General features: G+C 45.5%; 58 protein-coding genes and 1 tRNA gene (2 of these 59 running past the window's edge). 17 read left to right on the top strand and 42 right to left on the bottom strand.

Going from position 1 to position 57671, the window contains the following annotated elements; all coding sequences use genetic code 11:
- The 4 genes from F0265_RS13885 to htpX all read right to left on the bottom strand — a co-directional run.
- Nucleotides 1–958, bottom strand: the 5' portion of a protein-coding gene (locus tag F0265_RS13885; RefSeq protein ID WP_171749329.1) for an NAD(P)/FAD-dependent oxidoreductase. It extends 323 nt beyond the left edge of the window; the window shows 958 of its 1281 coding nt (coding positions 1–958); its start codon is at nucleotides 956–958; its stop codon lies beyond the left edge, outside the window.
- Nucleotides 959–970: 12 nt separating this feature from the next.
- Nucleotides 971–1696, bottom strand: coding sequence for an SDR family NAD(P)-dependent oxidoreductase (locus tag F0265_RS13880; RefSeq protein ID WP_171749328.1), 726 nt, complete (start codon nucleotides 1694–1696; stop codon nucleotides 971–973).
- Nucleotides 1693–2112 (bottom strand): nuclear transport factor 2 family protein, encoded by a 420-nt coding sequence (locus F0265_RS13875; RefSeq protein ID WP_171749327.1) that lies wholly within the window; start codon nucleotides 2110–2112, stop codon nucleotides 1693–1695. Before F0265_RS13875 ends, F0265_RS13880 begins: the two co-directional genes overlap by 4 nt.
- A gap of 184 nt (nucleotides 2113–2296) precedes the next feature.
- Nucleotides 2297–3157, bottom strand: coding sequence for a protease HtpX (gene htpX, locus F0265_RS13870; protein ID WP_171749326.1), 861 nt, complete (start codon nucleotides 3155–3157; stop codon nucleotides 2297–2299).
- Nucleotides 3158–3465: 308 nt separating this feature from the next.
- Between htpX and F0265_RS13865 the strand changes: the two genes are divergently transcribed.
- Entirely contained in the window at nucleotides 3466–3633 is a 168-nt protein-coding gene (locus F0265_RS13865; RefSeq protein WP_006962802.1) for a hypothetical protein, read from the top strand.
- A 68-nt stretch (nucleotides 3634–3701) separates the two neighbouring features.
- On the opposite strand, the gene bioD is transcribed toward F0265_RS13865, so the two are convergent.
- Genes bioD through bioB form a run of 4 tightly spaced genes read right to left on the bottom strand, consistent with a single transcriptional unit; the run spans nucleotide 3702 to nucleotide 7369 of the window.
- On the bottom strand, nucleotides 3702–4385 hold the full coding sequence (bioD, locus tag F0265_RS13860; RefSeq protein ID WP_171749325.1) for a dethiobiotin synthase: 684 nt from the start codon (nucleotides 4383–4385) through the stop codon (nucleotides 3702–3704).
- Nucleotides 4382–5185 (bottom strand): malonyl-ACP O-methyltransferase BioC, encoded by an 804-nt coding sequence (bioC, locus tag F0265_RS13855; RefSeq protein ID WP_171749324.1) that lies wholly within the window; start codon nucleotides 5183–5185, stop codon nucleotides 4382–4384. Before bioC ends, bioD begins: the two co-directional genes overlap by 4 nt.
- The gene (bioF, locus tag F0265_RS13850; RefSeq protein WP_171749323.1) at nucleotides 5185–6330 is read right to left on the bottom strand and encodes an 8-amino-7-oxononanoate synthase; all 1146 of its coding nucleotides are present in this window, start codon (nucleotides 6328–6330) and stop codon (nucleotides 5185–5187) included. The genes bioC and bioF overlap by 1 nt, the downstream gene beginning before the upstream one ends.
- The gene (gene bioB, locus F0265_RS13845) at nucleotides 6317–7369 is read right to left on the bottom strand and encodes a biotin synthase BioB (protein WP_171749322.1); all 1053 of its coding nucleotides are present in this window, start codon (nucleotides 7367–7369) and stop codon (nucleotides 6317–6319) included. Before bioB ends, bioF begins: the two co-directional genes overlap by 14 nt.
- A gap of 133 nt (nucleotides 7370–7502) precedes the next feature.
- On the opposite strand from bioB, the gene bioA reads away from it, so the two are divergent.
- Nucleotides 7503–8780 carry an adenosylmethionine--8-amino-7-oxononanoate transaminase gene (gene bioA, locus F0265_RS13840; RefSeq protein ID WP_171749321.1) on the top strand — a complete coding sequence of 426 codons (1278 nt, stop codon included), beginning with the start codon at nucleotides 7503–7505 and terminating at the stop codon, nucleotides 8778–8780.
- A 45-nt stretch (nucleotides 8781–8825) separates the two neighbouring features.
- Here the strand turns inward: bioA and F0265_RS13835 are convergent, their stop codons facing one another.
- Nucleotides 8826–9461 carry a DUF2057 family protein gene (locus tag F0265_RS13835; protein WP_171749320.1) on the bottom strand — a complete coding sequence of 212 codons (636 nt, stop codon included), beginning with the start codon at nucleotides 9459–9461 and terminating at the stop codon, nucleotides 8826–8828.
- Between the two features lie 75 nt (nucleotides 9462–9536).
- Nucleotides 9537–10580 (bottom strand): porin, encoded by a 1044-nt coding sequence (locus F0265_RS13830; RefSeq protein ID WP_171749319.1) that lies wholly within the window; start codon nucleotides 10578–10580, stop codon nucleotides 9537–9539.
- A gap of 517 nt (nucleotides 10581–11097) precedes the next feature.
- Here F0265_RS13830 and dinG point away from each other — a divergent pair.
- Genes dinG through F0265_RS13805 form a run of 5 tightly spaced genes read left to right on the top strand, consistent with a single transcriptional unit; the run spans nucleotide 11098 to nucleotide 15813 of the window.
- Nucleotides 11098–13170, top strand: coding sequence for an ATP-dependent DNA helicase DinG (dinG, locus tag F0265_RS13825; RefSeq protein ID WP_171749318.1), 2073 nt, complete (start codon nucleotides 11098–11100; stop codon nucleotides 13168–13170).
- Nucleotides 13171–13189: 19 nt separating this feature from the next.
- Nucleotides 13190–13969, top strand: a complete 780-nt coding sequence (locus tag F0265_RS13820) for a TSUP family transporter (RefSeq protein ID WP_021455028.1) — start codon at nucleotides 13190–13192, stop codon at nucleotides 13967–13969.
- A complete protein-coding gene (locus tag F0265_RS13815) occupies nucleotides 13966–14514 on the top strand; it encodes a primosomal replication protein (protein ID WP_171749317.1) in 549 nt (182 codons plus the stop codon). The genes F0265_RS13820 and F0265_RS13815 overlap by 4 nt, the downstream gene beginning before the upstream one ends.
- Before the next feature lies 1 nt (nucleotide 14515).
- Nucleotides 14516–14680, top strand: a complete 165-nt coding sequence (rsmS, locus tag F0265_RS13810) for a pleiotropic regulatory protein RsmS (protein ID WP_171749316.1) — start codon at nucleotides 14516–14518, stop codon at nucleotides 14678–14680.
- Nucleotides 14677–15813, top strand: a complete 1137-nt coding sequence (locus tag F0265_RS13805) for a cupin domain-containing protein (protein WP_171749315.1) — start codon at nucleotides 14677–14679, stop codon at nucleotides 15811–15813. Before rsmS ends, F0265_RS13805 begins: the two co-directional genes overlap by 4 nt.
- A 35-nt stretch (nucleotides 15814–15848) precedes the next feature.
- On the opposite strand, the gene F0265_RS13800 is transcribed toward F0265_RS13805, so the two are convergent.
- A complete protein-coding gene (locus F0265_RS13800; protein ID WP_171749314.1) occupies nucleotides 15849–17966 on the bottom strand; it encodes a methyl-accepting chemotaxis protein in 2118 nt (705 codons plus the stop codon).
- Nucleotides 17967–18188: 222 nt separating this feature from the next.
- On the opposite strand from F0265_RS13800, the gene xthA reads away from it, so the two are divergent.
- Nucleotides 18189–18995: an exodeoxyribonuclease III gene (gene xthA, locus F0265_RS13795; RefSeq protein WP_171749313.1), complete on the top strand. Its 807-nt coding sequence runs from the start codon at nucleotides 18189–18191 to the stop codon at nucleotides 18993–18995.
- Nucleotides 18996–19050: 55 nt separating this feature from the next.
- Here xthA and fabV read toward each other — a convergent pair whose 3' ends face one another.
- The 6 genes from fabV to F0265_RS13765 form a co-directional block, all read right to left on the bottom strand.
- Nucleotides 19051–20253, bottom strand: coding sequence for an enoyl-ACP reductase FabV (gene fabV / locus F0265_RS13790; RefSeq protein ID WP_171749312.1), 1203 nt, complete (start codon nucleotides 20251–20253; stop codon nucleotides 19051–19053).
- A 179-nt stretch (nucleotides 20254–20432) separates the two neighbouring features.
- Nucleotides 20433–22718 carry an acyl-CoA dehydrogenase gene (locus tag F0265_RS13785; protein ID WP_171749311.1) on the bottom strand — a complete coding sequence of 762 codons (2286 nt, stop codon included), beginning with the start codon at nucleotides 22716–22718 and terminating at the stop codon, nucleotides 20433–20435.
- Between the two features lie 65 nt (nucleotides 22719–22783).
- Nucleotides 22784–23410, bottom strand: coding sequence for a TetR/AcrR family transcriptional regulator (locus tag F0265_RS13780; protein WP_031342166.1), 627 nt, complete (start codon nucleotides 23408–23410; stop codon nucleotides 22784–22786).
- A gap of 336 nt (nucleotides 23411–23746) precedes the next feature.
- On the bottom strand, nucleotides 23747–24157 hold the full coding sequence (locus F0265_RS13775) for a GtrA family protein (protein WP_038510567.1): 411 nt from the start codon (nucleotides 24155–24157) through the stop codon (nucleotides 23747–23749).
- The gene (locus F0265_RS13770; protein ID WP_171749310.1) at nucleotides 24154–25557 is read right to left on the bottom strand and encodes a phospholipid carrier-dependent glycosyltransferase; all 1404 of its coding nucleotides are present in this window, start codon (nucleotides 25555–25557) and stop codon (nucleotides 24154–24156) included. The genes F0265_RS13775 and F0265_RS13770 overlap by 4 nt, the downstream gene beginning before the upstream one ends.
- Nucleotides 25554–26555, bottom strand: coding sequence for a glycosyltransferase family 2 protein (locus tag F0265_RS13765; RefSeq protein ID WP_171749309.1), 1002 nt, complete (start codon nucleotides 26553–26555; stop codon nucleotides 25554–25556). The genes F0265_RS13770 and F0265_RS13765 overlap by 4 nt, the downstream gene beginning before the upstream one ends.
- A 214-nt stretch (nucleotides 26556–26769) precedes the next feature.
- Between F0265_RS13765 and F0265_RS13760 the strand changes: the two genes are divergently transcribed.
- The 4 genes from F0265_RS13760 to F0265_RS13745 all read left to right on the top strand — a co-directional run bounded on the left by F0265_RS13760 (nucleotide 26770) and on the right by F0265_RS13745 (nucleotide 30067).
- Nucleotides 26770–27444: a response regulator transcription factor gene (locus tag F0265_RS13760; protein ID WP_171749308.1), complete on the top strand. Its 675-nt coding sequence runs from the start codon at nucleotides 26770–26772 to the stop codon at nucleotides 27442–27444.
- A gap of 1 nt (nucleotide 27445) precedes the next feature.
- A complete protein-coding gene (locus F0265_RS13755) occupies nucleotides 27446–28705 on the top strand; it encodes a histidine kinase dimerization/phospho-acceptor domain-containing protein (protein WP_171749307.1) in 1260 nt (419 codons plus the stop codon).
- A gap of 67 nt (nucleotides 28706–28772) precedes the next feature.
- Nucleotides 28773–29666: a 1-aminocyclopropane-1-carboxylate deaminase/D-cysteine desulfhydrase gene (locus tag F0265_RS13750; protein ID WP_171749306.1), complete on the top strand. Its 894-nt coding sequence runs from the start codon at nucleotides 28773–28775 to the stop codon at nucleotides 29664–29666.
- A 95-nt stretch (nucleotides 29667–29761) separates the two neighbouring features.
- Nucleotides 29762–30067 (top strand): DUF1496 domain-containing protein, encoded by a 306-nt coding sequence (locus F0265_RS13745; RefSeq protein ID WP_171749305.1) that lies wholly within the window; start codon nucleotides 29762–29764, stop codon nucleotides 30065–30067.
- A gap of 8 nt (nucleotides 30068–30075) precedes the next feature.
- Here the strand turns inward: F0265_RS13745 and F0265_RS13740 are convergent, their stop codons facing one another.
- On the bottom strand, nucleotides 30076–30975 hold the full coding sequence (locus F0265_RS13740; protein ID WP_171749304.1) for an ROK family protein: 900 nt from the start codon (nucleotides 30973–30975) through the stop codon (nucleotides 30076–30078).
- 165 nt (nucleotides 30976–31140) lie between these two features.
- On the opposite strand from F0265_RS13740, the gene manA reads away from it, so the two are divergent.
- The gene (gene manA, locus F0265_RS13735) at nucleotides 31141–32325 is read left to right on the top strand and encodes a mannose-6-phosphate isomerase, class I (protein ID WP_171749303.1); all 1185 of its coding nucleotides are present in this window, start codon (nucleotides 31141–31143) and stop codon (nucleotides 32323–32325) included.
- Nucleotides 32326–32413: 88 nt separating this feature from the next.
- A complete protein-coding gene (locus F0265_RS13730) occupies nucleotides 32414–32812 on the top strand; it encodes a DUF296 domain-containing protein (RefSeq protein ID WP_171749302.1) in 399 nt (132 codons plus the stop codon).
- Between the two features lie 61 nt (nucleotides 32813–32873).
- On the opposite strand, the gene F0265_RS13725 is transcribed toward F0265_RS13730, so the two are convergent.
- The 3 genes from F0265_RS13725 to F0265_RS13715 all read right to left on the bottom strand — a co-directional run bounded on the left by F0265_RS13725 (nucleotide 32874) and on the right by F0265_RS13715 (nucleotide 36211).
- Nucleotides 32874–32961: transfer RNA gene (locus F0265_RS13725), tRNA-Ser, on the bottom strand.
- A gap of 146 nt (nucleotides 32962–33107) precedes the next feature.
- Complete coding sequence (locus F0265_RS13720; RefSeq protein WP_006962833.1) at nucleotides 33108–33557, bottom strand: L-alanine exporter AlaE; 450 nt, start codon at nucleotides 33555–33557, stop codon at nucleotides 33108–33110.
- A 224-nt stretch (nucleotides 33558–33781) separates the two neighbouring features.
- A complete protein-coding gene (locus F0265_RS13715) occupies nucleotides 33782–36211 on the bottom strand; it encodes a hybrid sensor histidine kinase/response regulator (RefSeq protein ID WP_171749301.1) in 2430 nt (809 codons plus the stop codon).
- Nucleotides 36212–36334: 123 nt separating this feature from the next.
- Between F0265_RS13715 and F0265_RS13710 the strand changes: the two genes are divergently transcribed.
- Entirely contained in the window at nucleotides 36335–36904 is a 570-nt protein-coding gene (locus F0265_RS13710) for a UPF0149 family protein (protein ID WP_171749300.1), read from the top strand.
- Between the two features lie 36 nt (nucleotides 36905–36940).
- Here F0265_RS13710 and F0265_RS13705 read toward each other — a convergent pair whose 3' ends face one another.
- The 3 genes from F0265_RS13705 to F0265_RS13695 all read right to left on the bottom strand — a co-directional run bounded on the left by F0265_RS13705 (nucleotide 36941) and on the right by F0265_RS13695 (nucleotide 39730).
- Nucleotides 36941–37300 (bottom strand): hypothetical protein, encoded by a 360-nt coding sequence (locus F0265_RS13705; RefSeq protein ID WP_171749299.1) that lies wholly within the window; start codon nucleotides 37298–37300, stop codon nucleotides 36941–36943.
- A complete protein-coding gene (locus F0265_RS13700; protein WP_171749298.1) occupies nucleotides 37293–38522 on the bottom strand; it encodes a serine protease in 1230 nt (409 codons plus the stop codon). Before F0265_RS13700 ends, F0265_RS13705 begins: the two co-directional genes overlap by 8 nt.
- Before the next feature lie 170 nt (nucleotides 38523–38692).
- Nucleotides 38693–39730: a potassium channel family protein gene (locus F0265_RS13695; RefSeq protein WP_171749297.1), complete on the bottom strand. Its 1038-nt coding sequence runs from the start codon at nucleotides 39728–39730 to the stop codon at nucleotides 38693–38695.
- Nucleotides 39731–40020: 290 nt separating this feature from the next.
- On the opposite strand from F0265_RS13695, the gene F0265_RS13690 reads away from it, so the two are divergent.
- Together F0265_RS13690 and F0265_RS13685 are read left to right on the top strand one after the other, a co-directional pair.
- Entirely contained in the window at nucleotides 40021–40176 is a 156-nt protein-coding gene (locus F0265_RS13690; protein ID WP_045984937.1) for a DUF5993 family protein, read from the top strand.
- A 12-nt stretch (nucleotides 40177–40188) separates the two neighbouring features.
- The gene (locus F0265_RS13685; protein WP_171749296.1) at nucleotides 40189–40728 is read left to right on the top strand and encodes a disulfide bond formation protein B; all 540 of its coding nucleotides are present in this window, start codon (nucleotides 40189–40191) and stop codon (nucleotides 40726–40728) included.
- Nucleotides 40729–40796: 68 nt separating this feature from the next.
- Here F0265_RS13685 and nadA read toward each other — a convergent pair whose 3' ends face one another.
- The 18 genes from nadA to F0265_RS13595 form a co-directional block, all read right to left on the bottom strand.
- Entirely contained in the window at nucleotides 40797–41858 is a 1062-nt protein-coding gene (nadA, locus tag F0265_RS13680; protein WP_171749295.1) for a quinolinate synthase NadA, read from the bottom strand.
- 156 nt (nucleotides 41859–42014) lie between these two features.
- Nucleotides 42015–42791: a tol-pal system protein YbgF gene (gene ybgF, locus F0265_RS13675; RefSeq protein ID WP_171749294.1), complete on the bottom strand. Its 777-nt coding sequence runs from the start codon at nucleotides 42789–42791 to the stop codon at nucleotides 42015–42017.
- Nucleotides 42792–42806: 15 nt separating this feature from the next.
- A complete protein-coding gene (pal, locus tag F0265_RS13670; protein WP_006962841.1) occupies nucleotides 42807–43346 on the bottom strand; it encodes a peptidoglycan-associated lipoprotein Pal in 540 nt (179 codons plus the stop codon).
- Between the two features lie 37 nt (nucleotides 43347–43383).
- Nucleotides 43384–44736, bottom strand: a complete 1353-nt coding sequence (gene tolB / locus F0265_RS13665) for a Tol-Pal system beta propeller repeat protein TolB (protein ID WP_171749293.1) — start codon at nucleotides 44734–44736, stop codon at nucleotides 43384–43386.
- 10 nt (nucleotides 44737–44746) lie between these two features.
- Nucleotides 44747–45820 carry a cell envelope integrity protein TolA gene (tolA, locus tag F0265_RS13660; RefSeq protein WP_171749292.1) on the bottom strand — a complete coding sequence of 358 codons (1074 nt, stop codon included), beginning with the start codon at nucleotides 45818–45820 and terminating at the stop codon, nucleotides 44747–44749.
- 13 nt (nucleotides 45821–45833) lie between these two features.
- Nucleotides 45834–46277: an ExbD/TolR family protein gene (locus F0265_RS13655; protein WP_006962844.1), complete on the bottom strand. Its 444-nt coding sequence runs from the start codon at nucleotides 46275–46277 to the stop codon at nucleotides 45834–45836.
- Nucleotides 46278–46282: 5 nt separating this feature from the next.
- Nucleotides 46283–46981 carry a protein TolQ gene (gene tolQ / locus F0265_RS13650; RefSeq protein ID WP_019275754.1) on the bottom strand — a complete coding sequence of 233 codons (699 nt, stop codon included), beginning with the start codon at nucleotides 46979–46981 and terminating at the stop codon, nucleotides 46283–46285.
- Nucleotides 46971–47390, bottom strand: coding sequence for a tol-pal system-associated acyl-CoA thioesterase (gene ybgC / locus F0265_RS13645; protein WP_006962846.1), 420 nt, complete (start codon nucleotides 47388–47390; stop codon nucleotides 46971–46973). The genes tolQ and ybgC overlap by 11 nt, the downstream gene beginning before the upstream one ends.
- Before the next feature lie 165 nt (nucleotides 47391–47555).
- Complete coding sequence (gene ybgE / locus F0265_RS13640; RefSeq protein ID WP_019275755.1) at nucleotides 47556–47858, bottom strand: cyd operon protein YbgE; 303 nt, start codon at nucleotides 47856–47858, stop codon at nucleotides 47556–47558.
- Complete coding sequence (gene cydX, locus F0265_RS13635) at nucleotides 47851–47958, bottom strand: cytochrome bd-I oxidase subunit CydX (RefSeq protein WP_000270284.1); 108 nt, start codon at nucleotides 47956–47958, stop codon at nucleotides 47851–47853. Before cydX ends, ybgE begins: the two co-directional genes overlap by 8 nt.
- Before the next feature lie 12 nt (nucleotides 47959–47970).
- Nucleotides 47971–49107: a cytochrome d ubiquinol oxidase subunit II gene (gene cydB / locus F0265_RS13630; RefSeq protein WP_038156013.1), complete on the bottom strand. Its 1137-nt coding sequence runs from the start codon at nucleotides 49105–49107 to the stop codon at nucleotides 47971–47973.
- A gap of 15 nt (nucleotides 49108–49122) precedes the next feature.
- Nucleotides 49123–50709, bottom strand: coding sequence for a cytochrome ubiquinol oxidase subunit I (gene cydA / locus F0265_RS13625; RefSeq protein ID WP_019275757.1), 1587 nt, complete (start codon nucleotides 50707–50709; stop codon nucleotides 49123–49125).
- A gap of 459 nt (nucleotides 50710–51168) precedes the next feature.
- Nucleotides 51169–52173, bottom strand: coding sequence for a Holliday junction branch migration DNA helicase RuvB (ruvB, locus tag F0265_RS13620; protein ID WP_006962850.1), 1005 nt, complete (start codon nucleotides 52171–52173; stop codon nucleotides 51169–51171).
- Nucleotides 52174–52193: 20 nt separating this feature from the next.
- Nucleotides 52194–52811: a Holliday junction branch migration protein RuvA gene (gene ruvA / locus F0265_RS13615; RefSeq protein ID WP_029236098.1), complete on the bottom strand. Its 618-nt coding sequence runs from the start codon at nucleotides 52809–52811 to the stop codon at nucleotides 52194–52196.
- A gap of 78 nt (nucleotides 52812–52889) precedes the next feature.
- Nucleotides 52890–54341, bottom strand: coding sequence for a methyl-accepting chemotaxis protein (locus tag F0265_RS13610; RefSeq protein WP_171749291.1), 1452 nt, complete (start codon nucleotides 54339–54341; stop codon nucleotides 52890–52892).
- Nucleotides 54342–54464: 123 nt separating this feature from the next.
- Nucleotides 54465–54986 carry a crossover junction endodeoxyribonuclease RuvC gene (gene ruvC, locus F0265_RS13605; protein ID WP_006962853.1) on the bottom strand — a complete coding sequence of 174 codons (522 nt, stop codon included), beginning with the start codon at nucleotides 54984–54986 and terminating at the stop codon, nucleotides 54465–54467.
- 68 nt (nucleotides 54987–55054) lie between these two features.
- Nucleotides 55055–56794 (bottom strand): alpha-galactosidase, encoded by a 1740-nt coding sequence (locus tag F0265_RS13600; RefSeq protein WP_171749290.1) that lies wholly within the window; start codon nucleotides 56792–56794, stop codon nucleotides 55055–55057.
- 379 nt (nucleotides 56795–57173) lie between these two features.
- Nucleotides 57174–57671, bottom strand: the 3' portion of a protein-coding gene (locus tag F0265_RS13595) for a porin (protein WP_171749289.1). 474 nt of this gene lie beyond the right edge of the window; the window shows 498 of its 972 coding nt (coding positions 475–972); its start codon lies off the right edge, out of view — the gene reads right to left on this strand; the stop codon is at nucleotides 57174–57176.

Raw genomic sequence — 57671 nt, 5'->3', positions numbered from 1 at the left:
CGCTCTCACCTTGCGCTCCATCTAACCAATAATTCCAAGACGCCCAAGCTGACTTTCTCTTAGGAAGTAAGCTCTCATCAGTATGAAGTGTTACCTCATTCGCTTGATACTCCAACTGACCCAAGACTTCACTTTCAATGCTATTAGCATCGCTAAGCAGAGCTAGCGCCTGATCGCTGTGACACGCGAAAATCACTTGGTCAAAACGTTCGGTTCGATCGTCGAGTTCAATTCGCACGCCAAGTTGCTCTCGACGGACAGACTTCACGGGTGTAGACAGCTTTATGTTATCGGCGAAATCTCTTGTTAGCGGCTCAACATAAGCATTTGAACCTCCTTTAACTACATACCACTGTGGTCTGTTCAGTACGTCTAGTAATCCATGATTTAGGAAGAAACGAGCGAAAAACTGAAGAGGGAAAGCGCGCATGTCTGCAAGTGTGGAAGACCATATGGCAGCCCCCATGGGTAAGATATAATTATCACAAAAGTAGTCGCTAAACTTCTCTTCTGATAAAAAGTCTCCCAGCGTTTTTTCGGACTCTTGAGATTGTTCAACTAACCTTTTTACTTGCTTGTTAAAGCGTAAGATCTCGAATATGAAAGCGTAAAACCTAGGATTGAACCAATTTCTTTTTTGCGCAAAAAGCGTAGATAACGTGTGGCCGTTGTACTCCAATCCGCAATCGTCATTCCGCACACTGAAGCTCATCTGCGTCGGTATACCTTCCACACCAATCTCTTCCATCATGGCAATAAAGTTCGGATAAGTTCTGTCGTTATACACAATGAAACCGGTGTCTACTGCATAGCTCCCGCCTTCAACCTCAACATTGACCGTCGCAGTATGCCCACCGATGTAGTCGTTTGCTTCAAAAAGAGTAACATCATGTTGCTCTTTGAGATGGTAAGCACATGTCAACCCAGAAATACCCGTCCCGATTATGGCTATTTTCATTTTGGAATCCTCTTACTCTGAGATCAATTTAGTGGTTATTCGCTTTTGCCAGCTGTAAGGCATGGCACCGATGAAACGCAATAGCGTTGTGAATCTTCGAGGGAAGTAAATATATTGTTTTCGAGCAGCAAGCCCCTTGCGTATGGCTCGCGATGCCTGTTGTACACTTACCAACATCGGCATAGGAAATGTGTTTTTATCTGTCAAAGGCGTTTTCACGAAACCAGGAAATATTACTGATACACAGATGTTCTTACTGCCTAAATCGAGCTGAAGCGTTCTGCCCAGATAACTCACAGCAGCTTTGGATGCGCCATAGGCCTCTGCTCTAGGCAATGCCACTTCGCTGGCGATAGAACCCACCAAAGCCACCGTGTGACCAGCTTGAAAATAGTGTTGGCTTGCTTCTATGGCATTGGCAAGACCAACGACGTTGATATCAAACACGCGCTTCACAAGCTGAGCGTCTACAACGCCATCATTTATGTACTCACAATCACCAGCATTGAATATCCAAATATTCGGCGTGACAGCCAAATTCTCTAACACCTGTTTTGTTATGGATAAGTCCGTTAAATCGAACTGAAGCGAAGTAATTAAGGTGGAGGATGATTCAAGCTCTTCAAGAGCTTGTTTGTTTCTTCCGCAAGCAACAACTTCGTAGCCTTCTCTGGCGTAATCCTCGGCCAGTTGTTTGCCGATGCCAGACGTAGCGCCTGTGATTAAAACGCAAGTCATTGGCCTAGCCTCTGCTTAATCGTCTTTATAACCGACCCAAGCAGTGGAAGATTCTCGTAAAGCATTTCGCCAAGGTCGAAGTAATCTCTGTGATATATGACTTTGCCATCTTTAAACTTCAGGTGACTAACACCGTTAACTACAACCGTTTTACCTTTTCGTAGCTTGGGGTGCTCTAGAGACATTGACCAAGTCAAGAAGCCACTGTCGCCCGATTGCTGGTGCTCTTTGATGTCAAAGTCACAGCGCCTGACGTTGGTGTAAAGGCTATCGAAATAGCTTTGCAAAGCTTGCCAGCCTTGAAGACGATGTGCTGAATCTTCAAAGACAACATCTTGATGATAGACATCATCTAAAAGATAGAGGTTGTTCTTGCTTAGTTGCTGATATATGTGACCAACCGACTCGACGTTCATGTCCTCTCCAACTAGTTATACAAAATATTTTCATGTACAAGACATAATGAGATTAGGCAACTTTTATGAGTTGTACAAATATAAATTTTGTAAAAGTTTAATTTGCAGAGTTGTACGGCGGTTAAATTAGAAGGGATCAAAAAAGGCTTGATATTTAATCAAGCCTTTTAGTTAAATCGTGAGCTTATGAGTTACGTAGGGCTGAAATACGCTTATCTAATGGAGGATGGCTCATCAGCAATTCAGTCATTGAACGCTTACCATTAATACCAAATGCCATCATTGAACCTTCTAACTGAGATTCATGACTCACTTTTAAGCGCTCCAAAGCTGCAATCATTTTGTGCTTACCTACCAACTGCGCCGCACCTGCATCAGCATGGAATTCGCGGTGGCGGCTGTACCACATAGTAATGAAGCTTGCTAGGAAGCCAAATACAAGTTCAAGAACGATGGATACGCCAAAGTACACCATCATATTGCTGCCACCTTCTTCTTCATCATTAGATGAAACGATATTCGCAATGAAGCGTGATAGGAAGATGACGAACGTATTCACAACACCTTGCATTAGCGTCATCGTGACCATGTCACCATTTGCAATATGGCTCACTTCGTGAGCTAGCACTGCTTCGGCTTCATCTCGAGTCATATTGTGCAAAAGCCCCGTTGAGACCGCGACCAAAGAATCGTTACGCTTAGCGCCCGTCGCAAATGCGTTGATATCAGCAGAGTCATAAATGGCTACGGTTGGCATACCAATACCCACTTGCTCAGACTGACGACGAACCGTTTCCAGTAACCAATGCTCCGTCTCATTGCGAGGACTTTCGATCACCATGCCACCTACAGAACGCAGCGCCATGCCTTTCGACATCATCAATGAAATGAATGAGCCACCAAAACCGAACACTGCGGCCATGATAAGCAGACCAGACAGACTGCCAGGCTGCATACCTGTGACAGCATAAACAATATTTAGAACAACACTTAGGACCAGAACAACGGCTAAGTTGGTTGCCAAAAATAACATTACTCGCTTCATTACTTTTCTCCGAAACAGGAAGCTTAATTATTTGCCTTGGCAATACGAATTTTGCACTGAGGCTTTATATCTAACTCATAGATATAGTCTATCCCTTTTAAATACAAGGGATAGATGCAAATTGAAACATTTGTTTTCTTAACTGCAAAAATTGTGAAAACTTTCAGTAAGAATTCACACCAAAAATGCAGAATGTCCGATATATTAATCAACAGTAGTAGCATTAGACTTTGGTCTTATTGTACCTAGACTAAAGCGTGCTAGATTGTACTCAGATTAAAATATCCATGTGTGAAAAGGACAAAATCATGGTTGAAACTAACAACTATCAAATGGCTATTGACCTACTATGCTGCCACCTTGGTATTTCAGAGGAAGAAGCAAAGCAGCAACTTGGTATTTCTTCAGAGCAACAAGCACAAAAACGTATCTCTGATACCCAGCAAGCGCTCATGGGTCTAAACCAAGATAAGTAAGTGTCAGATTATAAATACAATAAAGGCTGCCATATGGCAGCCTTTCTGTTTTAGGTCACGAGGAAAAATCAGCTTTCAATTAACGTGGACACATCAATATATTTCGCTAGATCTTTTTGTTTAACGCTTGGCACGTAAGGAATTTCACCCAGCTTTGGCGCGCCAATTTTCTGTTCCAGCATTTCAATGATTTCTGCGTAATGCTCTGTGCCAGGGTTGACTCTGTTCGCAACCCAACCAATCACTTCCAACCCATCCGCCTTAATCGCATCGACAGTCAACATAGCATGGCTTAAGCACCCCAATTTGATGCCAACAACTAGCACCACAGGCAATTTCTCTTGCTGTACCCAGCTAGACAAACATTGAGAATCCGTGACAGGCACTCGCCAACCGCCAGCCCCTTCAACCAGAACCACATCCGCTTTATCTTTATGCTCTGCCAATTTTTCACTCAACACTGAGTACTGAATTTCAATACCTTCACGCTGAGCGGCTATATGCGGTGAAGCAGGCAACTCCAAAGCGTATGGATTGACCTCATCATAGTCGACGTCAAGTGTGGAGGCTTTTTGCAGATACAGAGCATCTGAGTTTCGGTAGCCTTCGCTTGTTTTCTCGCTACCCGCTGCAACGGGCTTGTAGCCAATTGTTTTTAAGTCCTTTAACGCGAGTGCGTTAAGAATTGCTTTTGAAGCAACTGTTTTACCAACATCGGTATCCGTACCAGCAATAAAAAATGCATCAATCATAGATGAATAACCCCTAAACAAACCTGATAAGTTGCAGGTAGAAGACCTTGATGGTTTTTAAACGTTTGATACGCACGCTCAACCTCGAGTAATGTGCGACGACTCGTTAACCCATGCGAACGGCCGCTTACATGGTTGGCTCCGATGCCTTTCAAGTCGCGCATCAAAGAAAATGCGGTATCGTACCAAACCTTTATGGTAGGCAAGTCTAGATGATGACTCTGACAACCGGATTGCGCTAACGCAATTTTTACCTGATTAGCGCCGATAAAATCGTTGACGTGTTGATATGCGTCAATTTGGCGCCAAGCACATTTCAGCTCTTCCAATGACCCCTCAAGCAAGGTAGAAAAATACACTTTGCCCGCTGGTTTAACAACTCTACGCATTTCTCTCAAGGGACTTGACAAGTCTTCACACCACTGCAACGCTAAAGTTGAGAATACATAGTCAATAGAAGCGTTTGGAAACGGCAAAGCTTCAGCATCTCCAAGCTGATACTGCATACCTGCAGAGCCGCACCTTTCCTCGGCCTTCTTCAACATCTGCTGTGAAAGATCGCAGCAAATAACCAACGCGCCACGCTGGCGCAGTTTTTCGGAAAAAAAACCTGTCCCACAACCAAGATCGAGGACTGTTTTATTGCTTAAATCTTCAGGTAACTGATTCAGTAATCGCTCCCCAACCATTCTTTGAAAGGCCGCATGGGAATCATAAGTATTGGCTGCTTTACCAAACGCTTCTGCAATGGCGGTTTTATCTTGAGGCCAAGACTCATGCATCAAAATAGCGTGTTCCATCAATGCACCTTTTCCATTGAAATTTCTATGCTTTTTGCGAGTTCTTTAATTTGCATCACCGAATGATTCGCCGAGAGCGTCACTCTTAACCTTGCTGAGTTACTAGGAACCGTTGGAGGTCGAATAGCCGTCAGCCAAAAACCCGCCCCCTTTAAGTCATTCGCGACTTCCAATGCAGCGCCACTTTTCCCAATCAACAAGGGTTTAATAGGTGTTGAGGTCTCTACATAACCGTCAAACGAAGAAAAGTGCTGGGCGTATTCACCCTGCAGCTCCGAAAGCTTTTCTCGTCGCCAATGCTGAGTTTGAACCATAGTGATCGCATGAGTTAATGCATAAGCTTGTGAAGGCGGCATAGCCGTAGAGTAAACGTGATGTCTAGCAAACTGCGTTAAATACTCACCCAATGTTTTGCTGCACATAATCGCCGCTCCTGACAAACCCAGAGCTTTGCCGAACGTCACTATCAGCACATCAGGTTGAACGTTCGCTACGTCACAACTTCCTCGACCATCGCTGCCCAGAACGCCAATGCCATGCGCGTCATCAACGGTAAGCCAAGACTTGTTTTCCGTGACCGCATGAATATCGGCTAACGGTGCGAGATCACCATCCATGCTGAATACCCCTTCTGTCACAACTAACGCGCTTTGCTTCATGATTGTCTTCAAATGCTTAGCATCGTTGTGGTGAAAGCGTTTCATCGTCGCAGGAGAAAGCATGCCAGCTTCCATTAAAGAGGCATGATTTAATTTATCCTGGATAAGCAGGTCATCTTTTTCCAACAAGCTGAAAAGCAGCGCTTGATTGGCCGAAAACCCGGAGCTAAACAATATCGCTCGCTCAAAGCCAAGCCACTCGCATAACGCGGCTTCTAGATCTGAGTGCGCTTTGGAATGCCCTGTAACCAGAGGAGATGCACCACTTCCGTTGCCATACAGATTCAAACCCTTCTGCCAAGCATTTGATAGCTCTTTGTCTGTTGCCAGACCTAAGTAATCGTTGCTGGAGAAGTTGGTATACAGGCTGTCTCCATACGTTAACGTCGTGCTATTACCTGAGCCAACCGTGCGCATACTGCGCTCAAGCCCTTGACGTTTTCTTTCGTCCAGGAATTGAGCAATGCGTTCACTAAACACTGGCATCGTAAAACAGGTCATCCTTGGCTGGACGTGCAGCAACACGCTCTACCACACGATCAAGCAGATCATTTTCCTCAATTTCATCTGGTCGCTGGGACACTTCTTGGCTATTGATACCCAGCTTATTAAACAACTGCATATCTTTGTCTTCGGAAGGGTTAGGTGTAGTCAGCAATTTGCATCCGTAGAACACTGAGTTAGCACCGGCCATAAAACACAGCGCCTGCATCTGCTCGTTCATATCTTCACGGCCAGCAGATAGGCGTACTGCGGACTTAGGCATCAAAATACGTGCGATAGCAATAAGACGAATAAAGTCGAATGGCTCAACATCATCGACTTCTTCAAGTGGTGTCCCTTTGACTTTCACTAACATGTTGATAGGCACGCTCTCAGGGTGAGTCGGTAAGTTTGCTAGCTCAACTAACAGACCAGCACGATCATTGGCACTCTCCCCCATACCAATGATCCCGCCAGAACAGATTTTCATACCGGCATCACGTACGTGAGATAAAGTATCTAGACGGTCTTGGTATGTACGTGTGGTAATAATACTGCCGTAAAACTCAGGAGAAGTATCAAGGTTATGGTTGTAATAATCCAAGCCTGCATTAGCCAGTTCAGCGGCCTGTTCAGGTGTGAGCATGCCGAGAGTCATGCAGGTCTCAAGCCCCATCCCCTTCACGCCCTTAATCATTTCTGTCAGGTGCGGCATGTCACGAGCCTTAGGATTCTTCCAAGCGGCTCCCATACAAAAACGTGTAGACCCAGCACTTTTGGCTTTTTGGGCGGCATCAAGCACACGTTCTACTTCCATCAAACGCTCTTTTTCGACATCTGTCTGATAACGAGCGCTCTGCGGACAATACTTACAATCTTCAGGGCAGGCGCCAGTTTTAATTGAGAGCAATGTACTGACTTGTACGTGGTTGTGGTGCTGATATTGGCGATGAACTAGCTGCGCTTCAAAAAGAAGATCCATAAACGGCTTTGCCATTAACTCGCGCACTTCGGCTACCGTCCAGTTGTGACGTACTTCCACGTGTATTCCTTACTATTATTGTTAGTTTCTTGACTTGGCTAGTCTACTGACGCGATGTAAACTGTCAACACTATTAAATTTCAAAAGTTTACATATGGTTATCATATAACCACCTGTCATTAAGGAAATATTGATGGATCTCGACTTTGACCGCCGCCATATCTGGCATCCCTATACATCAACGCTAACACCTCTGACCTGCTATCCAGTCACCTCGGCGAATGGTGTTTATATACAGCTTGAAGGTGGAAAAGAGCTGATAGACGGTATGTCTTCTTGGTGGTCAGCGATTCACGGCTACAACCACCCTACCTTGAATAACGCGGCTCAAGATCAAATAGGCAAGATGTCCCATGTCATGTTTGGCGGCATAACTCACGAGCCTGCGATTAATTTATGCAAGAAGCTGCTTTCTCTCGCGCCCGGTAATCTCGAACATGTATTCTTAGCTGACTCAGGTTCAGTGGCCGTCGAAGTAAGCCTAAAAATGGCACTTCAGTACTGGCATGCGAAAGGTGAGAAACGCCCTAAGTTCTTAACTCTAAGGGACGGCTATCATGGTGATACCTTCGCTGCAATGTCAGTGACGGACCCAGACAACTCAATGCATTCGCTATACAAAGGCTTTCTTCCGGAACACATATTCGCTGACTCTCCAAAAATCGGTTTTCATCAGGAGTGGGATGGAGCTGATCTGGATGATTTCAAATCTAAACTGGAAACTCATCACAACGAGGTCGCGGCCGTCATCTTAGAACCCATTGTCCAAGGTGCTGGTGGCATGCGGATATACCATCCGAGCTTCCTAAAAGGTGTAAGGAAATTATGCGACCAATTTGGTGTTCTGTTGATTCTTGATGAAATCGCGACGGGTTTTGGCCGCACAGGGAAAATGTTTGCTTGTGAGCACTCAGATGTAGAACCCGATATTCTTTGCGTAGGTAAAGCGCTGACAGGCGGGTACATGACACTGTCAGCCACTCTCGCATCAAAAGACGTCGCTGACACTGTATGTGGAGGCGAAGCAGGCTGTTTTATGCATGGTCCCACGTTTATGGGTAATCCGCTAGCTTGCGCAGTGGCAACAGCCAGTTTAGAGCTATTAGAGATCGGAGACTGGCAACATCAAACACTTCAGATTGAAACTGCATTTTCAGAGTTGCTGCCTAGATTAAAGCAATATGACTTAGTCGCCGATGTGAGATGGTTAGGCGCAATTGGAGTCGTTGAAACAACCAAACCAGTCAATATGGAAAAGATACAACAACTATTTGTTGAGCAAGGGGTATGGATCAGGCCCTTCGGCAAACTCATCTATATGATGCCACCGTTAATTAGCGAACCCGAACATATAGAAAAGCTTGTTGGAGCAATTGAAGATGCCTTATTGGAACCGACTTGCTTCAATTGAATACGTATTGAAAAGGCTTCCTATAAGAAGCCTTTTCAAATCAAATTAGTCTTGCTCAATCATCCAGCGTTTGAATTCTTTCTTTTCTTCCTTGGATGCTTTTGAATACCATATTTTCAACTGCAAGCTCGTTTCAGATTCTTGAATTGTATGCTGATCTTGATCTATTGACACAGTTTGAACAATAGCCAATTCCTTCTTCAAAGAGCGAATTTTACCGGAATCAAAAACTAATCCCTGCTCTTGGTTATAGTTTTTTACTAACTCAGGAATATCGCCATAAGGAAAAACTCCCTCAGCAGGAGGTAAAACTTGTTGCTTAAGTTCGGTTACATTTCCATCGATGCTAGCAGAAAATATTGGTTTCTTCTTATCTACGTAAGACTTTATCTCACTGAATTTCTTGGATATAAGCTTAATTTCTAATTCCGATTTGGCAGGAACATCAACTACTAATATGTAAGGAATGGAGCTAAAAAACTCACGTTTACCTCTTTCACTTAAATAGCCTGTATATTCAACAACCAATTGGTTTTGGCCAGTTATAAATTCTACTTCCTCTATTTTCCCAACAGATTCACCATTAAGAACTTCTAGACTAATTCCCGAGTCAAGATTAATACTTGCTATCACAGAGTGAGATATAAGTAGACTCAAGGCACCAAGTAAATATCGGTTCATTTAGCGTTTCCTTTTATTAAAAATAAAAGAGCCAGCATTATGCTGGCTCTTAATCGACCATATTAGCTTATGGGATTAGAAAGTGTAGTAAACACCTGCTGTAACACCATCAGCTTCATATTTTGACGCCGTTGTTACATCTTGCTCGGCTGTTTGGTATTCAGCGAATAGTAGAACATTCTCCATAAACGCGTAATCAACACCAAGAACTAAGTTATTACCATCTAGATCCGCGATAGAAGTTACTGTGTTAGCAGTTTGTAGCTCATCTGTAGTGTAAGTTGCATAGGTAGTGTATAGACGCACTTTGTCAATAGTGTATGCAGCAGCAACACCAATTGTATCACCATTAGCATAAGTAGATGCCGTTTGACTTAGATCTTTAAGATCCCAGTAACCATAGCCTTGGTTGCCTTCGTACTTAGCATAAGTAGCCGCTAGGAATAAACCACCAAACTCAGCAGACGCAGAGATACCAGCAACACGGTAATCAACATCCAATGCAGCATCACCAGTTACAAGAGAAGCACCGACAGTGAAGTTGTCAATTGAGTAATCTAGAGACACACCGTAAGTGTTATCAACATTTTCAGTTGAGTCTGTCATCACGTCAGCTACAAGAGTTAAACCCTCAACAAACTGACCTTTAAACACAGCACCGTGGCCAGACGACTCTTTGTGGTGACCACCAGTAGAACCCATGTAGTTACCTTCGTTAGTGATGTCATCCTTTTGGATTGCATCCATAGAGTCAGCTAGATCACCAACCTCACCAAATGCCATACCCCAAGTGTCTGTTTTAAATCCAGCTAGAACATCATCAAACACTGCGTTGTTGTCTACGCCAGTTGTGTTCTTAGTTTCAACTTCAAAAGAACCAAACACTGTGTATTTGTCATTTACTTTGTGTTCAGCATCAACTTGGATTTTGGCCCACGTTGAGATATCAGCTTCTTTTTTCTCTGTTGCTGTAGCAGAAGTATCTTTCTCTGACTCAGTAAGGTAGATATCAATCTCACCTTTTAGAGAAACACTAGATGTGTCTGAACCGTAAATTTCAGCTGCATTTACGTTTGCTGCTGCCGCTAGAACTGAAAGAGCTACTAGAGTCTTTTTCATAATAATCCACTGCCTTTTCTATAGAATGGGGAAATCCTTATCCGGTTCCCTTTATGTTTTTTGATGACAACTCTGAGCTCTAACTGGTCAGATGTTGTCGCCACTAAAATTCGGGGTCTAGATTGCAAAAGATTCAGCTACCTGTCAAATGACCTAAATAAAACAAATCAAAAAACATAAAACACTTTAAATACATACAGTTACATATAAACGAAGCATTTTTTCGAGCAAGTTCTAATCAAATTAAGTAAATTATCATCAAAAAGTAAAATGCAGTTTTGCAATATTTTAAACCAATCAAAGTAAACACATGGTTAACAGACAGAATTTTCATCTACATAAAAAACACTTATGAAGAGATATATTTTTAAATCTAAAAATATGCTCTAAGTTTATGAAGGTTCAGTTTTTTTTTGTGAAGGAGATCTAGATTTGATATGAAATACTCTCATTTCGTGAACTACTTATCATTTAAAAAAATGTGGTAACATCGCCTTCCCTAATTAAAGGCACCAGTATGACCACCAGTAAAATCCAGCAATCCATACGTACCAGTTATCAAAATTTACAATCTCAGCTGGATAACTTTGTACCTCGCAGAGCTCAAAACTATTTAGTCGCTGAAATCACCAAATCTCTATGCGGTGAGTATCACAAATCAACACGAATGATTGTCGCGGAAGCAGGGACTGGCATCGGTAAGTCACTCTCTTATTTGATGGCAGCGATCCCAGTGGCTTTGTTCAATAACCGTAAGGTTGTGATCTCGACGGCGACGGTCGCGCTGCAAGAGCAGTTGATCAATAAAGACCTCCCTTTATACAGAAGACTGATTGACAGAGAATTTTCTTTCATACTGGCCAAAGGCAGACAACGCTATTGTTGCGCAGAAAAACTCGCCGCTGCATGTGGAGCAGATGGTGGTCAAATGGCGATGTTTGACAGCAAACCAAAGCGTAAAGATGTCGAGCAGCTTGAGCTGATGTATAAAAAGTTCGCGCAAAACAAATGGGATGGTGACAGGGATTCTTGGCCAAAGCCGATCTCCGATGAAATTTGGCAGTCCATTGTCAGCGACAAACACAGCTGTAACAACAGCATGCCCGTTCACCGTGACTGCCCTTTCCAAAAAGCGCGTTCAGAACTCGATAAAACCGATGTGATCATTGCCAACCATAGCTTAGTTATGGCCGATGCCGACCTTGGGGGCGGCGTCATTCTTCCTGAGCCAGAGAATACAATTTACGTATTTGATGAGGCTCATCACCTTCCTCATGTCGCACGAGACCACTCGTCAGCCGCAGCAAGTTTAAAAGGCGCGGCAAGTTGGCTCGAGCGTTTGAATCAGTCTGTAACTAAGTTTGCCAACCTTGCAGATGAAAAACGCGTAGGCCGCTTTCGCAATGATCTGCAAGATGCAGTACAACAATTGATTCCTTCACTGACTCAACTTGCGAGTCGTTTTAATGGTGACCAATTTGAGGATGGCTGTTATCGATTTGAGAATGGTGAGTTACCCACATGGTTAGAGGAAGAGTCTAAACAGTTAAAGATTGTCACCCAAAAAGGAGCACAGTCTGTCGCAAAGATTGCAGATCTTATTGCTGAGCGAGTGAAAGATGGCGAGCTTGCTAACCGACTTGCCGAACCTGCTTTAGCCGAGCTTGGTTTTTACATTCAACGCATGGATAACCTTGCTCAAGTCTGGAACTTAATGGCTGAGCCTCAACGAGAGAAAGGCGCCCCTCTGGCAAGGTGGCTGGAAGTCGCACCTGAACGTGAAGGCGACTTTGTTGTTAATGTGTCACCGTTGGAAGTTGGGTGGCAATTAGATCAACAGCTTTGGAGCCGCTGTATTGGCGCGGTGCTTGTCTCAGCAACCATGCGAGCGCTTAACTCGTTTAGCTTCTTCTGTCGACAAGCTGGGATAAGTGAGAAGCCAGAAGACGGCGTGAGATTCTTAGCTTTAGCTTCTCCGTTCGATTATCAAAACCAAGCGGAGCTTAGAGTGCCTAAAATGGCTTATGAACCTCAAGCTCCTCAGTTTACCGATAGCTTAATTGAACGACTACCAGAATTGATTGAAGAGAACAAAGCTAACTTAGTGCTCTTTTCATCCTATTGGCAAATGAATCAAGTCACGGACGCGTTATCGTCATATTTTGTAAAAAAAGGTTGGTCACTACAGGTTCAAGGTAAAGAGTCACGCTCAGAGATTCTAAAAAAACATAAAACCTTAGTGCAGTGCCAGAAAACCAGCATCTTGTTTGGCACCGGAAGTTTCTCAGAAGGTCTTGATCTACCAGGAGATTTACTTGAAAACTTGATCATTACCAAGATACCTTTTGCCGTTCCCACTTCACCAGTAGAACAAGCTCACGCAGAGTATATTGAAAGCAAAGGTGGAAACCCATTTATGCAGATAACGGTACCTGAAGCGAGCAAAAAAATGATTCAATCCGTTGGTCGTCTACTGCGAAAAGAGCGAGATTCTGGTACAGTCATCATCCTTGATCGTCGCATCGTTACTAAGCGATATGGCAAAGCTCTACTCGACTCACTGCCACCATTTAAACGTGTCATCGAATAACTAGAATATAAGAAACTGTATGGAACTTTTTGAACCAACAATGTTGTTGGTGTTAGCGCTGGTTGCTTTTGTCGCAGGCTTTATCGATGCCGTTGCTGGTGGTGGCGGTATGCTTACCGTACCAGCTCTGCTTTCTCTTGGCTTACCGCCTCATATCGCGCTGGGTACCAATAAGCTGGCAGCTACTTTTGCATCGTCTACAGCGGCGTTTACTTATTATAAGAAACGCTTGTTCAAACCTCATTGCTGGGGGCGAGCATTCGTCGCGACTTTAATTGGCGCAACACTCGGGACCCTAGTTGTCGACCTAATTAGTACCGAATGGCTGGAGAAGATCCTCCCTATCATCATTCTACTGGCTGCGATTTACACCATTTGGCATAAAACTCCGCAATCAAACAGTAATGAGATGCCACAACCTTGCCCTAAGTTTAATAAAAAACAATATATACAAGGGTTCAGTATCGGCTTCTATGATGGTGTTGCAGGCCCAGGAACAGGCGCGTTTTGGACTGTCAGCTCAATGGCACTGTATCGATTGAACATTTTGCTGGCGTCTGGATTGGCAAAAGCGATGAACTTTACCAGTAACTTCACTTCGCTGATTACTTTCGCCATCCTAGGTCACATTGATTGGGTGCTGGGGCTGACTATGGGTGTTTGCCTAATGGCAGGTGCATTTGTTGGCGCACACTCAGCAATACGATTCGGCGCTAAGTTTATCCGTCCTGTTTTTGTTACGGTTGTAAGTATCCTTGCAGTGAAACTTGCTTATGAAGCGTGGTTTGTGAATCTATGAAGCAATTTGGCCAGCTATCATCGCTATTAGAACAGTTGGAGCAAGAAGCCACTTTGTTGGATAACCAAAGAGGCGAACATCACCAAGCTCTCTTCGATCAAAACCTATTTCGATGCCAATCCAAGCTGCTGACACCCTATGCTTACGAAGCGCATGAAACACTCGACAAAATTCTCTGCGAGCAGTCAGCAGCAACGCTATCAGCTGAACAAGCCGAGTTTTTGTCTGAAAAACTCTTGTGCCAGATTAGCGCAATTAAACGAGAATTAGCGACAACGGTTCTCAGGCAGAGCGAGCCAACTGGCAAGTCATTCAGTCAACGCAACCTTAACGAACTTTACCAAAGTTTGGCTCAGCACCAACAATGGGAACAACGGCTCAAAGCGTTGGTGAAAAGCAAAGAGCAAGAACATAAGCTCGCCACGCCAAGAGATAAGTCTCTCGCCGCGCAAACTTTGCAGTCTGCTCAGCGTCGTTTGCAACGATGCCAGCACGCTAAAATCAAAATTGAAAAGCAAATTAGTTACAAAGAGCGAAACCAGTAATATGTCCTCAAACTCGTCCGAACTGGATCAAGCGCCTGATGAAATAAAACTCGCAGTGGATCTCATCTATTTAATTGAAAGCAATGAGATAGATCCCGAAGTAGCATTGGCGGCCATCAACATTGTTAAATCTGATTTGGAAAACAAATTGGAGAAGAAGTCATGAGCTATCCACTGAGTTTTGACATGGCTGAGTTTCTTGCTCAATACTGGCACAAGAAACCGACTGTGATTAAAGGCGGATTCAATGATTTCATTGACCCGATTTCTCCAGACGAGTTGGCAGGGCTTGCTATGGAGGAAGAAGTAGATTCGCGCTACATTTCTAACATTGAAGGTAAGTGGTCAGCGCAACACGGCCCTTTTGACGATTCTCTGTTTGAAAACCTGCCTGAGTCCCATTGGCAATTAGTGGTACAAGCTTGCAACCATTGGCACCTAGGCGCAGCCGAATTAATAGAGCCATTCAAACAGCTGCCTAACTGGTTATTTGACGACTTAATGGTGTGTTTTTCTGCCCCTGAAGGTGGCGTTGGCCCTCACATCGACCAATATGATGTTTTCATTATCCAAGGCAGTGGTAAACGCCGCTGGCGTGTTGGCGATCTAGATAAAGGTCAGTATAAAGAGTCAATTCAGGCCGGCGCTTTGCGTCAGATTGAAGGCTTTGATGCCATCATTGATGAAGTATTGGAGCCCGGCGACATACTGTACATCCCGCCAGGATTCCCCCACGAGGGGAATACACTAAAGCCGAGCATGAGTTACTCAATGGGCTTTCGCTCCCCTAAGGAGCAAGAACTGCTCAGTAATTTCGCTGACTATGTGCTAGCGAATGAAAAAGGCGATGTTCACCTGCATAACCCAGAAATGACTGCTCAGCATCAATACGGCGAGATACTCAACGCTGACTTAGATAAGCTGACAACCATGCTTCGATCTGCCCTGCAATCAGAATCCGATATCCGTGAATTTATGGGGGGTATGCTAAGCCAGTCTCGCCACCAGCTGGATATTGTTGAACCTGAAGAGCCGAGCGATGCTCTGGAAATCTACCACCACCTAGAATCACTAGGCAGTTTACGCAAAGTTTCTGGTTTACGTGCGCTGTACCATGAGAATGAATCTGCACATGTTTACATTAACGGTGATGCTTACCCAGCTGAGTCACCGCACCTCGTCCACCTACTGTGTAATCAAGAATCGATTGAGATCGAACACATCGACGGCAAGTTATCTGACTCACAAATGCAGCTGCTAACAACACTGGTTAACCTTGGTTACTGGTATCTAGATTAGATAGCAAAAGGGCCTCATCAAGAGGCCCTTTACTTTTATACTTTAAACTGACTCACTAGTTGTTGCTGTCTTTCTGAGAGATTTCCGATTTGCGTGCTGACGGTTTCAGACTCTTCTGCTTGAGATAAAATCTGCGCGCTCAAGTCACGGATGTTGCTGACGCTCTGATTTACTTCCGCAGATACCGATTGCTGCTCTTCAGCGGCTTTCACGATCTGCGAGTTCATATCATTGATGGAAGCAATCGCATCAAATATGTTATTGAGCTGAGAAACCGCTCTTTCAACTTGTTGAGCGGAATCATTTGCCAAGTCGTTACCATCTTGAATCGCGTTGACCACATCCTGCGTCCCTTTCTGTACATCTTCGATCACCTGACGAATTTCACCAACTGACGATTGGGTGCGACTGGCTAAACTGCGAACTTCATCGGCAACTACCGCAAAACCACGGCCTTGGTCACCCGCCCGCGCGGCTTCAATAGCAGCGTTCAAGGCCAGTAGATTCGTTTGCTCTGAAATACCTTCAATAACCGTCAATATCTCGGTTATGTTGGCGTTGTTTTTCGCTAGCTCTTCAACGACAGGAACCGCTGCCGTCATTCTCTCTACTAATCGAACCATTTCGTCTTGAGACTGCTCGATAACCTTCTTACCGGAATCTGCAGCGACGTTAGCTTTTTCAGCTTCGCTCACTGCGACTTCTGCGTTTTGAACCACCAGACCTGCTGTTTGAGTCATTTCCTCAGAGGCTGTTGCCACCAAATCCACTTCTTTAAACTGAGAATCACTGCTTGAGCGAGTTTGTTGAGCCGCAATTCGAGACTGTTCTGTTGTCGTACCGATCTGCAACGTCGTTTCTACAACATCACTAATAATTGATTGAAGCTTATCAAGGAATTTATTGAACCCTGTGGCAAGCTGACCAATCTCATCTTGAGATTTCACATCCAAGCGCTGAGTTAAATCCCCTTCGCCAGATGCAATATCATCCAACCTCGCAACCACTTCACGAATTGGTTTAACCAAACGAGAAGCCATCACCGCGATGGTCACTAAACCGAAAATAACCAAAATCGAGCCAGCAAGTACTTCGGTTTTCACGCTCGACTCCACTTGATGGCTGATGGTTTGATCGAGCATTTCTGCATCTGCCAACACGCTGCTTCTTGGCATATCAAATAAAACACCCCAAGTCTGATTGGCAACCATAATAGGGGCAAATACGCTCAGCCATTCACCATCACTACTCCATTGGGTTTGAACTTCCTGCCCAAACAGAAGATCAGTCAGTTGATCACTGGAAAGTGTTTTGCTGTCGAACGATTGTCCAATGGCACGAGAGGAGTCATCACTGGCAATCAATGAACCATCTAGGCTGATGATATTGACATTACCACTGCCGTTGAAGAGTTGGCTGTCTGACTCGACAACAATACCCGACATCGCATCAAGTCGAAGATCAATACCAAAGAAGCCAATCACAGTATCATCGATCATAATAGGAACGGATATTGAGGTAGCGAGAACCTGTCCACCAGCTTGGTTAATGAGTCTTGGAGTGCTGACACATGAATCGCCACTGGAAAGGGGACAAAAGAATCGCTCGCTGTTTTGAGTATCTTCCAGCGCCGCTTCACTCAGCACATTAGACACGACATTCTCACCGTTTTGAGCGGTTACCCAGTAAGGTGCAAACTGCCCTCTTTCGTTCGAGCCTACATACTCCGCATCCACATAGTTGCTGTCTTCACCATCTAGCATGTTAGGCCTGAATACAAGATAAGCACCCTGAATCGAATCAAAGCTCAGTACCGACTTGCGAACCATTTCATCCAAAGCCGTACGCAATTCCTCGCTGTCACCAAAATTTTCTTCCGTATTGGTTTTCAAAAACAGCGCATTGGACGCCAGCATTTCCGCTCGATATAAGGCTTCATTAAGATATTCAGCTACTTCAGTGGCATTCAGTAGTGCTCGTGTTTCAAGCAGTTGCTCAGACTTGTTGATCACAGACTCAGCACTTTGTGCCTTAATCTGTTGTTGGTTAGTCACTGCGTTGTAAACAGAAAATCCGATCAGGGATAAAGAAGTAATGAGCAGGCAGCAGCCTGCAAGAAGGGTAATTTTCCATTGAACGGAAAGGGTTCGCATAGTACATCCTTATGAGCAAACTCATTCATATCGCATGAGAACGAAAGCTAAATTCTACATTTCGAGACCAATTACAACATATTGCAATCAATTATCAATCGAAAGTTTACATATATGTTAATACAAATACACCAACTGTTAACTTTAGGCGGTTACTAAAGAAAGTGGTAATATCTGAAGAAATTTCGATTCGTTGAATTATTTCAATAACAAGGAATAAAAATGAAAGTTATCAGCTTTAATATCAATGGTCTTCGCGCACGCTTGCATCAATTGCAAGCTGTCATCGACAAACATCAGCCAGACGTGATCGGCCTTCAAGAGATCAAAGTGCATGATGAAGCCTTCCCTATCGAAGACGTTGAAGCTATGGGCTACAAAGTCTACTTCCATGGTCAGAAAGCACACTACGGTGTTGCTATGCTATGTAAGAAAGAACCGCTTTCTGTTCAGAAAGGCTTTCCAACCGATAATGAAGATCATCAGAAACGCATGATCATGGCGACGTTTGAAGACGACAATGGCGAGAAAGTCACCGTACTCAACGGCTACTTCCCACAGGGCGATAACATCAGCCACGAAACCAAGTACCCGTACAAACGCCAGTTCTACAAAGACTTGATGACTTACCTTCATGATCATCACAACAGCGACGAACAACTTATCGTTATGGGTGACATCAATATCAGCCCGATTGATGCCGATATCGGTATCGGTGAACCTAACCGTAAGCGCTGGTTAAAGACGGGTAAATGTTCTTTCCAACCAGAAGAGCGTGAATGGTTGAAAACATTAATGGACTGGGGATTCGTAGATACCTTCCGTCAGCTCCACCCTAAGGTAGAGGATCGTTTCTCGTGGTTTGATTACCGCTCACGTGGTTTCGATGACAACCGTGGCCTGCGAATTGACGTTGTACTCGCGACACCAAAGCTCGCCGAGAAATGTATCGAGTCAGATATCGATTACGAACTGCGCGGTATCGAGAAACCATCAGATCACGCCCCGATTTGGTCAACGTTTAAGTAAAACAAAAAATCCGGAGCCTAGGCTCCGGATTTTGTTTCTAACGCAGTGCAATCAATTAGATAGCAATAAAGTCTGCTTTGTAGTCTGGGTTAACATCAGCATCGTAATCAACGCCTTCTGCACCAAAACCAAATAGCTTCAAGAACTCTTCTTTGTACTCTACGTAGTCAGTCAGCTCTTTTAGGTTCTCAGACGTGATTTGTGGCCACAGGTTACGACAGTGCTGTTGAATATCGTCACGCAGTTCCCAGTCATCCAGACGTAAGCGGTTCTTGTCATCAACTTCAGGTGCAGAACCATCTTCTTTGTATAGACGCTGGCTGAACATGCGGAAGATTTGTTCCATACAACCTTCGTGTACGCCTTCTTCACGCATTTTCTTAAATACCATTGCGATGTACAGTGGCATAACAGGAATCGCTGAACTTGCTTGAGTCACGACAGACTTCAATACCGCTACGTTTGCTGTTCCGCCTGTTGCTGAAAACTTCTCGTTTAGAGCAGTCGCCGCGCGGTCTAGGTCCATCTTAGCTTTACCTAATGCACCATCCCAGTAGATAGGCCAAGTAAGCTCAGTGCCGATGTAGCTGTATGCCACTGTCTTACAACCTTCAGCTAGAACGCCAGCTTCAGAAAGCGCGTTGATCCAAAGTTCCCAATCTTCACCGCCCATTACTGTGACAGTGTCTTTGATTTCTTCTTCCGTTGCAGGCTCAACGCTTGCTTCGATGATGACATCTTTGTTGGTGTCTACGGCTGTTGAAGTGTAAGTCTCACCGATTGGCTTTAGAGACGAACGAATCACTTCACCTGTTTCTGGCATTTTACGTACTGGAGAAGCCAGTGAGTAAACCACCATATCGATTTGGCCTAGATCTTCTTTAATTAGGTCGATTGTTTTTTGCTTCGCTTCGTTAGAGAAAGCGTCACCATTCAGGCTCTTCGCGTAAAGACCTTCTTCACGTGCAAGCTTTTCAAATGCAACTGAGTTGTAGAAACCTGCTGTGCCTGGCTTTTTCTCTGTGCCTTCTTTTTCAAAGAACACACCGATAGTTGAAGCGCCGCCACCAAATGCCGCAGCGATACGAGAAGATAGACCGTAGCCACTTGAAGCACCAACAACAAGAACACGCTTAGGCGCGTTTTTGATTGGGCCTTGTGCTTTTGTGTAAGCAATTTGTTCTTTTACGTTAGCTTCACAACCCACAGGGTGCGTTGTAGTACAGATAAATCCACGAATTCTAGGTTTGATGATCATATTCAACTTCCTTTAAAAAACTTCGCTAGGATAAAAGGTTCAACGCCAGTTCGCATCTAATTTCTGTAAAAATGTCGGTAAAATGCAAGTGGTTGGAGCTCTTTCATACGAGTTTTAGATTTCGAGCAAAAAGAAAGGCACCGGTTAAGGTGCCTTTACTCAATATCGGTTAGCGAGCTCTAAGCCACGCTATCTAACTTTGGCTTTACCCGAGCTTGTCCTGTTCTCACTTCGCTAAAGTCATGGCTAAAGTCATCGACTTGAATCGCTTTATAGCGCAGCGCATCTGCTGCAACAATTTGGTCGACTTCGTCCTGAGTTAGTACGTTTGCTTCTAGCGCTTGTGCCAGACGATCTTTAAGTAGGCCTTTACGGGCAACTTTGCCCTCTTTAGCAGCACGCATCAGTTTACGTTCAAGGCTCTTCACACCATACATCGCAAGGAAGGCATTCTCCATTAGACCAACGCTATCATCCGCTTCTTTGCCAACATAGCAAAGGTGCGTCAGACGATCTCGGTGCGCTCCCGGTGTCATCAAACTTTCTGCCAATTTCACTGTCAGTGTGTCACTTGGCTTAGCAAAGTGATTCCCTAATGGGAAGATCAACACTTTCAGTAGACGGCCAACCGCTTTTTGTGGGTAGTTGGTAAACGCTTCTTGCAGTGATTTCGCGGCGTTATGCAGACAGTGTTGAACCGCGTAATGCACGTAATCAAGATCTTGCTGCTGACGCCCTTCGTCTTCATACTTCTTAAGCGCGGCTGAGCCCATGTAAAGGTAAGCCAGCACATCACCAAGGCGGGCAGAAATCATTTCTTTACGTTTCAGATCACCACCCAAAGTGGCCATTGCAATATCCGCACTCACTGCCAACGCACGGCTTATGCGAGTCAGATCTTTGTAGTAACCCTGAGTTGGACCACTCATATCGGCTTTAATAAAGCGTGACCCCGTCAGAGCCGCACCAAATGCGCCAAAAGTATTCTTAGTCGCATGAGCGATGTGTTTGAACAACAACTCATCAAACTCTTTAGCACCTTGCTTCTCATCAGGATTTGCCGCGGCTTCCATCTCTTTCAGTACGTATGGATGACAGCGAGTCGCACCTTGACCAAAAATCATCAGGTTACGAGTCAGAATATTTGCCCCTTCCACCGTGATTGCGACCGGAATACCAAGGTAAGGCGATGCCAGATAGTTCATCGGACCATCCTGAATGGCTCGACCAGAGTGAATGTCCATTGAGTCATTGAGAATCGTGCGCGCCATTTCTGTCATATGGTATTTGGCAATCGCAGTCACAATGCCTGGCTTCTCTTTAAGATCCAGAGACGTTGTCGTTAGAGTACGCGTCGCTTCAAGCAAGTAAGTCAAGCCACCGATTCGGCCCATCGCCTCAGCAACACCCTCAAACTTACCAATCGACATACCAAACTGTTTACGAACATATGCGTAAGCGCCCGTAGTGCGCGACGTTAAGTGGCCAACCGCAGTACCTAGTGCAGGTAGAGAAATACCACGACCTGCAGACAGACATTCCACCAGCATACGCCAGCCTTTACCTGCGTAATCCTGACCACCGATCAGCCATTCCATTGGAATGAAAACGTCTTTCCCGCGCGTCGGACCATTCATAAACGCAAGACCTAATGGGTCATGGCGTTCACCGATTTCAACCCCTTTGTGGGATGCTGGGATAAGCGCACAAGTAATGCCTAGTTCTTTCTTATCACCCATCAAACCATCGGGATCGTACATCTTGAATGCAAGGCCAAGTACCGTTGCCACTGATGCCAGTGTAATGTAACGCTTATTCCAGTTAAGGCGGATACCTAACACTTCTTTGCCTTCGTGTTCGCCATAGCAAACGATGCCATCATCAGGGATACCGCCAGCGTCAGAACCTGCTTCAGGGCCTGTTAAGGCAAAACATGGAATGTCGGTACCGTCGGCTAAACGTGGCAGCCAGTAATCTTTTTGCTCTTGAGTACCATAGTGTGAAAGCAGTTCACCCGGGCCTAAAGAGTTAGGCACCATGACGGAGACCGCCGCACTAATGCTGCGTGTTGCGATGCGTGTCACGATGGTTGAGTTGGCTAGCGCAGAGAACTCTCGACCGCCGTACTCTTTAGAAATGATGAGTGAGAAGAATCGCTCCTTACGCAGGTACTCCCAAACTTCAGGTGGCAAGTCACGGTCTTCTTTTACGATCTTATGATCGTCCAACATGCTAAGCAGGGTTTCCAACTCGTTATCAACGAAGGATTGCTCCTCCGCAGTCAACGTTGGTGTTGGATACTTGTGTAGCTTGGAGAAGTCTGGGCGACCTGAAAACAGCTCCCCATCCCACCAAACGCTACCCGCTTCCATAGCTTCCTTCTCCGTGCTGGATAGCGGTGGCAGTACTTTTTTAAACATTTTGAAAGCTGGGTCACTGACCCATTTTCTACGTAGAGAGCACATAATCAGATCCTTTTGTTCACAGTTGGTGGTCCAATTTATATTTGTTTTATGTTTCGATTTTTGTGTTACTCAGCCGCTACGCCTGCGGCTAAGTATGGAATAAGCTGATCGACAACAGATTTCGCGTCCATCTGCTTTCCGTATGCATTTTCTGCGATTTCTATTAACGCTTGGCTTGAAGCCATAGTGAATACACACGTACCCAGCGTGAAATGAAGTCGCCAAAATAATTCTTCCTGAGACAGCTTAGGATTCGCTTTCATCACTGACTGAGTAAACAGAGATAACGCATCCTGATAGCGAGTGGTGATGAACCAACGTAAGTGGCCTTGCACATCGGTATAGCCACGACCAATCAACAACATAAAACGGCTGGTTCCATTCGGTCTTACATCGTTGAGTGCACGCAGTGGCCCTCTTAGCGATTCAAACACATCCGCCATTTCGTAGCTTTCATTAAGATTAAGATTGATCAACGCATCTTGAACCGCTGGCATGAAAGCTTCCAGATAACGGTTTAAAACCGCTCTAACCAGAGTTTTCTTGTCGCCAAAGTGATAGTTCACAGAAGCCAGGTTGACACCCGCTTTGCTGGTAATCGTGCGCAATGACGTGTCATTGAAACCATGTTCAGCAAACAGAGCTTCCGCAACATCTAGGATTTTCTCTTTGGTCGTATTTCTCATCGACATTTCAATCACTCGTATTAAACAACTGTTTGAAATATACAACCGAAACAATTAACCAACAAGTTTTTAACATCACATTTTTGAAGATTGGTCCGACCAGATTGCAAGTTATGTGTTGTAAGCCTCTGAAGAAAAAATTAAAAAAATTTTCACTGTGAATGGAACTGAATTGAATAAAGAAAGTCTGAATAAGTGTAGTTAGCAGAGCCTTCTTAAGTTTACAGGCCGTAAAACTTGTTTTCTTGACTGACACTACTAATTTACGCTGCTTTTTCTTATTAACTCCTATGTTTTGTATCAGCCCAGAGCCAGTTTGCTCTGGGCTTTTTTTATTTGCTACTACCGCTCAGTTTGTAAGTGACGTTGAGTACGAAATACCCACCAATGACTCAGCAAAAAATTACTCAACATTCCAGCAAGCACACCCAAAGCCAGTGCGAACATCGCCAACACGCCTTCACTTCCCCAGTAATAACTGGTGAGTTTGAATACTCCGAAATTGGGCAAAGCGGAAAACATGGCACACCCCATAAATTTTACCCACTGCGAGAATTTCCCAGATGGATTTCGACTCTCAAAGGTAAAAACACGATTGCCTAACCAAGTTACCGTTGCCGCAAAGAGAAAAGCCACAATACGCGAGTCCAATATCGGCAACCCAATAGCATAAAACAGTAAGGCAAAAAGAGAGGCATCAGCGATAAAGCCAACGCCCCCGACTAGGGCAAAACGCCATAATTTGTTGATCATGAGTTTCGATCACATCGATATAATGCACGTTTGCTCTCGGCGACAAAATCAATCGCGCAACTCATCTTCTTCTCTTTGACCAGTTGCTCCACCTGACTCTTCTCACCAATCAACTGAACCTTATCCAATCGATTCAGAACAGAACTGTCTGTGAGCTGCTTGGCCTGACCATGGCTGTAGAACTGACCTGAGAACGGGCGGTTCCCTACGTAATACGTTACTACCTGAGGATCAGCATTACGGAAAATAACCTTGTCACTTTTACGATCCCCTACTCCTAGCTGAATGTAGATAACAGCGGCAATTAACAAGCACGGCAAAATACCTGCCGTTACTTTGAACCACTTCTTATCCTCTTGCACATCCGAGAGCAGTATCGCCATAAGCATTCCAATCGCGGGAACACCCGGTAACACGTAAGCAGGAAGAATGTTGCCTGAAAAGGTAAATAGCAGCATAGGAGCGAGCATCCAGCACACGAGAAAACTAAAGATGCCATCTTTGAGTGCGATGTCTCGCCCCAACTGTTTGCGTTTTAGCCAAAAAACGACGGGCAATACTATCGACCATGGCGCTGCTGAATAGAGCCAGAACAGCCAGATGGTTCCTCTCGGTTCATCGTGCGCTGTGCCGTAGAGATCGCCCTGCCAGCCACTCACCAGAAAACGGTTAAAGTGTTCGCCAACAATAAAGTAATCTAGAAAACCTGGGGTTGCCGCTTCAGCGGCGAAATACCATGGCAGAGCGATAATCAGCATAAGTAGACTGCCTCCCAAAACTGGAAAGCGTTGCCAAAGCACTTTGAATGCACCCAGCAAACCATGTTGAATCACCAACCATGGCACAACCGCTAAGCCCATCAAGACAATAACCAGTGGTCCCTTTGCCAGTAAGCCAATCGCCAAGCCAACAAAGCCGAAATACCCCCAAGGCTTAGAGCCTTGCCAGCACAAGTAAAAACCTATCATCGCGAGCGACAGCCCTAACGTCAGCGCCATATCCGTCATCACCGCGCCTGCCGCAATGGAAAAAATACCGCACGTGGCTAAAACCAGCGCTGTGATCAGCCCACTAAAGCCTTGTCGATTTGCAAAGTACGCCATCAAAGCGATGACTATGACTCCAGCTAACCAATGGGGAGCACGCACCGCAAACTCATTAATACCAAACAATTCGATACCACCAGCACTTAACCAAGTGAATAAGGGCGGCTTACCCCAAAAAGGCACGCCATAGTCAAACTGCGGAGTGACCCAGTTATTGGTTTCAATCATCAGACGCGCCATTTCACCGTAGCGAGCCTCTGTCGTATCCATCAGCGGGTAAGCACCTAAACTCAACAAGCGAATAAGTAATGCAACGCCAAGCAGCGCCCATAGGTGGACTCGGTTAAAACTCACGCGCGTTTCTCCAATTGTTGATATTGAGTGGTTGCTGGTTTCTCATTGACGGATTGAACCAAATAAAGCGGTCGCCCTTTGGATTCAATAAAAATGCGGCCGATATACTCCCCAAGCACACCAATGCAGAGCAGTTGAATCCCTCCCAAAGCGAGTTGGACCACCATCATTGACGGGTAACCTGTGACTGCTTCACCAAAAAGCAGAGTTTTAAACACGATAAAAGCACCGTACCCAAAAGCACTTCCAGCAATCAGAACGCCAAGCAAGGTGGCCAAGCGCAGTGGTTTAATAGAAAACGAAGTGATGCCGTCCACCGCCAGCCCGATCAGCTTGAGGTAATTCCATTTGGTCTCGCCACAGAAACGCGCATCACGTTGAAAAGGCAACGTCGTTTGTTTAAATCCCGGCCAAACGAAGATACCCTTCATATAACGATTGCGCTCAGGCAGTTGGTTTATGTGATCCACCACTTCACGACTTAACAACCTAAAATCACCCACATTTTCTGGAATGTCCGATTTGACGAGTGTATTGAGCAAACGATAGAACGCGGCAGCAGAGGCTCGTTTAAACCAAGTTTCCCCTTGTCTTTCCGTACGCTGCATATTGACCACGTCATAGCCCTCGCGCCACTTGGCTAGCATTTGAGGAATCAACTCGGGCGGGTCTTGCAGATCAGCATCAATAAGTATCACCGCCAGCCCACGAGAATGCTCCAGCCCAGCGCTCATGGCTGCCTCTTTGCCAAAGTTGCGGCTCAGCCCAATACTGCGAATCGTACAACTTTCAGCGGTAAAGGATTCGACCAACTGTAAGCTGTCGTCGCTGCTGCCATCGTCCACATAGATGATTTCGCTCGAATCTGGCAAAGCGCTCAGCACCTCAGTTAACCGCTGGTGCAGCTCAGGTAAAACCTCTGCTTCGTTGTAGTAAGGAACAATGACCGATAATGTCACTGCTTTTAGTCTGTTTGGTACCGAATTGACTAGCCCCATAGCAAGACTCACTATAGTTGCATACGTACCATGAGATGCTTCACTATACGTATTGATTATCTAAAAGAGACTGAGATGGAATCCTAACTCGCTGTTCCACCCAGCCTCTGCGACTTTTTGGCAGATTATCAATCGCAACGTGAAAACGATGTTGTTCACGTTTTTTCCACGCAGGTTTTGCTGTCATAAGGCCACAGAAATAGAGAGCCGTTACATGAACAAAATTTTATTGGTCGAAGACAACCGGGAAGTAGCCGGTATTCTGTTTGATTACTTCGAAAGTATGGGGATGGAGCTTGACTACGCAGACAATGGCGAGCTGGGTTTACAACTTGCACTCAGCGAGAACTTTGACCTGATTTTATTAGACTTGATGCTACCGAGAATGGACGGCTTAACGGTATGCAATAAACTCCGCGAAGCAGGCAACAATACTCCCATTTTGATGCTTACTGCTCTGGATAATCGAGAAGACATGCTCAAGGGGTTTGAGCACGGTGCCGATGATTACCTCACCAAACCTTTTGATTTGGAGATTCTTGAAGCCCGTATGCATGCGTTGGTAAAGCGCTATCGGGGACAGGTCGCCAACACCGTATTGAGTTTTGGCAGCCTGAAAATCGATCAAAAAACGCGTCAAGCGTTTCGAGAAGGCAAGTTACTCGCACTCAATCCGACCACCTACACCATCCTTGAGGCACTATGTCATAAAGCGCCAGAGATTCTTACTCGCCAAGAGATTTCTGAAAAGCTTTGGCAAGAAAAAGAACCCAACAATGACGTCCTGCGAAGTCATATCTATCAGTTACGTAACCAGCTCGACAAACCATTTGCTCACCCCATGTTGACCACCTTACCCAAAATTGGCTTTCGTTTAGAGGACGTCTAACGTGAACCGAGTTCTCTCTAGTACACGTTCGCTGACTGGTCGATTGGCGCTGTTTTTCACGACGATTTCCTGCATCATTGGCGTCGTCATTTTCTTCATTTTTACCCTATCACTCCAATGGTCAGAAGATCGAGTGGGTGAGCGGAGGATTCTGATTGACCGAGATGAAGCTGTCGCGCGTTTTATAGCCGGTGAAGATGGAGAAATTCAGATTGATGCCCTTACCCGAGCCTATAACGACTTATCGTTAGTGCCTGATTTTTATCGAAAGTATACGGATACTTACGACACTTATCTTGGAGAGGTTGGCTCCACGTTGTCTCCCAACGGCCACATGGTTTACAAGGGCTACTACACAGATCAAGGTGAAAAGAAAGTCGTCGTTCTGTTGTCTCTGATCGATCAGGTTGAATTCGATACCGATGAGTTTATCTATTCTGGTGTGATTGTCATCAGCTTTGTTTCAGTGTTGATGTTTATGTTTGGTACCTTGTTATACCGTCTCTCGACACGCTTGATTGAACCCGTCAATGAAATCGCTAAACAGCTGGAAAGCCACTCGGGTAGCGCCACACAACCCTTTGCGATTCGTGAAGGTGCCGCCGACGAATTTCAAGCATTAACCGAACAACTCAACCAATACCGGCAAGACCTTAACCTTGCACTCAAACGTGAACAAGCCTTTGCACGCTACGCCAGCCATGAGCTGCGCACGCCACTTACCGTCGTGAAAGGCGCCAACAAGCTGCTGTCTCGTTCGGAGCACTCCGAATTTCAGGAACGGCAAATCAGTCGGATAGAAGATGCGACGACACAAATGACAACTATGGTCGATGCCTTGCTCTCCATCGTTCGCTACGAGCGAAATGTCGATGACGCACCTCTACGAGACATCGAAGAAGCCGAACTTCAATCGATTGTCGATGCCAATTCCGTTCAAGCGACTGAGAAAAGCATCGCTATCCAACTCACGATTTCAGGGCTGCCTACCGTAAGGGCTACTCCTGCGGTCATGAATATGATTCTGGGCAATTTAATCCGCAATGCGATTGCAGCGACCGCAGAGGGAGAAATTACCATAGACGTGTCCGAGCAGCAGTTGGTGATTGTCGACGACGGCCCGGGATTAGGTGAAACGCCCGATGCTGATGGACACGGGCTAGGACTTCTGATCGTCGATGATTTAAGCCAGCGCTATAACTGGTCATTTGAGCTGGAAAATCACCCTAGCCGAGGCTGTAGCGCGCGCATCCTATTTTGATCCATATTCATGCTTTTAAAGTGAAATCAGGTAAGATGAGCATTCATTTTACCTCTTAACGACCCAGATGAAACTTTGCGATACACCGATAACACAGCACCAATTTGATGGAACCACGTTTTACCTCAAACGGGATGATCAACTGCATAGCCACTTTAGTGGCAATAAAGCTCGCAAGTTCATGACACTGTTAGAGGGAAACTATCCAGACATCACCACACTGATTAGCTATGGCAGTGCTCAAGCGAACTCACTGTACTCATTGGCGGCCCTATGCGCTATCAAAGGTTGGTCTCTGGAGTTTTATGTTGACCACATTCCCCAATGGTTAGTGGAAAGGCCGATAGGTAACTATCGAGGTGCGCTCGACCTTGGTGCCAGCATCATCCCCGTCAATGAGCTCAAGCTCCATCCTGCTGAATTCATTAAAACTGTCCGTCAGCCGGATTCCACCTGCCTAATCGTCGAAGAAGGTGGTCGCTCCACCGATGCCCAATTGGGGATTGAGCAACTTGGCCGTGAAATACTGTCTTGGACTCGATACGAAACAGGTAAAGAGTTTGTCGTCGCACTACCATCAGGTACTGGCACAACAGCATTGTACTTGCATCGCTTTCTAAAAGTTCATGGCATCAAAGTGCTGACCTGCCCTTGTGTCGGCGGCAAAGGCTACTTAATAGCGCAATTTAAACAGCTCGGTGAAACCGACTTCCCTCAGGTACTTGAGCTTGAGAACAAGCACCATTTTGGCAAACTTTATCGTCAAGATTATGAAATCTGGCGTAAACTTCTGGAACAAACGGATGTTGAGTTTGACCTGCTTTATGACCCAATGATGTGGCAATGTTTGCAATCTTGGTCTGCAGAAAACCCAAAAAAAACGATCATTTATGTGCATCAAGGCGGCTTGCTGGGGAACGAAAGTATGTTACCTCGTTATCAGCGCAAATATGGAGACTGAAGTGAAACAAACGCAATCGAATATTTTATAGGTAGCGATTTAATTGCGATTCAGAACTGGTCGCCTATAGCCTATGGTTAATCTAAGGAGAGTTTATGCGCATCAATCTATACGCTTTGCTGGTACTGGCATCGGCATCCGCTTCAGCGAACGTTATTACGACGCCCGGTAAAGCCGTCATTGCCATTGATGGTAGCGACGCCGCCAAGCGAGTGTGTTACTACCAAGATCAGGGCTATTCTCTGGGCGCAATACTTCAAGTTGGCGAACACTATATGATTTGTACCGAAGCCAACGATTTTGAAACCAATGGCGCGTTAAAATGGGCGCCTCTCAACAGCCAAACTCAAGCCGAGCCAAAAGAGATCAACCCAAATGTAAAAAGCTATTCGATTAAATGATTGGTGAATTAGCTAAGTGAATGCAAAAACGCCGCGCCGCGCACGCCGGACGAGTCACCATGGACATTCTTCACAATGCGCGTTTTTGCAGATTTGTTAAAGGTGTATAAGTTCAACTTATCGTTCACCAGCGGGTAAATCGCTTCCACATTCGACATGCCTCCACCAAGCACTATCACTTCTGGATCGACAAAATTGACGATGGACGCACACACGCGCGCCAGTTGATCACAATAGAGATCAAAATGCTGTTGCGCATCTAAATCGCCCTCGGCACATAACGACATGATTTGTTTGGAATCCGCTGAATAGTATTTTTCTGAGAACGAGCGACCAAATCCGGTACCAGAAACAAATGACTCAGAACAGTTCAACGACCCGCAATAACACTCAACAGACTGACCATCTTTGTCCTTATCGTATCCCGGCAAAGGATTGTGCCCCAGCTCTCCACCCAGCTTGTTTAAACCTGTCACTAAACCGTTATTGATGACCACACCTGAGCCGCAGCCCGTGCCAATAATGATAGCAACACACGAATGCTGTGCATCTTTCGCAGCCCCATCTTTGAACTCTGACAAAGCAAGGCAATCAGCATCGTTGGCTAAAGCAACAGGAACATCAATGTAGCGGTTTAAATCGCCAATAAAGTCCTGACCATTGAGCACGGTGACATTGGCCCCCTGCATCAAGCCATCATTGCCTACCGAACCACAACATCCGATGCCGATAGAATGGATTTCGCCGTGCTTCTCTACCTCTTTTATCACGGCTAATACCGATTCCAGAAAACCCTGATAGCTTTCTGTATTGGTCGGTTCACGATGTTTGACTAGGGTTGCATAGCTCTCCTTACCAAGACCCACACCTTCTATTTTCGTACCACCAATATCTAGCCCAACTAGCATAGTTTTCCTCTTAATAAACACCTGAAAGTTTCACCTCATCATGACACAGTCACACTCTTATCTCTTTTATCTTGCTCATGATATTGGCAAGTTTGTAAACTACGTTTGTTTAGGCCTATTTGTTTGGGATTTTTGCTAGCTGCATTTGTTTTGTAAGGTATAAGAATGTCTAACTCTGCTCCATTTTTCCTTCTGGAAAACGTCATTCAAAACTACCCTTGGGGTAGCCGAGATTCGATTAACACGCTATTTGGTATTGCCAACCCAGAGCAACAGCCTCAGGCTGAAATCTGGATGGGTGCCCACCCGAATGGATGTTCAAAAATTCAGGTAGAGAATGAGACCGTCCTGCTGTCTGATTTTATCAACCAGAACCCAGAGCAAACCATTGGCGCAGAAACTCAGCAGCGATTCGGTGAACTACCGTTTCTTTTCAAAGTACTGGCCGCCGCGCATGCACTCTCCATTCAGGTTCATCCGTCCAAAGCACAAGCAGAAGAAGGGTTTGCCAGAGAGGATGAAGCGGGCATTGAGCGTAATGCTTCTAACCGTAACTACAAAGATCCTAATCACAAACCTGAACTGGTTTACGCTCTGACACCTTATATGGCCATGAACGGTTTCCGCGACTTTGAAGAGATGATTGTGCTGTTTGATCAGCTCAATGCTCATACTCTGCAGCAGGATATTGACGCTTTTCGCGAAAATCTTACGTCAGAAGGTCTGCAGGCATTCTTCAAAGCCATGTTAGAACTGGATGGCGACAAAAAGGCCGATGCCTTAGATGCACTGCTAAGCTGGGCCAATAACAGCGAAGATTCATTAGCAGCCCTGGTTGTGGAATTAAACACCCAGTACCCTAACGATGTCGGTCTCCTCGCCCCCCTAATGCTTAATGTGCTTGAGCTTCAATCAGGCGAAGCGATGTTCTTAGACGCGGGCACCCCTCACGCCTACATCAAAGGCACTGGCCTAGAGATCATGGCCAACTCGGATAACGTGTTGCGCGCAGGCCTAACACCAAAATACATGGATGTTGAGGAATTGGTGAGCAGCTGCAAATTTGAAGCACTGGATAAAGACAAAATCCTAACGCAACCTGTCGCTAACGATGGTGAGCTCAACTTCCCAGTGCCTGTTGAAGACTTTAAGTTTTCTGTTCTCAAGCAGCCAGAAAGCAAACAGCTCAAACTAACCCGCGCTGAGATAATCTTCGCTGTGGATGAGGACGTGACACTGCAAGCTTGTGACGACATCCTAGTCCTGACGAAGGGGCAGTCTGCTTTCGTGCCTCTATCGACCGAGACGATCACCATCAGCTCACAAGGCACAGTAGCTAGAGCGCATTAAGCTTCTGCAACGCATACAACAACGTAAAGGAGCAATTAATTTGCTCCTTTTTGCATTAAGCACAACACTTTATCACCGAGAGCACACTATGATTCAGCCAATCGCCGTTCGACTCACCAAAGGCCAAGACTTAAAAAAGCAAATCCAGTCATTGGTGGCACAATATGATATTCAGGCAGGGTCTATTGCATCTTGTGTAGGGTGTTTGGAACAAATCAGCATTCGCCTCGCTGGCGCTGAACAATCCATCACACTAACTCAACCTTTTGAAATTGTTTCCGTGATGGGAACACTGACCCCAAGCCACCAACACATTCACATTTCCGTTGCAGATAGGGAAGGGAAAGTCATTGGTGGCCACCTTCTCGAAAACAGCCTCATAGACACCACCGCCGAACTGGTCCTTCACAAGTACCCGAATCTAAACTTTTCAAGAGAACAGGATGAAACAACAGGGTATACCGAGTTAGTGGTTGGGGAGTGTTGAGGCAGAAAGTAATAGGTTCTAGATAGCAAAAAACCGCTACTAAGTAGCGGTTTTTTTAATGTGGCGGTGAGTGAGAGATTCGAACTCTCGATACGTTGCCGTATACACACTTTCCAGGCGTGCTCCTTCAGCCACTCGGACAACTCACCGAATCAAATTGTGGTTGGTTTTGCTCACCAACGAGGCGCTAATTTAATGATTCTATTAGGTTAGGTCAAGCCTATTGAGGAAAAAAAACGTCACTCATTGATCGTTTGATTACTTAATGGCTAATTCGACCAGATTTCCTGCAAAATCAGGCTTGCTGATAGTAACCCGGTACTCTAAACCACTTGCGGCACATATCGAGAAAGTACCCATACAAGACACCCATTCCACATGAGATCACTGCATTTGAGGTTACCGCCGTTAGGATTTGATCACTTGATGCGCCAACCGCAAACAAGATCGCAGCATACACTGGCGATTGAAACAGTACATAAGCAAGCAAGTCAGACATATTCTTCATCATACTTGTGGATGAGACTCGCTCACCTTGCCTGAGCATGAAATCTCGGAACATGCCATATGGCCAAGCAATCGCAATATTCACGGGAATAGAAAGGGTTCGTGAAGCCAAAGATTGTTCGAACGTCATCCCGGAAATAAAGATTTCTATGATCATCCCAGAAATAAAGCAGAATACCACCATAGCAAAAGTGTCTGCTGCGGCATTACGAATACAAAACGGCCCACGCGGCTTCATCTAAAACCTCAGTATATAAATCCAAATTAAAACAACAAAGATAGTGATATAAACTGGATGAAATTTAAATTACCAGCATATAAGTCTATTATTTCATGATTTATATAGTTTTAGATTTTAAATAAAAACAAAGGTGGTAAATAAACCACCAAACTCAGTAAAAAAGTTAGAGTAATTCGCTACAAATCTTAAATTCGCTCACAAATCAATCAAAATTAAGTAATTTACTTACAGAAGTCTTTTAGCAGAACCGTTAATACGTCCAAATCTGACTGGGAAGGAACCTCCCCTAGTGTAAGTTTCATCTGTATCGCTTTCAGGGTTTCTTCTAAGTGGTTATCTTCAATGCCTGTTGTTGCCGCTTTCAAGGCTTGGAAATTCTCTTGTGCTTCTTCTAGGCCGCCATTCTCTAAAGCCATATAGAACGTCAGCAACAATGATTCTGTCTCTTCATCGTCGGCTTGCGAGTTTTTTAATAGTGTGGGTTTATATTGATAGAGACGTTCAGAATAACGATAGAGTGCATCGTCAAGTTCATTTTCATCAATAGGCTTCGAGACGATGTAATCAACCCCGACTCCAAGCATACGCTCTCGGGTTTCTTTAAATACGTCAGCCGTACACCCTAATATTAGGATTTTCGATTTAGAGCTAGGGAGTGAACGGATCGCGGAAGTGGCTTCCACACCATCCATCACTGGCATGTGATTATCCATCAGGATAAGGTCATATTCATTATTTACTATGGCATGGATTGCCAACTCGCCATTTTCTACCACTTCACACTCAAACCCTTTGTTACTCATGAAAGTATTAATGATGATGGCATTGGTTCGGTTATCTTCAACGATCAGCGCCGTCAGACCGTTGTAGTTCAACTTGCGGTGTTCTTTAGCATCATGGTTTCGCGGTTCGCAGCGGTCCATAGCAACCAGAGCATCAAAACTGGTGCCTATACCGAGTTCACTGGTCAATGTCACGCTACCGTTCATTAGGCCACATAGTTGCTTGACGATCGCCAAACCTAAACCTGTGCCACCAAATCTGCGAGTCGTGGAAGACTCAGCTTGTTCGAACGGTTTGAATATCTTTTGCTGCGCTTCTTTTGCAATTCCTATCCCCGTATCTCGAACTTTGATTTCTAAGTAGTTTTGCCCCTGCTTCTCTACTTCCTTGAAATACACCTCAACATATCCGCGTGAGGTGAACTTGACCGCATTGTTAAGCAGGTTGAACAGTATCTGACGTAAGCGCGCCTTGTCCGACATATACCAGCGATCATGTGGCACTTCGGAGTAAACTTTGAACTGCAATCCTTTTTCAGAGCACAACGTAAAGTAGACACTGTTAATACTGCCTATAATGGCCTCTAGTGGGAAAGGGTTGTTTTCGAGTTCCAAATGGCCTTGCTCAATTTTGGAAAAGTCGAGAATTTCATTCAGCAACGTCATCATATGATCGCCAGACTCATAGAGCGTTTTCATGTGCTTTTGCTGTTCTTCACTCAAGTCTGTTTTAAGTAATATCTGAGCAGTACCTAGTACGCCATTCATCGGCGTCCTGATTTCGTGTGATAAGGTGGCTAAGAAGGCACTTTTTGCTTTAGTTGATGCCTGAGCTTTCTGTTTTTCGGCTTCTAGAAATACGGTTTTTTGGTTAAAGGTGTCGATCAGGTGCTTAATCTCATCTTGGCTGTTGTAGCGTAAATCGATAATGCCTCCTTCTATAGAGTCATCCACCTTCTGGGCAATAATCACTATGGGTGAAATCAGGAAGCGATTGATCAGGAAATACCCCATCATCACGCAAACAAGCATAATCGGTATGATGCCCGCTTCAACTTTAGAAACTAAATCATAGACTTGCTCTGCCACTAAGCGGTTCGCATTCACAACATCGATGTACCATTTAAAGTCACCGAAATCGGTACTACTGATGTAAATACCTTCCACTACCTGAAAGTTGTGTTCAGTAATCACATCTCCATAAGAGTCTTTTAGCACCACGCCTAATTCATACTCTTCAGCATGCTTGCGTACAAAGGCGACCAGACTTTCCAGTGATATGTCTACCGTTGCTACACCAGCGAAAACATTGTCGACGTAATAAGGAGAAGAAGCGGTGATCATCTGGACATGGGTAAAAGGATCGATATACACCTGTGACCAGGACACGGTGCCCATAGGCTTACCGACGACCGAGGTATACCAAGATTCTTTGTCATAGCCACCGGATTCTGGGTTATCCCAAGAGAAGACTTGATCTACCTGCCCATCACTGGCTCGATTGAAAAACAGGCTCTTATATGCCCTGCCTTTTTCGATTGAATAAGGAATCGGCCACAAACCGCCACTGACCGCCACACCATCGATTACCGAGAATAACTCAAATAGCATCTCTGCCTGATGGCTCTGTGATTCATCAGTATTACCGATACTGACCACACTCTGCAGTATGCCCAGCGAACTGTTCAAAGGCTCTTTGATCTCAGCGGCGATGATCTGCGTTCTTAGGTCTAAATTCTTCTCTAACTGATCCCGAATCGGTGGCTCTACCACCAAATAGCTTACGGTACCAATGATCGCAATCACTAACGCCATATACATGGCGAGCGCCAAAAAGCTCTTTCTTTTGAGGGAGGAACGAATTTCCATAAGCCTTTGAATTTTGTCCGTTTAACTCCAATTATAGCGAAGATAACAAAGCTGCCACCTTTTTATGTCTCGTTTTGGCTGTTAGTATTAGCTCAATTTCATTAAACCCTTTTGGTATTCATTTTGACACTACAAGAAATCCTTTCTCAGCCAGAACTGGAAAACCGACTGATCAACGAACCAAAAACCCAAGGATTCGTTACAGCTATGGCTGCTGCGCCCAATGTATTGCCGCCTCAAGAATGGCTTCCTTTTCTATGGGGTGGAGAAGAAGTTGCGCCTTTTTCTGATGGTGAGCAGCTAGAAACCTACATTGAACTGATTATTGCAATGTGGAACGAATACCGCCCTGCTTTACTAGAAAACCAGTGGGTATGGCCAAGCGAGTGTTCACTGGATGAAGCGGATATCGTTAATCAGGCAGCACGTGATTTCTGTGAAGGTGTTTTGCAAGGCTGGCAGCTAGCCCGAGATGACTGGGAAACCATCATGCCAGAAGATAGCGAAGACAGCGCCCTTCTTGGCGGAGTGCTGCTTTCTCTTAGCATGCTTTACGATCCAGAAACTTCAATCGCTACACTGGCTGAGCAAGGCATTGAAGGCCTAGAGCAGTTTGAAGAGATATTTAACGCGATCCCAACTATGTTATGTGGCCTAGCAATGCGCGGCTCCATGTTGGTGGAAGCGGAGTAAAAACAAAGCCGGCTTTATAGCCGGCTTTTTACTTACTCACTTTCGAATAGCCTCACCCTTCGGGTTACTGACCGTAATACGCTTATCCTTTATTGACTCCAATAAAGGTAGCTCAAACTCTTCATAAGCAGGCATTCGTTTACAAAGGTCTTTCTTGATTCGAACTATCGATACCCCGGCTTTCTCTGCGTCCTCACTATCAACACGAATTACAAAGTCTTCATTCGAGCTGCATCCTGTGGACACTGCCTTAAAAGATATTCGCCCTTCGCTAACCTTATGGTTTTCAAGAGGCACTACAAGATTAGTTTGATTCACGTTACTAGACGTTGAGTTACACGCAGCCAGACTTAGCCCTGAAAGAACCAACATTAGGTTAGCACACCACTTAAACATTTTTTCTCTCTTTCATTCTGCTCACAAAGCCCAATAGAGCTAATAGCATTAGGCCGTAAGACGTTGAACCACCGCTTCCACCACTATCATTTGCAACAGTGTTTCCATAGCTATATACGATATGCATATCCAATTCGCCAGCCACACTATGGTCGGTAGCGACCTTCATCGTGGCACGGTTTGATGACGCGTAAACGGTAGAAGCATCTACTTTAATGTCTATAGAACAAGAATCACCTTGGTTTAGAGTTGACGAGCAATTATTTGAAACTAAAGTGACGCCTGACGGAGTGGTAATGTTCGTCACATCAAAGGATTCTGCTCCGTAGTTTCGGATTGGTAGACTATAGGAGTATTCGCCACTTTTAGAGCTCAGTAAAATGTCTTGGGTGTAGCTGACGTTTGCAGTTTTCTTGTTGATCCAGCCATTGGTATCAAAATATCCAACGTTTGAATAAACACCATAAGCGTTAGCTTGAGCGCAACCATCCCCCCAACTTACGACACCCACTTGTTTATAGGTACCGCCGTCATTGACAACTAATGGCCCACCACTATCCCCCTGGCAAGAGTCTTTTCCACCGGCTTGATAACCCGCACAAATAGCATCTGTTCCTACAGTAGCGTAATTGCCACCTAAGTTTTGGCAAGTGCCTCTATCAACATAAGGTAGATCAACCTGATACAGTTCTGTTGGGTACACTTTACCTGTAGTACTTTGGTTACCCCATCCCATGACAGTCAAGCTTTGGCCTACAGACAAATTGTTCACTTCTGTTTCAGTTGCAAGTGCTACTTGAGTCGCCGTAACATCGTTTACCAACTCTAGAATAGCGATATCATTCACTGCAGTTGATGCGTTGTAATCTTGATGTATGTAATGAGCACGTACTGCTACACGCTGACCTTCTGTCGCTTCATTGTTTAGATCATGAATACCAATCGAAACATCAATTTCACTCGCCGCTTTATCGTCCACACAGTGTGCCGCAGTTAATACATACTTCCCGCCAATAAAACTGCCGCCACAAAACTGGCCGCTATACGCATTGCTTGATGTGTTTTTAATAAGAGCTGTCATAAATGGCCAGTCTGACTTTCCAGCCACTGAACCATTGATAATCCTAGTATTAATCTCATTCAGAGAGGTCATTGACTCTTGAGCACTAGAAGCCATAGGCATCATCATACTCACAGCAAAAGCCACTAACGTTTTTTGCATATATTTCTTCCTTTATTATTGATAGTGCAAATACTCAGCAACACAATAATCATTAATTTTATAAAATCAACAGATAAAGTAAGAAATATACGCAAGCATAAAGGGACGTCTTGATCTTGGGAAAATCAACTCTTAAAGAATTGAGAAAATATAACTAAAAGAACAATTAGCTAGATCCGCATACCTTCCCAATCAATCAGCTCTATCCTCTCATCAGCTATATAAAACAACTTAGTTCCAGCAGGAATAACCGTTTCTAAATCCGGGTTGAGTTCGATCCCTTTTCCGGTATCAATCGCGATAAGTGTCGCTTGGTAAGCGCGTTTAATGTAAACAAAGATAGACTGAACATCTGTCGCAGACGCGCTTTCAGGGTAGGTGGTTGAGTACTGAGTCATCCCTCTAGTGGAAGCGAGCAGCTCCTGATGAAGAGCACTAGAGCCAGGGTCCACCGCAGCTTTGGCAAGCATTTCGGCTCCAACAGCAGGAATACACTCGGCATTCGGGCAATGTTGATTGAGCAGTTGGCTTAACGCTTCATCCCTAAAGTACGCCAATAAGTGGGCATCAGGATTCACATTGGCGGAATACAAAGCCGCGGATAACGTAACATCGTCTTCCAAGTTATCGACCACGATGCAACTGGCCTGTGTGATCGCGGCCTTTTCCATCTCCTGCTCGTCGGTGTAGCTTGTCACCTTTACAAAGCCGATCTCTCCGGGTAAAGGGTTTTCGATGTCAGAGCGACTGCACAAAACGATAGGCCGCTTCCCTTCTTCTTCATGCTGCAGCATACGAATTAAATGCATGGTACGCTGACCGTTCCAACCTAAAAGCAGAATATGATTTTCCACACCAACTCTCCGTTTTCCTAATATTCCTGCGCGCCAATAATCGACTGATGCTGAAGCTAACCTGCCGACTAGAGCGGCAAACAAGGTTAATCCGCCAGGTATGACGAATAAAATCACCACCCACTTCCCTGCTGCCGTTGTCGGGGACAGATCGCCGTACCCAACTGTTGATGCCGTGACCATGAGGTAATAGACAAAAGTGGAGATATCTTCAGTCAGCGCCGCTTCACCACTAACTACCAACATCCCCCAAGACAAAGCCACATACGCCAGCAGCAAAATGATCAGATTGCGATTACTCAACTGGAACAATCGTGACTTCAACCATTTTTTGAAAACAAACCAAACCGACATATTTCCTGTTACTCGACTGATTACTATCAATATTCTGACAAGACTAACTCACTTAGGACCGATGAGCCAATTCCCTGTCTTAAACTGTTGCTCCTCTGTCACTTCTATATGGTTACAGCAAGCAAAATAGGCGTAAGACTATTCGAAAGAGTAACTTACCCATCGAAACTCGCTTTCTGCAATCTTAGGTTTTGCGTTTATCTATCGAATCTCACATCGGCTGGGTCTATGTTAGGGGTAGACGAGTACTAAACTCGCTTTAATCAAGATAAGAAAGTAAGGGTTTTCACATGATGTCTTTCATCTTTTTAGTGCTTTTTGCTGCGATGCTTTTTGCATTCTGCGGCAAAAAGTCACTTGGCTACATTCTGTTTGCCACATCGGTAGTGCTTGGTTTGTATTGGTTTAACCACCATGCTAACGACGCTCTTTCAATTTTGTTGTAAGGAGAGAGCACGATGAACCGAAATCAAATCAATATACTTAATACGCTCGGCCTTTTTGGCATGACATTAGTCTTACTAATTGGCTTTGTCCTCCAATTCTCGCTCAACGAGCTGCCATGCCCCCTTTGCCTACTTCAGCGCATTGGTTTTGTCATGGTGATGTTTGGCTTTCTACTCAACGTAAAATACGGTCCACAACAACGACATTATGGTGTCGTGTTGATAGGGGCACTGTTTGGGGCAGCGACCGCACTGCGCCAAGTCTCATTGCACGTTATCCCTGGTACTCCAGGGTATGGCAGCGCTATCTTTGGTATGCATTACTACACTTGGGCGTTCGTCTTGTTCTCAGCAACTGTTTTGGCTGTCGCGATACTGCTTATGCTGTGGAACGAGGCTTGGAATACGGAACCTTTCGAAATGAGTAAGATCGGTCGTTGGGTGTGTCTGCTTGCGATATCGGTAGTCGCTCTCAATATGCTATCGACGTTTGTTGAGTGCGGGCCATACCAATGTCCAGATAACCCAGTGAGCTACTGGTTGTTTAACTGAGCCATGAATAATTAGAGACAAAAAAGCCAGCTTAATTAAGCTGGCTTTTGGGATCTTAACGTACGGGTTTACGCGTTACCTTTAACCTGCATGTTCAGCTGCTCTGCAAAATCAAGCATACGATTTAGCGGAATAAGTGATTTCACACGTAATGCATCATCAACGAAAATTTCGTGTTGCTCTCCACCATCACGCAGCGCTTCTTCGATTGCTTTCAGGCCGTTCATTGCCATCCAAGGACAATGTGCACAGCTACGACAAGTGGCACCTGCACCAGCAGTAGGTGCTTCAATCAGTTCTTTTTCAGGCACCAGTTGCTGCATCTTGAAGAAGATACCTTTATCAGTCGCAACGATCATCTTTTGCTGAGGTAGCTCTTTAGCAGCTTTGATCAGTTGGCTGGTTGAGCCGACTGCATCCGCCAACTCGACTACACTCGCTGGCGATTCAGGGTGTACCAAAATAGCCGCTTCAGGGTAGAGACCTTTCATCTTACGTAACGCGTCAGCCGAGAACTCATCGTGTACGACACATTCGCCTTGCCACAACAGCATATCAGCACCGGTTTGATTGGCGATGTAAGAACCTAAATGACGGTCAGGCCCCCAGATAATAGGTTTGTCTTCAGCGTCTAAATGCTCAACGATCTCCAAGGCAATACTTGACGTCACCACCCAGTCAGCACGAGCTTTCACCGCGGCTGAGGTATTCGCATAAACCACGACAGTGTGATCAGGGTGCGCATCACAGAATTCTGTGAATTTGTCCGCTGGGCAACCTAAGTCTAATGAACACTCCGCCTCTAGCGTTGGCATCAAGATGCGTTTTTCAGGTGTCAGAATTTTTGCAGATTCGCCCATAAAACGAACGCCACCAATGATCAATGTACTCGCAGGGTGGCGGTTACCAAACTTGGCCATCTCTAGCGAATCACCAACAAATCCACCGGTCTCTTCAGCAAGCGCTTGAATTTCAGGGTCTGTGTAGTAGTGGGCGATCAGTACCGCGTCTTTCTCTTTAAGCAGCTCTTTAATGTTTTTAATGTGCGCTTGCTTTTGGTCATCGGTCAGCGGTGTTGGTTTTGGGGGGAATGGGTAAACAGTTTCGATTGTATCTAAAATGTGGCTCATTGCTCTTGCTCTACGCAACTTCCAGTAATCCGGGTATTGTAACCTTAACCCAGATCAAGATGCCAGTTTCCGCAAGAATTACTTGTTGAGTAAATAGTGAATGGGTGTCTGTGCAGCGGGCACTAAAAAGGAGCGACACTGCGCTCCTTTGTTTATCTACTTGATACGTTCTGCCGCAAGTTTTGCAGAGGCACTATCTGGGTACTCATCAAGTACCTGTTGATAGTACTTTTTCGCTTGCGCTGCATTGTTGTTACGCTGCGAAAGGTCACCAAGTTTCACCAGAGCATCTGCGCGCTTATTCGAGTCTTTATAAGACACAACCGAGGCAAAGCTCTTAACTGCTTCTTTATCCTGCTTCTTAGCAAAATAAAGCTGCCCTAGCCAGTAATGGGCGTTTGGCGCAAACGTTGAATCAGGGAAGTCTTTCTGAAATTGCTGGAAGGCAGCAATAGCACCCGTGTAATCACGTTTCTTAAGGATAAGATCAACGGCATTCTGATACGCAGTCTGCTCATCCACATTGGTGCTGAATTTACCAACAGGCTTAGCTTGATCATCTTTAGCTGCAGTATCGACTGCTGGTGCGCTGTTGATCTGGCCGCGAAGCTTATCAAGCTCGATAAACAATTCGCGCTGACGCTGCAGCATCTGCTGCATGTCGTAATTATTCTTTTCTAGCTGACCGCGAAGGTCACTAATTTCCAACGCCATTTCATCAAGCTGTTGTTGCATTTGCAGCTGAACGCGATTGCGGTTTTCCAACAAGCGTTCTAGACGTTGAACTTCGGTTTCATTTGCCGGTACGGCAGAAGACGATGGTGCTGAATTGCTACCACCAAGATCAGATACTGGAGCTGGTGCAGCGAACGCATTGTTCGCTGCACTTGCCAGTAACGTAAGCGTAACTACGCGCTTAAGGTTACTGAACATAAGGTCTTTCCTTGATTAGTATACTAGAACCGCACGACGGTTCTTAGCGTACACATCTTCAGACTGACCTAGTAGAAGAGGCTTCTCTTCACCGTAGCTCACGATTGAGATTTGGTCTGCTTGAACACCTAGTGCTTGTAGGTACTTAGCAACTGCCGTTGCACGACGCTCGCCTAGTGCGATGTTGTACTCAGGAGTACCACGCTCATCAGCGTGACCTTCGATAGTCACTTTTAGTGCAGGGTTTTTGCTTAGGTAAGCCGCGTGTGCAGCTAGCATTTCTTCGTAGTCACCAGCGATGGTTGCGTTGTCAAACGCGAAGTAGATTGTTTGAGACTCACGAAGTGCCTGCTCTTTAAGCTCTTGCTCAGAAAGTTGGCCGTTCTCACCGATTGGTGAAACTACAGTTGTATCAACACCGTTAGCAGAGCCAGACGTTGATTGGTTAGTTTCAGAACCAGAAGCGTTAGCTGCATCATCGCTTGAACTACATGCTGTAACAGCTAGAACTGGTAGCGCAATCAATAGCCCTTTAAGAACTTTGTTTAGTTGCATTGTTATATTTTCCTTACTTTTTGATACTTATTACTTGCTACAAAAACGGTGACCATGCAGGTGCACGAACACGACCGTTTGTTGCCGGTAATCGAGCTTTAAAGCGTCCATCTATTGAAACCATTGAAAGTACATTGGTTTTATTGAAGATAGAGCTATAAATAACCATACCGCCGTTTGGCGCGATACTCGGTGATTCATCCAGCAATGTTTTTGTCAGAACCTGAACGGCGCCCGTTTCAAGATCCTGTTTCGCCAAATTGAAGCCCGAGTTACTACGATTGACCATTACCAGGAATCGTCCATCAGGTGTAATCTGCCCACCTAGGTTCTGGCGACCCTGCCAGGTAAGGCGGTTGGTTGAACCACTTGCCAAATCTACTTGATAAATTTGAGGTTTACCACCCCGATCCGAGGTAAAGATCAGTGATTTGCCATCAGGATGCCAGAATGGTTCTGTATTATTTGATCTACCACGTGTTATTTGCGTCAACTTGCGGGTTTTCAAATCCAATGTATAAACTTGCAGGCTGCCTGTTTTCGACAACACGAGAGCGAGTTTATTACCATCAGGAGAGAATCGTGGCGCACCATTGTGACGAGGGTATGACGTTACTTTTTCACGCTCACCCGTGTAGATGTTCATGATGAAGATTTCTGCCTGGCCATTTTGGAAACTCACATAAGCCAGTTTCTTGCCATCTGGTGACCAAGCTGGAGACATAAGTGGCTGCTTAGAACGTAGAACCAATCGCTCGTTATAACCATCATAGTCAGCAACACGTAGTTGATACGGATAGCTGTCTTTATCGTTAACCACAACGTAAGCGATTCGAGTCAGGAACGCACCACGCTCACCAGTTAACTCTTTATATACCAAGTCTGAAATTCGGTGAGCATATTCACGCATACGCTCCCCCGGCACTGTTGCACGCTTGTTGAAAAGCACGTGATCTTTAGACAACACGAGTTGGCCATCAGTACTTAACGCTTTACTTTGCCCTTGAGTTAATTGACCACGAACCACGTCCACTAACTGGTAGTTGATTACATAGTTACCTTCCGCATTTTGCGAAATGGTGCCCGTTAGTAGCGCGTCAACACCTAACCCCGTCCAAGCATCAAAATTAATTTCACTCTCACTGTATGGCGTTTGTGGCATCTTGCTGGTCGCAACTGGGCTGAATTTACCGCTGCGTTGCAAGTCAGAAGCAATAATGGCGGAAACATCATGAGGTAATTTAGTTGAACCTTCCCACTTAAATGGGACGATAGCGATCGGACGTGCAGAGTCAATGCCGTCTGTAATCACAAGTTCCAGCGCCGCATTGGCTACCTGAAACGCGCTCATCACTGTGAGCAAACATCCTAATATTAGTCGCTTTAACACAAGCTTTTCCTTATGACTTAGGTTCTACGGTTAAATTGATATTCTTTAACTGATTGATGACGTCTTGTTCTTTAGGTAATGGGAAACTTCCTACCTGCGCAACCGCTCGTCGCGTCGCCGAACACAGTCGATTGTCACCATCAAGCACGCTTAGATTACCGACAATGGCGCCAGCACCTGTAGGAATCAGGCGCAGATTAACTCGGCATGACTTTCCCCTGAAACTGTCCTCCAGTAACAGGTTCTGCTGTATCAATTGGGTATAAATAGCGCCGTATCGTTCAGCTTCACTACTCACGTGTTGCTGTCTTGCCGAGCTATTTTGCTCTGCTTCAGTTTCCAGACCAGAGAAGATGTTATCTAAAGCGGCTTCTTGCTCTTTACGTTCACGTTCCAAGCGCTCTAAACGCTCTTTCTCTTTACGCGCTTTCTCAGCAGCTTCTTTAGCGGCTTTCTCTTTCGCTATACGTTCTTTTTCAGCTTTTTCAGCCGCTTCACGTTGACGACGTGCTTTTTCTTCCGCTTCTTTTGCCGCTTTCTCACGCGCAACGCGCTCTTTCTCTGCTTTAGCGATAGCGGCTTCTTTCGCTAAACGTTCTTGTTCCGCTTTTTTGATCGCCTCTTCTTTCGCTTTACGCTCAGCTTCCAATTTAGCCGCACGTTCGCGCTCTTTCTTAACTCGCTCTTCAGCGGCTTGGCGCTCTTTTTCTTTCTGCTGCCTGGCTTTCTCAGCTTCACGTGCTGCTTTCGCTTCTCGTGCTTGCTGTTCTTTCAGCTTACGAATGCGCTCTTCTTCCGCTTTGCGGTTTTTCTCAAGCTGCTCACTTTCGCGGCGCAACTTATCTAAACGGTCTTGTTCTTTCTTTGCTGCTTCTTCGCGTTGACTACGAATTTGCTGAGCTTGCTGGCGCACCAAGTTTGGGTCAATAACAACCGCCTGAACCATCTGACCAGAAGGCTCTGGCTTTGACATGGTAAAGTCTGTTCCCCAAATAAGCGCCACAGCCAACAGTGCATGCAAAGCCGCAGATATCGCTATCGGCTTGGTGTAATCACTCTTTTTCTTTGGTTTGGTCTCTTTCATAACCTGAGAGCGCTTATTCCTTTATGTCCGTAAGAAGACCCACTTTAGGGATCCCGGCACGGCTTAATTCGTCCAGAACCAGTACCACTTCAGCATAAGGAGTCGCCGCATCACCACCAACAGCGACAGGTGACTCTGGCTTCAAGGACAGTTCTGCTTTCACACGTACAATCACGTCCTGCAGCGAGATACCACGCATGACTTCTTCATCGTTCACACTCAGGCCTAAATTGCCTTCGCGATCAATTTCTACAATGATGAAGCTTGAGTCGCTATCTCCGGCGAGCTCTGATGCAGGTTTCGCTGTTGCTGTTTTTGGCAACTCAACATCAACACCCTGTGTTACGAAAGGCGACGTCACCATGAAGATAATTAACAGCACAAGCATAACGTCGATGTACGGAACAACGTTAATCTCTGCCGTCATCTTACGTTTTTTAGGTTGATAGCCTGCCATATCCATTAATCCCTGTTGGCAGAATCACGTCCAGCCATCGCTTGGCGGTGCAGGATGCTGTGGAATTCTTCAGAGAAAGTGGCGTAGTTGTGTTCCAACTTACCCACTTTATTGCTTAATCGGTTGTAAGCCATCACAGCTGGAATCGCTGCAAATAGACCCATCGCAGTTGCAACCAATGCTTCAGCGATACCCGGCGCAACCATGGCTAAAGTAGCCTGCTTAACTTCACCAAGTGCGATAAAGGCATGCATGATACCCCAAACTGTACCAAATAGACCGATGTAAGGGCTGATTGAGCCAACCGTTGCCAAAAATGGTAGGTTGGTTTCAAGCTCATCGACTTCACGGGCAACAGCAACACGCATTGCGCGGCCAGTACCTTCCATAATGAAGTCAGGTGAATCGGCGTTGGATTTTCTTAGGCGAGCAAACTCAGTGAAACCGGAGTAGAAGATCTCTTCCGTTCCTGCCAGTTCGTCTTTGCGCTTTTTAGCGTTTTGATAAAGGACGGAAAGATCAGTGCCTGACCAGAACTTATCTTCGAATGTTTCAGCTCCTTTCGCAGCTTGGGATAGCACTTTACTGCGCTTAATGATCATTGCCCAAGAAACAATCGACATACCTAACAAGGTCAACATCACCATTTTTACGAGCAGGCTTGCTTGCAAAAACAGGTCAAGCATTGAAATATCAGCGGTCACTGTGAGTAAACTCCATAACTATTGATTGAGGGATCGCTTTTGGCCTCATTTTTTCATTATCGATGCATGCTACCTTAACCATTGCTTTACACAATGTTTTGCCGGCAGGATTTACGATCTCCTGACAGAAAATAAGGCTTGCTTTCTTCGCTTCTGCAACCGATGTCTTAACCGTTAGACGGTCTTCGAGACGAGCGCCTTGCAGAAAATCGATGTCCATGTGTCGGACTACGAAACCGATGTTTTGTTCCAAAAGAGTCGATTGTGAAACACCAATACTGGACAGATATTCAGAACGGCCACGCTCAAAATACTTAACGTAATTGGCGTGAAATACCAGCCCACCGACGTCAGTATCTTCATAATAAACCGTTACAGGCAGCTCAAATACAGCAGGTTCGCTTTGCACATCAATCCCTTTCTAACAATTGAGGTGCTTTACTATAACGCAACTCATTGCCGTTTATGCAAGGGTTAATGGAGGTTTTCAAAGATTGAAACAAAAAAATAGCGCCAGCTATCAAATAGTGGCGCTATTGTGACTAATTAGTGGATAATTTTCAGTCAGTTCAATTTACAAAACACGTATTAGAGTTAAATAAATTAGAATCGTTAAGGAAAAATAAGGACTGAATAATACTTGCCAATACCAGTTTTTTGGTTTGAAGCTCAAGCCAAAGATCATGCTGGAACAAATTGCCCAAATCATCAGCGGTGAGATCAGTGCATTGAAACCGCCTATTGAAGCTGAATACTGCTCCGGATCCCACATCACCATAGCAACATGATAAAAACCAAGAATCAGCGATAAGGCTCTAAACAGAGCCTTATCCATTGGCGCATGCAGCTTAGCTACCTGCTCAGCGAGATTACTCACTGTCTTTATCCATCATTTCTGAGTGCTCTAGCCAAAGAGCATTGATGATACCGAATGCGCAAGCAAGTAGTACACCTAGAATCCATGCGAAATACCACATAGTAATAGCTCCTTAGTAAAGTGAGTTTTTGTTGTCTTCAATGAACTTGCTGTCCAGACGACCGAACATCTTGTAGTAAGTCCAAATTGTATACGCCAAGATAACAGGCACCATGATAAAGGCTACACCTGTCATTAGGTTGAGCGTCAATTCAGATGACGTTGCATCCCACATGGTCAGGCTGTGGTTAGGCATCAAATCAGAAGGCATGATGAATGGGAACATCGCCAGACCCGCTGTGAAAATAATACCTGCATTACCTAGACTTGAAGCAAAGAATGCGATACCACCACGCTCAAGACGTGAAGCCAGTACAGTAACAAGAGACATCACTACACCCAGCGCCGGAGCAATCCACATCAACGGGTACTGCTCGAAGTTGTTCATCCAAGCACCCGCTTCACGAACTACTTCTTTAGCAAGTGGGTTAGACGCGCCATTATGGTCAATAGCGCTGGTAATCACGTAGCCTTCAATGCTTTGAACCCAGAAACCAGCAGCAACGAAAGTCGCAACCGTTAGTAGACCCATGATTTGTGCAACACTGCGTGAGCGAGCGTGAACTTCGTCTGTGGTCTTCATCTGTAGCCAAGTAGCGCCCTGCATTAAGATCATGAACAAGCTAACTAAGCCACATAACAATGCGAATGGGTTTAACAGACCAAAGAATGAACCGTGATACGTTGGCATCAAAAATTCAGTCAACTGGAATGGTACACCTTGTAGTAGATTACCAAACGCCACACCAAAGATAATTGGTGGAACGAAGCCACTGATAGAAATACAAATATCCCACGTTTGACGCCACTTAGTATCTTCAATCTTTGAGCGATAAGAGAGGCCCAACGGTCTTAGCCACAAAGCAGCCAACGTTAGAATCATCGCCAGATAGAATCCAGAGAACGACGTTGCGTAAACTAAAGGCCATGCAGCAAATAGAGCACCACCCGCTGTCACCAACCAAACTTGGTTGCCTTCCCAGTGAGGTGCGATCGAGTTGATCATCACACGACGTTCAGTATCATTTTTTCCGATTACAGGTACTAGCGCGCCAACACCCATATCGAAGCCATCAGTCACTGCGAAACCTACCAGGAGAACACCGATCAGAACCCACCAGATAAGTCGCAAGATTTCGTATTCAAACATATGTTTCTCCTTGCTTTACGCGTCTACTTGACGACTAACTTTGTCTTCAACAGAGTCAGCGTTTTGCTCAAAGTGGTAACGACCTGTCTTCAGGCTGCTAGGACCTTTGCGAGCAAATTTCAGCATCAAGTACACTTCTGCAATCAGGAAGACGGTGTATAGCGCCAAGATTGCAAACAGTGACGTCCAGATTTCTCCAGCGGTGAGTGCAGATGCCGCCACATGTACAGGTAGAATTTCACCCACAGCCCATGGCTGACGACCGAATTCAGCAACAAACCAACCTGCTTCGATAGCAATCCAAGGCAGTGGAATACTCAACAACGCGGCTTTTAGTACCCATGGTTTTTGCTCGATCTTCTGGCGACAAGTCTGGATGAATGCGGCACCGAATACGAATAGCATGATAAAGCCACACGCAACCATGATTCGGAACGACCAGAATAGTGGCCAAACTGTTGGGATAGAATCATCCGCCGCCGCTTGGATTTGATCTTCAGTCGCATCAACTACGTTTTCTGTGTAACGCTTCAGAAGAAGGCCGTAACCTAGGTCGCCTTTCACTTCATCAAAGGCAGCCATGTTTTCTTCTGACTTATCGCCTGCACGAAGCTTTTCAAGCAGTTCATAGGCGTACATACCAGTGCGAATACGGTCAACGTGTTCATCACGAAGGTCACGTAAACCTGTTACTTGCTCATCCAAAGAACGAGTCGCGATGATACCCATGACGTAAGGAATCTTTATCGCATAATCAGTATGCATGGTTTCCTGATTTGGCAGGCCAAACAGAGTGAAAGCGGCTGGCGCTGGTTCGGTGTGCCATTCAGCTTCTACTGCCGCCAGTTTTACTTTCTGTACTTCACCTAGTTCATAACCAGATTCGTCACCAAGTACGATTACAGACAGGATTGCTGCCATACCAAATGAGGCAGCGATGGCGAATGAACGACGTGCGAAAGCGATGTCACGACCTTTTAGTAGGTAGTAAGAACTGATGCCAAGAATAAACATCGCGCCTGTCGTATAGCCAGAAGCTACTGTGTGTACGAATTTCACCTGAGCAACTGGGTTAAGTACTACCTCAGCAAAGCTCACCATTTCCATTCGCATGGTTTCAAAGTTGAATTCTGCGCCAACTGGGTTTTGCATCCAGCCGTTTGCCACCAAGATCCACAGCGCCGAGAAGTTAGAACCTAAAGCGACTAACCAGGTTACGACTAAATGCTGTCGTTTGGTCAGTCGGTCCCAGCCGAAGAAGAAAAGACCAACAAAAGTGGACTCGAGGAAGAAGGCAACCAGTGCTTCGATGGCCAGCGGTGCCCCGAAGATATCCCCGACATAATGAGAATAGTAAGACCAGTTAGTACCAAACTGGAATTCCATGGTCAGGCCGGTGGCAACACCAAGTACGAAGTTAATACCGAAAAGCTTACCCCAGAACTTTGTCATGTCCTTGTAGATTTGCTTGTCCGTCATTACGTACAGAGATTCCATGATGGCGAGAAGGAAAGCCATACCCAGAGTCAATGGTACGAAGAGGAAGTGATACATCGCAGTGAGCGCAAACTGCAACCGCGACAGATCGACTACATCAATCATGTTTACTCCTATGTGTCGGCTGAAGACACTTTCTACATTCATGCAGCATAAGTAGGCGTTGTGCCGACTTAAACAATGTTGCTAAAGAACAGTATGTTGTTGCAAAAATGTACCGTAACGGTTAGTTAATTGTTAAGCATCAGCTAATATAGCTGGCGCTAATGCTACTCCTAAAAACTGTCTGTTTCAAAAGGTTTATCTTTAGACTTCGCTTTGATTTGTATCAAATTTTGTGCGGCATTTTTGTCTAAAAATCCATCACATTGATCTACATCAACAGTTTATACGAGGTTTTGTTAATTTGCGGTTATTTGGGAGGGAGACCAAGGTATTTATGCAAAACAAGCGCTTAACAACTCATGCATTTTAGTTACCTAATTAGTAGTAGCGAGATTTCATTATTGTGATCAAGGTCACCTATAGTAAAAGACCAGCTCATAATGAGCTGGCCCTGAAAACTTATTTTTCAATTCCGAAATGAAGGTATGCCCTATCGGTAGCAATCCGCCCTCTTGGCGTCCGCTGTAGATAGCCTTGCTGTATCAGATACGGCTCCAAGACATCTTCAATAGTGTCCTTCTCTTCACCAATGGCGGCCGCCATGTTATCCAGCCCAACTGGTCCACCACCGAACTTCTCCATAATGGCCAGCAGTAACTTGCGGTCCATATAATCGAAGCCTTGCGCGTCGACATCCAACATGTTGAGAGCTTTGTCTGCAATGTCTGCACATATATGGCCATTGCCTTTCACTTCAGCGTAATCTCGTACACGGCGTAATAAGCGGTTGGCGATTCGTGGCGTACCACGAGCACGTCTTGCCACTTCAAGCGCGCCTTCGCTTTCCATCGACAAGCCCAAGCAGTCGGCGCTACGCTGGACAATATGCTGGAGATCAGGAATTTTGTAATATTCGAGGCGCTGCGTGATACCAAAACGATCACGAAGTGGTGAGGTCAACGAACCAGCGCGTGTGGTCGCGCCGATTAAGGTAAACGGCGGTAAATCAATCTTGATGGAACGTGCGGCAGGACCTTCACCGATCATAATATCAAGCTGGTAGTCTTCCATCGCAGGATACAACACCTCTTCAACCATCGGGCTCAAACGGTGGATTTCATCGATGAACAACACATCGTTTTCTTCGAGGTTAGTCAGAAGTGCGGCCAAATCACCCGCTTTTTCCAGAACAGGGCCAGATGTAGTACGAATATTTACGCCCATTTCATTAGCCACAATATTCGCCAATGTGGTTTTACCCAAGCCGGGAGGACCAAATATCAGCAGATGATCCAACGCTTCTTCGCGTAAGTTCGCGGCCTTGATGAAAATCTCCATCTGATCACGAACGTGATCTTGTCCTTGGTAATCCGCCAGTTTTTTCGGACGAATCGCCCTATCAATAACGTCTTCTTCTTTATAAACCGCATTTTCCGGCGCGATTAGACGATCCGCTTCTATCATTAACAGTTCCTAGTCGTCACTTAAACCATGGACTTCAGTGCTTCGCGGATCAGTTCTTCGCTGCTCATATCCGCGGTTTTGACCTGAGACACTACTTTAGAAGCTTGTGTCGGTTTATAGCCAAGTGCAAGTAATGCGCTGATTGCTTCTTCCTCGGCGTTAGCTTGATCAACTTGAGGTGCTGAATCGACTGGCGCAGCGTCCGTATGCGGTGTGAACAAATCACCCGCTCCCCAGCCTTTAAGACGGTCTTTCATCTCTACGACGAGACGTTCCGCGGTTTTCTTACCAACACCCGGCAATTTAACCAATGTCGAAATGTCTTCACGTTCAACACATGAAACAAATTGGCTGGCGGTCATACCTGACAATATACCTAAGCCCAGTTTCGGACCAACACCATTGGCTTTAATCACCTCACGGAATAGAGCACGTTCTTTAACGGTATTAAAGCCATACAGTAGCTGAGCATCTTCGCGAACAACGAAATGCGTGTAGATGATTGCTTCCTCACCAATATTCGGCAATTCGTAAAAACAGCTCATCGGCATCTGAACTTCATAGCCAATACCGTTTACTTCAATCAACAATTCAGGGGGTTGCTTTTCAAGCAGAATGCCACGCAAACGTCCAATCACACTCAATACTCTTTGGAAATGAATTTGCGACAGGATAATAAAGAACTGGATAGACATCCAGTTCTTTATACTGTGTATCTAGATTTTTGAGACCACCAGATCAAGTTGAGATGTGAGAGTGCGTACTGTCTCGACCTGTCCGTTTAACTGAGCACCATTTTGTGCAACAAGTTCTGAAATGGTCTTGGTTTGAACCACGCCATTGGCCACTTCGCTGCTCGCCTCATCCAATTCTTTGAGTGCGGACATTTGGCTGGTCATGATGTTGGCTAAGCCGTTTACGTCCTTCGAGATGGCCGTCACTTGTTCAATGACTTCTTTCATTCGAGTCGCACTGGCATGAACCACCTCTTGGCCATGACGCACTTCCTGTTCGCTGCGGTCGAGCAAATTACGGATCTCCACTGCAGACTCACTGCTCTGAGCCGATAGTTCACGTACCTGATCCGCTACCACTGCAAACCCTCTACCTTGTTCACCTGCGCGTGCCGCTTCAATCGCCGCATTCAGTGCCAGTAAATTGGTTTGCTCCGCGACAGACGTGATTAAATCAGCGACTTTCATGATTTGCTCATGGCTGTTGATGATCTGGCTTATCGCACTGGTAGAAGCTTCAAGCAGCTCTGAGCTTTTCTCTGCCTGCTGATGAACGGCGTCACTTCGCCCGCGCAACTCTGTGACAAAGTGGCTGGAATCTTCAAGCCCCTCGGTCATCTGGTGGACTTGCTGGCTCATCTGCTCAGCTGCACTTGCCTGAGACTCACTATTGATGTTGAGCTGACTGACCTGACTGTCGAGGGCTTCCGACTGAGATTCCAAAACCTGCGAAACTTCTTTCAATTGATGAGAATTCTGATTTGCCTGATCTAGCACACTCGATAAATGGCGTTCACCTTGGGTGGCTTTGTCGGCTACCGCTTCACTTTTCTGTTTGGCGTACTCCGCCAGTTCAATCGCCTGATCACGCTGTTTCGCCGTAAATGCTTGAGCAATGCATATCACCACCAGCGGGAGAATCGTTCCTGACCATATTTCAATGCGCAATGCCGACTCAGACAGAACCAATTGAGGAAAGCTAAAATCAGAGAGATGAAGATGGGTCATGGCTGCTGACAACGAAATGACAATCGCACTCCAACAGATCGCCATGAAGCGGGTTCCCGAGAGGAAAAATGCAACAACCAGTAAAGGCACCCAATAGGTTTGAGTCGACTCGACGACGCCACCACTTTGATAAATGATGTTGAGCGCATGGACCGTCATGCCGACAAACCCAAGATTGAGCGCAAAACCGGGATGTTTAAACCACTTCAAACACGCTGCAGAAAACAGCTCTAACACAATAAGAAACACAGAAGTCAGCACCAAGCTGTCATGGCTGTGCTTACTCCATTTAATAAAGCTGTAAAGGCCGACGAGGAACGCAATAAAAGTGAATAGAGACAGGATATCAGCCTGTCGCTGTTGTGATTTTGTCCAATTGTGTTGGCTCGGCATGCACGCACGACGCCAGAGAGTGGCTGGGTTCATTGTCAATCATCCTTGATTGAAAGTTGTAAGACCTCCGACCACTATATATTTGCAACATTTCCATAACAAATTGCATTGTTAGATCTGTTTAGGACATCTCAATTTTGACATCGATATCAACAATCAGCGGTAACGACCTCGTCGTGCACTGGTTGCTTTGCCAGCTAACGCAACTAAGGTTTTATTGGTATTCGCATGACAGATAGCAACGCCTAGGGCATCGGCCGCGTCCGCTTGAGGCTTGGCGGGTAACTTGAGCATTGACTGCACCATGTGCTGAACCTGTTCTTTATCCGCGCCACCAGTTCCAACAACCGCTTGTTTGATTAAGCGAGCCGCGTACTCATAGACAGGGAGATCGGCGTTGACGGCGGCAACAATCGCACTGCCACGAGCTTGACCAAGCTTTAAGGCAGAATCCGCATTGCGCGCCATGAACACTTGCTCAATAGCGAACACGTCCGGTTGGAACTGGGTAATAATTTCTGTCACTCCGGCGTAAATTTGCTTCAGGCGCCCGGGCAGCTCTTTTTCTGATGTTCGAATACAACCACTGCCCAAATAGTGAAGGTGACGTCCGGTCTGGCGGATCACGCCGTATCCAGTAATGCGGGAACCTGGGTCAATGCCCAAGATGATTGACATAGTGCTTCTAAAACCTATTCGTTTAGCCAGCGCGTATCTTAGCTTACCCCATGATCTTTAGCGAGGTTTCAGCGCGCGGTCACAATCGCTCTGCTTGATAATCCAGCATCCAAAGTGACTTCGATCACCGCAGTACGCTCATGGCTGAGTTTCTCGCCGCTCCAGTAATCATACCAATACACTGGAAAGTCAGAGGTTAAGGTCACTTCTCGAGCAGGTTGCTGGAAATTAAACAGACAGTGCAGATCATTCTGATCCGTCATTTTCAAATACGCATGGTGCAAACTCAACGAAGTAAATCGAGCCGCATTCTGGCTGTGTTTCTGGCGGATAAACAGACGCGAGAGCGTTCGCTGAGCAAAGGATGTCAGTTCGGGCAACGGATCGCCAGACAACAACAAGCCACCGCAGGCTAGCAGCGTATCCCGATGAAACTCGTAATAACGACGCTCTGTGGCCTGATTTGGCAAAGAGACAAACGTGGCGCAGTCTGGGTCAACCTGCCACAGCTTTCTATGCTGCCAGCTACGATAAAACGTTTCTTTTGCGATTTGTTCAAAGCGCCGTTCATCGCGCTCGACATCATCAGACACTCGCATGGCGTCGACAACCCCAAGTGACGGCCACATTGGTGCGTTACAGCCAAGAATTAACGCATCACCAGCCCCTTCGGCAATGGCTTCCATACCCAGTCGATACGCTTCAACACCCGTGATGCCGCTCTGTTCTCGTCGCCCTTTTAGCGTTCCCCAGTAGTTCGCATCAAGCTTGAACAGCTCTATCCCCCACTCTTCACGCATCGTTTTAACCACTTGGGTAAGATGCTCCTGCACATCTGGGTGTGACGTATCCAAGATATACCAAGGAGTACACCGCCAACCAGCATAAGTCACGTCTTCAGCTTTCAGTAATGAGCCATCTTCATGAGTCACAAACCAATCTTGATGTTGCTTGAAAAGCTCCGATTCTGGCTGAGCAATAAAGGGGGCTAGCCAAATCGCGGGCTTCTTGCCCTGAAGTTTGATTTCTTTGATCAGCGCTTTTACGCCGGAAGGGAATTTGTCAGAAGGCGTGAGCCAGTCTCCCATAAAGGCTTGATAGCCGTCATCCAACAGCACATATTCGAGCGATTCCAACTCACCCTTCATATGATTCATGTTATCGAGGACATGGCTTTGCGTAACGTCGGCATAGTAAGCGTACCAAGAGCACCAACCAATAGGCGCCGCCTTCTTCACGCCAGCTCTTGGCGGATGATGACGCGAAATCAATTGTGCATACTCAGAAAAGAGTGTTGATAATGACTCTCCCTGAAGTACCACGACAGACTCCAACTGATTAGATGCCCAATCCAGTGGGTAGGTATCTTCGCCATCAATGCATATCTTCAACCAGTTGTGATTCTCTAACTCAACCACTTCAAAATAGCCGGCAAAACGATGGCAAGAGGTAAAACCAAATAAGGTGTAACCTAAAGAGTCTTCAACCACCAGATAATTGTAATAACGCTTTGATCCTGTTGAAGAATAGATACGATAACTTGAAGAGTTGTCTGGGCAGCGTCCAATGTCCACAGGGTTGTCGACAGTGCCAGTCGTCTGGGCGAGCATCTGGAAGCCGTCACCTAGCAGCGTCGCAGTATGTTCGAATTCAAACTCAGTGATCGCCAGAACATAGCGCCCACTGATGCGATCGTTATTCAAGCCTTGATAACTAAACGCTATTTCATTTTGATGGAGCTCGGCTTGCAAATTGATGTCTCTGACCCGCAGAGTACGACCATTTTCCAGCCTGACTGAAAACGACATAAATCAACTCCCCAGATCAATATAATTTGCTGTACCCTTAATTAAATTAGAGCACTAGGTTTTTTTATTGTCCAATCACTAACTTAGGTAATATTGGTCTAGGTCACGAATTGTTTACCTCCCAATTGGAAGGTAATGAAAAATCGCGTTTAGCTGCGTGCTTGCATAAAGCAGTATTAGCGCCCATTCAGAGGTAGATCTTCTGAGAGTAGTAATGCACAAATTTCTATAAAGAGGTGGGTATGAAGCGTGTCTGGAAACGAAAAAGCCCTCCAACTCCGGAGGGCGAAAAGGCAGTGGATTATTGCGATAAGCGTCCTGCTTATAAAAAGCCCACCTTCGTGGGCTTTAAGAGATATGAATAAACCCAGTCGTTAAATTAGAATGCGTAAGCAAGTTTAACGAATGACTCGATGTCGCCTTCTTCAGCGCCAACACCTGTCGTAGAGTTGAAGCCTTCATCAGAGATGTGATAAGCAACATCAACTAGTGCTGTTACGTTGTCAGTAAATGCGTAAGAACCACCAAAGTTCACTGCTTCACGAGTGTCTTCAATCGTTACGTAACCTGCTGCTAGGTATAGTGCATCAATGGTGTAACCAGCAGATGTGTTATACATCTTAACTTTCTTACCACTTGCAAATTCTTCTTCAGCAAAAGTAGCACCGATGCCAACTGAACCAAGCTTCACAGAACCATTCACTAGGTATAGCTTATCTGTATCGCCTTGATCTTCATCGTTGTCTTCGTAACCAAAGTTAACCATGAAAGTGTCATTTTCGTAGCCTAGGTAACCGTTGTAACCCGCTTGGCTATCACTACCTTCGTAGTTACGGTCACCATAGTAAGAGATACCGTATTTAATGCCTTCTTTATC

This window comes from Vibrio sp. RE88, from assembly GCF_013113835.1.
Classification (GTDB): Bacteria; Pseudomonadota; Gammaproteobacteria; order Enterobacterales; family Vibrionaceae; genus Vibrio.
Note: the sequence above shows the minus strand (reverse complement) of the source record. Positions and strands in the feature narration are given on the sequence as shown.

Excerpts from the sequence above, each read along its gene's own strand:
- F0265_RS13880 (WP_171749328.1), bottom strand. The coding sequence starts at position 1,696 with ATGACTTGCGTTTTAATCACAGGCGCTACGTCTGGCATCGGCAAACAA.
- F0265_RS13875 (WP_171749327.1), bottom strand. The coding sequence starts at position 2,112 with ATGAACGTCGAGTCGGTTGGTCACATATATCAGCAACTAAGCAAGAAC.
- htpX (WP_171749326.1), bottom strand. The coding sequence starts at position 3,157 with ATGAAGCGAGTAATGTTATTTTTGGCAACCAACTTAGCCGTTGTTCTG.
- F0265_RS13865 (WP_006962802.1), top strand. The coding sequence starts at position 3,466 with ATGGTTGAAACTAACAACTATCAAATGGCTATTGACCTACTATGCTGC.
- bioD (WP_171749325.1), bottom strand. The coding sequence starts at position 4,385 with ATGATTGATGCATTTTTTATTGCTGGTACGGATACCGATGTTGGTAAA.
- bioC (WP_171749324.1), bottom strand. The coding sequence starts at position 5,185 with ATGGAACACGCTATTTTGATGCATGAGTCTTGGCCTCAAGATAAAACC.
- bioF (WP_171749323.1), bottom strand. The coding sequence starts at position 6,330 with ATGCCAGTGTTTAGTGAACGCATTGCTCAATTCCTGGACGAAAGAAAA.
- bioA (WP_171749321.1), top strand. The coding sequence starts at position 7,503 with ATGGATCTCGACTTTGACCGCCGCCATATCTGGCATCCCTATACATCA.
- F0265_RS13835 (WP_171749320.1), bottom strand. The coding sequence starts at position 9,461 with ATGAACCGATATTTACTTGGTGCCTTGAGTCTACTTATATCTCACTCT.
- F0265_RS13830 (WP_171749319.1), bottom strand. The coding sequence starts at position 10,580 with ATGAAAAAGACTCTAGTAGCTCTTTCAGTTCTAGCGGCAGCAGCAAAC.
- dinG (WP_171749318.1), top strand. The coding sequence starts at position 11,098 with ATGACCACCAGTAAAATCCAGCAATCCATACGTACCAGTTATCAAAAT.
- F0265_RS13820 (WP_021455028.1), top strand. The coding sequence starts at position 13,190 with ATGGAACTTTTTGAACCAACAATGTTGTTGGTGTTAGCGCTGGTTGCT.
- F0265_RS13815 (WP_171749317.1), top strand. The coding sequence starts at position 13,966 with ATGAAGCAATTTGGCCAGCTATCATCGCTATTAGAACAGTTGGAGCAA.
- rsmS (WP_171749316.1), top strand. The coding sequence starts at position 14,516 with ATGTCCTCAAACTCGTCCGAACTGGATCAAGCGCCTGATGAAATAAAA.
- F0265_RS13805 (WP_171749315.1), top strand. The coding sequence starts at position 14,677 with ATGAGCTATCCACTGAGTTTTGACATGGCTGAGTTTCTTGCTCAATAC.
- F0265_RS13800 (WP_171749314.1), bottom strand. The coding sequence starts at position 17,966 with ATGCGAACCCTTTCCGTTCAATGGAAAATTACCCTTCTTGCAGGCTGC.
- xthA (WP_171749313.1), top strand. The coding sequence starts at position 18,189 with ATGAAAGTTATCAGCTTTAATATCAATGGTCTTCGCGCACGCTTGCAT.
- fabV (WP_171749312.1), bottom strand. The coding sequence starts at position 20,253 with ATGATCATCAAACCTAGAATTCGTGGATTTATCTGTACTACAACGCAC.
- F0265_RS13785 (WP_171749311.1), bottom strand. The coding sequence starts at position 22,718 with ATGTGCTCTCTACGTAGAAAATGGGTCAGTGACCCAGCTTTCAAAATG.
- F0265_RS13780 (WP_031342166.1), bottom strand. The coding sequence starts at position 23,410 with ATGTCGATGAGAAATACGACCAAAGAGAAAATCCTAGATGTTGCGGAA.
- F0265_RS13775 (WP_038510567.1), bottom strand. The coding sequence starts at position 24,157 with ATGATCAACAAATTATGGCGTTTTGCCCTAGTCGGGGGCGTTGGCTTT.
- F0265_RS13765 (WP_171749309.1), bottom strand. The coding sequence starts at position 26,555 with ATGGGGCTAGTCAATTCGGTACCAAACAGACTAAAAGCAGTGACATTA.
- F0265_RS13760 (WP_171749308.1), top strand. The coding sequence starts at position 26,770 with ATGAACAAAATTTTATTGGTCGAAGACAACCGGGAAGTAGCCGGTATT.
- F0265_RS13750 (WP_171749306.1), top strand. The coding sequence starts at position 28,773 with ATGAAACTTTGCGATACACCGATAACACAGCACCAATTTGATGGAACC.
- F0265_RS13745 (WP_171749305.1), top strand. The coding sequence starts at position 29,762 with ATGCGCATCAATCTATACGCTTTGCTGGTACTGGCATCGGCATCCGCT.
- F0265_RS13740 (WP_171749304.1), bottom strand. The coding sequence starts at position 30,975 with ATGCTAGTTGGGCTAGATATTGGTGGTACGAAAATAGAAGGTGTGGGT.
- manA (WP_171749303.1), top strand. The coding sequence starts at position 31,141 with ATGTCTAACTCTGCTCCATTTTTCCTTCTGGAAAACGTCATTCAAAAC.
- F0265_RS13730 (WP_171749302.1), top strand. The coding sequence starts at position 32,414 with ATGATTCAGCCAATCGCCGTTCGACTCACCAAAGGCCAAGACTTAAAA.
- F0265_RS13720 (WP_006962833.1), bottom strand. The coding sequence starts at position 33,557 with ATGAAGCCGCGTGGGCCGTTTTGTATTCGTAATGCCGCAGCAGACACT.
- F0265_RS13715 (WP_171749301.1), bottom strand. The coding sequence starts at position 36,211 with ATGGAAATTCGTTCCTCCCTCAAAAGAAAGAGCTTTTTGGCGCTCGCC.
- F0265_RS13705 (WP_171749299.1), bottom strand. The coding sequence starts at position 37,300 with ATGTTTAAGTGGTGTGCTAACCTAATGTTGGTTCTTTCAGGGCTAAGT.
- F0265_RS13700 (WP_171749298.1), bottom strand. The coding sequence starts at position 38,522 with ATGCAAAAAACGTTAGTGGCTTTTGCTGTGAGTATGATGATGCCTATG.
- F0265_RS13695 (WP_171749297.1), bottom strand. The coding sequence starts at position 39,730 with ATGTCGGTTTGGTTTGTTTTCAAAAAATGGTTGAAGTCACGATTGTTC.
- F0265_RS13690 (WP_045984937.1), top strand. The coding sequence starts at position 40,021 with ATGATGTCTTTCATCTTTTTAGTGCTTTTTGCTGCGATGCTTTTTGCA.
- F0265_RS13685 (WP_171749296.1), top strand. The coding sequence starts at position 40,189 with ATGAACCGAAATCAAATCAATATACTTAATACGCTCGGCCTTTTTGGC.
- nadA (WP_171749295.1), bottom strand. The coding sequence starts at position 41,858 with ATGAGCCACATTTTAGATACAATCGAAACTGTTTACCCATTCCCCCCA.
- ybgF (WP_171749294.1), bottom strand. The coding sequence starts at position 42,791 with ATGTTCAGTAACCTTAAGCGCGTAGTTACGCTTACGTTACTGGCAAGT.
- pal (WP_006962841.1), bottom strand. The coding sequence starts at position 43,346 with ATGCAACTAAACAAAGTTCTTAAAGGGCTATTGATTGCGCTACCAGTT.
- tolA (WP_171749292.1), bottom strand. The coding sequence starts at position 45,820 with ATGAAAGAGACCAAACCAAAGAAAAAGAGTGATTACACCAAGCCGATA.
- F0265_RS13655 (WP_006962844.1), bottom strand. The coding sequence starts at position 46,277 with ATGGCAGGCTATCAACCTAAAAAACGTAAGATGACGGCAGAGATTAAC.
- cydX (WP_000270284.1), bottom strand. The coding sequence starts at position 47,958 with ATGTGGTATTTCGCATGGATTCTAGGTGTACTACTTGCTTGCGCATTC.
- cydB (WP_038156013.1), bottom strand. The coding sequence starts at position 49,107 with ATGTTTGAATACGAAATCTTGCGACTTATCTGGTGGGTTCTGATCGGT.
- cydA (WP_019275757.1), bottom strand. The coding sequence starts at position 50,709 with ATGATTGATGTAGTCGATCTGTCGCGGTTGCAGTTTGCGCTCACTGCG.
- ruvB (WP_006962850.1), bottom strand. The coding sequence starts at position 52,173 with ATGATAGAAGCGGATCGTCTAATCGCGCCGGAAAATGCGGTTTATAAA.
- F0265_RS13610 (WP_171749291.1), bottom strand. The coding sequence starts at position 54,341 with ATGAACCCAGCCACTCTCTGGCGTCGTGCGTGCATGCCGAGCCAACAC.
- ruvC (WP_006962853.1), bottom strand. The coding sequence starts at position 54,986 with ATGTCAATCATCTTGGGCATTGACCCAGGTTCCCGCATTACTGGATAC.
- F0265_RS13600 (WP_171749290.1), bottom strand. The coding sequence starts at position 56,794 with ATGTCGTTTTCAGTCAGGCTGGAAAATGGTCGTACTCTGCGGGTCAGA.